Annotated in this window: 34 protein-coding genes, 1 tRNA gene and 1 pseudogene (1 of these 36 cut by a window edge); 21 read left to right on the top strand and 15 right to left on the bottom strand. The window is 55.5% G+C overall.

What is annotated here, in order from left to right; all coding sequences use genetic code 11:
• The coding region (locus RE6C_RS23775) for a hypothetical protein (protein WP_144054861.1) at positions 1–2,137 on the bottom strand (2,137 nt) is incomplete at its 3' end.
• Positions 2,138–2,461: 324 nt separating this feature from the next.
• On the opposite strand from RE6C_RS23775, the gene RE6C_RS23770 reads away from it, so the two are divergent.
• Positions 2,462–2,674: a hypothetical protein gene (locus RE6C_RS23770; RefSeq protein WP_008660715.1), complete on the top strand. Its 213-nt coding sequence runs from the start codon at positions 2,462–2,464 to the stop codon at positions 2,672–2,674.
• A complete protein-coding gene (locus RE6C_RS23765) occupies positions 2,671–3,087 on the top strand; it encodes a hypothetical protein (protein WP_039963164.1) in 417 nt (138 codons plus the stop codon). Before RE6C_RS23770 ends, RE6C_RS23765 begins: the two co-directional genes overlap by 4 nt.
• A gap of 92 nt (positions 3,088–3,179) precedes the next feature.
• Here RE6C_RS23765 and RE6C_RS32315 read toward each other — a convergent pair whose 3' ends face one another.
• Positions 3,180–3,320: a hypothetical protein gene (locus RE6C_RS32315; protein ID WP_008660713.1), complete on the bottom strand. Its 141-nt coding sequence runs from the start codon at positions 3,318–3,320 to the stop codon at positions 3,180–3,182.
• Between the two features lie 373 nt (positions 3,321–3,693).
• Here RE6C_RS32315 and RE6C_RS23760 point away from each other — a divergent pair, with 373 nt between their 5' ends.
• The 8 genes from RE6C_RS23760 (at position 3,694) to RE6C_RS33620 (ending at position 12,281) form a co-directional block, all read left to right on the top strand.
• Complete coding sequence (locus RE6C_RS23760; protein WP_008660711.1) at positions 3,694–4,815, top strand: hypothetical protein; 1,122 nt, start codon at positions 3,694–3,696, stop codon at positions 4,813–4,815.
• 102 nt (positions 4,816–4,917) lie between these two features.
• Positions 4,918–5,142 (top strand): hypothetical protein, encoded by a 225-nt coding sequence (locus RE6C_RS29615; protein WP_052035031.1) that lies wholly within the window; start codon positions 4,918–4,920, stop codon positions 5,140–5,142.
• A gap of 92 nt (positions 5,143–5,234) precedes the next feature.
• Positions 5,235–5,471, top strand: coding sequence for a hypothetical protein (locus tag RE6C_RS29610; protein WP_144054860.1), 237 nt, complete (start codon positions 5,235–5,237; stop codon positions 5,469–5,471).
• 187 nt (positions 5,472–5,658) lie between these two features.
• Positions 5,659–6,150, top strand: a complete 492-nt coding sequence (locus RE6C_RS23750) for a transposase (RefSeq protein ID WP_008660708.1) — start codon at positions 5,659–5,661, stop codon at positions 6,148–6,150.
• A gap of 1,134 nt (positions 6,151–7,284) precedes the next feature.
• Complete coding sequence (locus RE6C_RS23740; RefSeq protein WP_039963161.1) at positions 7,285–8,349, top strand: primase-helicase zinc-binding domain-containing protein; 1,065 nt, start codon at positions 7,285–7,287, stop codon at positions 8,347–8,349.
• A complete protein-coding gene (locus RE6C_RS23735; protein ID WP_008660704.1) occupies positions 8,346–10,022 on the top strand; it encodes a DUF3631 domain-containing protein in 1,677 nt (558 codons plus the stop codon). Before RE6C_RS23740 ends, RE6C_RS23735 begins: the two co-directional genes overlap by 4 nt.
• A gap of 265 nt (positions 10,023–10,287) precedes the next feature.
• The gene (locus tag RE6C_RS23730) at positions 10,288–10,521 is read left to right on the top strand and encodes a helix-turn-helix transcriptional regulator (RefSeq protein WP_236618472.1); all 234 of its coding nucleotides are present in this window, start codon (positions 10,288–10,290) and stop codon (positions 10,519–10,521) included.
• Positions 10,522–10,943: 422 nt separating this feature from the next.
• Complete coding sequence (locus RE6C_RS33620) at positions 10,944–12,281, top strand: tyrosine-type recombinase/integrase (protein ID WP_008660701.1); 1,338 nt, start codon at positions 10,944–10,946, stop codon at positions 12,279–12,281.
• Here the strand turns inward: RE6C_RS33620 and RE6C_RS23715 are convergent.
• Positions 12,241–12,314 (bottom strand) — tRNA-Met (locus tag RE6C_RS23715). The two genes, RE6C_RS33620 and RE6C_RS23715, sit on opposite strands and share 41 nt — an antisense overlap.
• Before the next feature lie 287 nt (positions 12,315–12,601).
• Between RE6C_RS23715 and RE6C_RS23710 the strand changes: the two genes are divergently transcribed.
• Together RE6C_RS23710 and RE6C_RS23705 are read left to right on the top strand one after the other, a co-directional pair.
• Positions 12,602–14,200, top strand: coding sequence for an ABC transporter permease (locus RE6C_RS23710; RefSeq protein WP_008660699.1), 1,599 nt, complete (start codon positions 12,602–12,604; stop codon positions 14,198–14,200).
• 84 nt (positions 14,201–14,284) lie between these two features.
• Positions 14,285–14,848, top strand: a pseudogene (locus RE6C_RS23705) (ABC transporter ATP-binding protein); the annotation flags it as partial.
• A gap of 626 nt (positions 14,849–15,474) precedes the next feature.
• On the opposite strand, the gene RE6C_RS23700 reads toward RE6C_RS23705, so the two are convergent.
• The 4 genes from RE6C_RS23700 to RE6C_RS23685 all read right to left on the bottom strand — a co-directional run bounded on the left by RE6C_RS23700 (position 15,475) and on the right by RE6C_RS23685 (position 23,060).
• Positions 15,475–17,859 carry a multiheme c-type cytochrome gene (locus RE6C_RS23700; protein ID WP_008660696.1) on the bottom strand — a complete coding sequence of 795 codons (2,385 nt, stop codon included), beginning with the start codon at positions 17,857–17,859 and terminating at the stop codon, positions 15,475–15,477.
• Positions 17,860–17,888: 29 nt separating this feature from the next.
• Positions 17,889–19,151 (bottom strand): DUF1573 domain-containing protein, encoded by a 1,263-nt coding sequence (locus tag RE6C_RS23695; protein ID WP_008660695.1) that lies wholly within the window; start codon positions 19,149–19,151, stop codon positions 17,889–17,891.
• A gap of 91 nt (positions 19,152–19,242) precedes the next feature.
• On the bottom strand, positions 19,243–21,858 hold the full coding sequence (locus tag RE6C_RS23690) for an O-antigen ligase family protein (protein WP_008660694.1): 2,616 nt from the start codon (positions 21,856–21,858) through the stop codon (positions 19,243–19,245).
• Positions 21,855–23,060, bottom strand: coding sequence for an MraY family glycosyltransferase (locus tag RE6C_RS23685; RefSeq protein WP_008660693.1), 1,206 nt, complete (start codon positions 23,058–23,060; stop codon positions 21,855–21,857). The genes RE6C_RS23690 and RE6C_RS23685 overlap by 4 nt, the downstream gene beginning before the upstream one ends.
• 271 nt (positions 23,061–23,331) lie before the next feature.
• On the opposite strand from RE6C_RS23685, the gene RE6C_RS23680 reads away from it, so the two are divergent.
• From RE6C_RS23680 to RE6C_RS23645, 7 genes are all read left to right on the top strand, one after another.
• Complete coding sequence (locus RE6C_RS23680; RefSeq protein ID WP_008660692.1) at positions 23,332–25,800, top strand: DUF1592 domain-containing protein; 2,469 nt, start codon at positions 23,332–23,334, stop codon at positions 25,798–25,800.
• A gap of 116 nt (positions 25,801–25,916) precedes the next feature.
• The gene (locus RE6C_RS23675; RefSeq protein WP_008660691.1) at positions 25,917–27,218 is read left to right on the top strand and encodes a DUF1552 domain-containing protein; all 1,302 of its coding nucleotides are present in this window, start codon (positions 25,917–25,919) and stop codon (positions 27,216–27,218) included.
• Between the two features lie 744 nt (positions 27,219–27,962).
• Positions 27,963–29,240, top strand: coding sequence for a DUF1559 domain-containing protein (locus RE6C_RS23670; RefSeq protein WP_236618470.1), 1,278 nt, complete (start codon positions 27,963–27,965; stop codon positions 29,238–29,240).
• A gap of 569 nt (positions 29,241–29,809) precedes the next feature.
• Positions 29,810–32,632 carry a CRTAC1 family protein gene (locus RE6C_RS23660; protein WP_236618469.1) on the top strand — a complete coding sequence of 941 codons (2,823 nt, stop codon included), beginning with the start codon at positions 29,810–29,812 and terminating at the stop codon, positions 32,630–32,632.
• Between the two features lie 602 nt (positions 32,633–33,234).
• A complete protein-coding gene (locus tag RE6C_RS23655; protein ID WP_008660686.1) occupies positions 33,235–34,302 on the top strand; it encodes a DUF1559 domain-containing protein in 1,068 nt (355 codons plus the stop codon).
• A gap of 48 nt (positions 34,303–34,350) precedes the next feature.
• The gene (locus tag RE6C_RS23650) at positions 34,351–34,782 is read left to right on the top strand and encodes a carboxypeptidase-like regulatory domain-containing protein (RefSeq protein WP_008660685.1); all 432 of its coding nucleotides are present in this window, start codon (positions 34,351–34,353) and stop codon (positions 34,780–34,782) included.
• Positions 34,779–35,342, top strand: coding sequence for a carboxypeptidase regulatory-like domain-containing protein (locus tag RE6C_RS23645; protein WP_008660684.1), 564 nt, complete (start codon positions 34,779–34,781; stop codon positions 35,340–35,342). The genes RE6C_RS23650 and RE6C_RS23645 overlap by 4 nt, the downstream gene beginning before the upstream one ends.
• Before the next feature lie 142 nt (positions 35,343–35,484).
• Here RE6C_RS23645 and RE6C_RS23640 read toward each other — a convergent pair whose 3' ends face one another.
• From RE6C_RS23640 to RE6C_RS23615, 6 genes are all read right to left on the bottom strand, one after another.
• Positions 35,485–36,726: a Glu/Leu/Phe/Val family dehydrogenase gene (locus RE6C_RS23640; RefSeq protein WP_008660682.1), complete on the bottom strand. Its 1,242-nt coding sequence runs from the start codon at positions 36,724–36,726 to the stop codon at positions 35,485–35,487.
• Positions 36,727–36,757: 31 nt separating this feature from the next.
• On the bottom strand, positions 36,758–37,717 hold the full coding sequence (cysK, locus tag RE6C_RS23635) for a cysteine synthase A (protein WP_008660681.1): 960 nt from the start codon (positions 37,715–37,717) through the stop codon (positions 36,758–36,760).
• Positions 37,699–38,712 (bottom strand): 2-oxoacid:ferredoxin oxidoreductase subunit beta, encoded by a 1,014-nt coding sequence (locus RE6C_RS23630; RefSeq protein ID WP_007324151.1) that lies wholly within the window; start codon positions 38,710–38,712, stop codon positions 37,699–37,701. Before RE6C_RS23630 ends, cysK begins: the two co-directional genes overlap by 19 nt.
• A gap of 73 nt (positions 38,713–38,785) precedes the next feature.
• Positions 38,786–40,669, bottom strand: coding sequence for a 2-oxoacid:acceptor oxidoreductase subunit alpha (locus tag RE6C_RS23625; protein WP_039963147.1), 1,884 nt, complete (start codon positions 40,667–40,669; stop codon positions 38,786–38,788).
• A gap of 216 nt (positions 40,670–40,885) precedes the next feature.
• A complete protein-coding gene (locus RE6C_RS23620; protein WP_039963208.1) occupies positions 40,886–42,394 on the bottom strand; it encodes a hypothetical protein in 1,509 nt (502 codons plus the stop codon).
• A gap of 88 nt (positions 42,395–42,482) precedes the next feature.
• Positions 42,483–43,082 carry a hypothetical protein gene (locus RE6C_RS23615; protein WP_039963206.1) on the bottom strand — a complete coding sequence of 200 codons (600 nt, stop codon included), beginning with the start codon at positions 43,080–43,082 and terminating at the stop codon, positions 42,483–42,485.
• Positions 43,083–43,254: 172 nt separating this feature from the next.
• Here RE6C_RS23615 and RE6C_RS23610 point away from each other — a divergent pair, with 172 nt between their 5' ends.
• Together RE6C_RS23610 and RE6C_RS23605 are read left to right on the top strand one after the other, a co-directional pair.
• Complete coding sequence (locus RE6C_RS23610) at positions 43,255–44,925, top strand: adenylate/guanylate cyclase domain-containing protein (protein WP_008660676.1); 1,671 nt, start codon at positions 43,255–43,257, stop codon at positions 44,923–44,925.
• A gap of 53 nt (positions 44,926–44,978) precedes the next feature.
• Positions 44,979–46,022: a lysylphosphatidylglycerol synthase transmembrane domain-containing protein gene (locus tag RE6C_RS23605; RefSeq protein WP_008660675.1), complete on the top strand. Its 1,044-nt coding sequence runs from the start codon at positions 44,979–44,981 to the stop codon at positions 46,020–46,022.
• On the opposite strand, the gene RE6C_RS23600 is transcribed toward RE6C_RS23605, so the two are convergent.
• Both RE6C_RS23600 and RE6C_RS23595 read right to left on the bottom strand, forming a co-directional pair.
• Positions 45,996–46,373, bottom strand: coding sequence for a diacylglycerol kinase (locus RE6C_RS23600; protein WP_008660674.1), 378 nt, complete (start codon positions 46,371–46,373; stop codon positions 45,996–45,998). The genes RE6C_RS23605 and RE6C_RS23600 overlap by 27 nt on opposite strands.
• Positions 46,373–49,353, bottom strand: partial view of an LPS-assembly protein LptD gene (locus RE6C_RS23595; protein ID WP_008660672.1) — the 3' portion only. Its footprint extends 325 nt past the window's final position; only the last 2,981 of its 3,306 coding nucleotides appear in the window; its start codon lies beyond the right edge, outside the window; its stop codon occupies positions 46,373–46,375. Before RE6C_RS23595 ends, RE6C_RS23600 begins: the two co-directional genes overlap by 1 nt.

Raw genomic sequence — 49,353 nt, 5'->3', positions numbered from 1 at the left:
GTGAATGAGGTTGGCGACTCAAAAACGCATCGCCCAGAACACCGACGCGGGCATCGAAATTCAGGTTGTTGCCTTCCCCGTCCGTTGCCACCGAAATGTATGGATCGCCTTCGGTCGGCTGGTCGACGCAGACGCCCTTGATGACGCAGTGGTGTTGAACTTCCAAGGGACCGTTGTCACTGACCGCGATCGGCAAACCCTCTTCGTCGTCCTGCCACCAAAGTTCTTGCAGTTCCGCCTCCAACAGCCAAGTGTCGTGCGACAGACTTTCGATCTCGACGCTGAGCGACAGGTCGCATGGTGACTTCAAGACCGAAGGCGGCAAGCGTTCGCAAAGCTTGTCCCAGACCGGATCATTGGCCGCGATGCGTGTCGGTATTCGATCCAGCCGCATCGTCGCAACGGCTTCGCCAGGATTCAGGGTCAACTTGGCTTGCAAATTCTCAATCCCGCGATCACCGATGATGTCCAAGTTCAAACGGCGATTGAACAGATCCTTGCGAGACAGCGTCGTCTCACCAGCATCGACGTGCGAGACGATCGCATGCCAGGGCGTTTCGGGATCCGGTTCGATGAACCCATCACCTTTCTCGTCCACGATGACGAACGAGAACGACTCGTCGTCTTTGCCGTCACGACGAACGATCAACTCGTAAGCCCCTTTCGACCCGAGCGACAGCAACGCCACAGACGAAACGGTTTCGCGAACCAGTTCGTTGGCTCCCTTCTTCAGAATCAACTCAATCGGCTGCTCACCCGTGACCGTAAGGCCAATCTCGTCATCGGTCGTGAAGATCGGCAGGTTTTTAGCGCCGATCGAAATTGGCGAAGGACGCAGCCAATCAAACGTCGGTCCCGCGTCGATCGCGGTTGCATTGGCGGGAGGCCACCCCAACCACTCACGAACGTCCGCGTTGTCAGCATCAAACTCGTAAACCTCGCCACCTTCGATTGTCCCGACCAACTGGCAATATAATTCGTCGTCCTCTTTCTCTTTCCGAAGCAACTCAATCGCACCACGGCGAGCGGCCACCCAAATGCGTCCACAATGTGGCGTACGCCCGGCGATGGCGTGAGAAGTATCGTCGGCAGCTTGCATCGGCGAGAAAGCCAACATCTCCGCCGCAGGAAACCGAACGCTATCAAGCCAGCGTTTTGCGTCCTGGTCCACCGACAGTTCATCAACGCCCGCAAAAAAAGGTGTCCGGTGATCGGCCCCGGCCAAGTAGCTGAAATTGACGTAGAAATGACCTCGCGTCGAACGCAAGCAATCCGCCGGAATGGGACTCGCACCGCCGCGGCCCCAAGGCCGAGCTTTCCATCGGCCACGGATCGGCCTCAACGACCGCTGGATCGTCTTGGGCAACTCCGGCATCTCGCCGCAAAGCTCCAAACCGCCGTCTTCGTCCTGCCTTAAGAAAAACTCACCAAAGCGGTACTCGACTTCATCGGCCGTCGCAGTCGATTCACCACTGTTTGGCTTTTTTATGCGTCCCGACTCCACCTGCCGAACGGCTCGACGAATTTCTGGTTCACTGCGAAGGTCGTCAATCAAGCGATCGCGGAACGACTTAGAAAACAGCCCCACCTCGTCCAGCGGTTTCCCACCCAACAAATCGCGAACAATCCCCGCGACCACTTCTTGCCGCCGCATCCAAGTCCGAAACCGACGTGAACCCACCGGCGTCGCGATCTTCGCCAAGTCCGAAACGATCGTCTCATCCTTCAGCGATTCGTTCGTCACATCACGACGAAACCGACGCAGGCAATCCGCGAACGGCCGGCGAATATCTTTGGCGGCCACCGCATGCGTAATTGGCCAAGCGATATGGCAAAATGCCTGCTCCCAATCGCTTTCACCGGGCGAAACGCCGCCGTACTTCGCACTGGCCTTCGTGAACCAATTTGACAACCGCGTCCGGTCGTCGACGCTAAACGAGTGACTGAGTTCCTCGGTCAATCGAGGCCAAAAGTCAGTCCCGTTGCCCGCGTACTCGTATCCCACCTCCACCGCACAAACAACCAACGGCAAATACGAGGTCTGCCAATCGAACGAATCCAGCGACCGCCGTTGTAAACCTTCCTGAACGGCTTCACGAAGCGACTCGCATTCCTCGCGGCTTAATCCGTGATCCAAAAAATACTGCGGCTTTACGGGACCGCCACCGTTACGATCTTGATGTGCCTCGTCTCGACCGACCGAACCATTCGCCGCGAAATGCTCCGCAAGTCGCTCATGATTCTCCCTCAAACGCTCCAACGTGCCCCTCTTCGCTGCAAAATCTTGTTGATTTGATTGAACGGTACTCCTAGACCGCATACGATTTCTTTGATGCTCAAAACCATACCTGCTCAACTTGCGCCTGTGTTGTTCCGGCGGTCGGATTATTGAAACGAAAGAGAATTTTTTGATCGAAGATGCGAGACTTGACTTGCCTGCTCGATTCAGTCAGTGAACTCAATGGATGAACTTGATCCGATGACGATGTATGAGCTCTGCTTTGCCGGTGCGGTCACTGGGGAAACGGAAGTCACATGCCCGCATTGCAAGACGCTGCTGACAATGAAGGTCGACGACCCGATGGGCACCTATTCGCTCAACTGCTGCGAGTGCGAGGGCGAATTTGACGTCGACTTGGCCGACGGGACTGTCCACTGGTTCCCACAAAGTTGATTCGATCGCGGGTCTTCCTATATCCCGTAACTGGAAACATCCATTTCAAACGCGCCTTCGAGGATGAACTTTCGCAGCAGGTCGGCGGCTCGGATGTTGACTTTTGCCGGGCTTCACTTTTTACCGGAAACGGATTCAAGGTAGGCCTTGGCTTTTTGCTTGTCGATCGTTTGCTTCAGATCATCGAAGCAGCCGTATTCATTCAAATTGGAGTCGGTCGTGTTTGTTTTCATCAGGGCGGTCAGCTTCTGCTTGTCGATGCCGCGAATTTTGACCAGGGCATCGACACCTTCAATTCCAGCCTTCGCTTGATAGTCGGTCGATTAATCGCGATACGTGCAGGCTGGGTCAATTTGGATATTGCCGCGTTGGGTGTCGTGCAGGAAGATTTCCGCGATGGATTGCTCGTCTAAGGACAACGATGCAGTTCCGCCACAGTAGACTGTTTCGCCGCTTCGTCTTCGTCCTCCAGGACTCTCAGATACTTTTCAAATCGTGAGTTCATCTAGTCGGTGTTGATCTTACCGGTGCCCTGCTCACTGACATGGCTGTCGACGTCGAAAGCGATCCCGCCACTGCCAAGACCACCGCCGTCACCCAGTTCCCGGTATCGCTGAGACAACACTTGGTACTGGTCGTGCGTCATCGCAAGGCCCACCGTCCAGCTGGCCGACCAGACCGTCGTAAGCGTTTCCTAGATCAGCAAAGTCGAAAACGACCATTTGCACTTTGGGGACTACCCAAAGTTCATTCACTAGCTGGCCAGCGAATTGGAAGCCGACGAAGATGAGTTGCTACTGCTCGCCAAGGAAGCGTGTGCGTAAATCCGGTTCGTGCGTGAAACGATTGACTGCGGTCGAGAACGATTGACGTGATGATCGAAATTCGAAAGCGGTTGATCTGCAGACAAATGGTACCTACCGAGCCATGTTGAGCCACCAGTGGACAAAGCATATTCTCTGTTCCGATTTCAACCCTTTCATTCAGCAACCAATTTCGCAGCTTCGTGACGCATCTCAATGGATAACGGCACCCGTAAAATCATCGTCGAAGCGCTGCAGAACCTAGAAGACAGAATTCCAGTGGCTATTTATGGCGTCAAGGGAATCTGTTTCGAATGCGGTCCCTTTGAGTGGGACACGCATACGGTCTTCGGGCAAGCAGCTGAAGCTCACTATCGAAGGAGCCTGGAAGATATCCAACCGGGAACCTCACCGTTTTTCCATGACCAATGGCAATGCTCGTTCAGCGGCATCGATTTCGTGGAAGTGAGGTTGTTAGCTATGACCAACAATACTCCGCCGATCGAGTTGTTGCTCAATGAAATCCGGAGCCTCATTGACGATTCTGTCGCAAACTTTGCTTCACTTCCATTCACACTCCATCGACAAATCGAGATACCACCGGACCATCCGAAGGGCGAGTCTCGAGTCCCCCAAAGACGGGTAAGACGCAGGTCTGGCACTGGAACGGTGGTTACCGAGTTTGATAGTACTCCCGAGTTTATACGAGACCCTGCATCTCATCTGGACGGAGTTGATTCGCCGATTTGGTACTTTGATCTGGTCATCCGTGATCTTAAGCAGTGCTTGTTGCATGCACATGAACTTGAGCAACAGCGAAAGGCAATCATGCCTGAAGCTTCAGAAGACGCCCTCGTCGACTCGCAAACACCACCGAAGCCTGATAAAGACAAGAAACGCTCCGGTAAAGGCGGGCAAAAGGGGGAGAAGTACGTACACAGCCTGATTATTTCTGCAGCCTTCACGGAGCATCACAACTACCCAGGTGGAGAAATTAACTACGAACCTGTGGTTCTTGCTAAGATGTCGAGAGATCTTAGCGAGGGCCTCAAGAGGTCAAAGAAACCGAGAGGAAGCGACGAGAAGGAGGAAGTATCGAAGAGCAGCACAATCACTAAAACCACAATCTTGCGGTTTCTGGAAAGGCAGGGTTTTTCGAGCCACTCGGAGTACAAAAAATTTTGTGAAGACAGGCATGAGACCAAGTTGACGCGGTTTCTGGACGAGATCTCGGGCGAAGGGATCGGACTGAAAGAACAATCCAACCGAGGTACCCAGCTTGATACAATCAAGGACGAACATGGCTCACCGTCTGAAGATGAGGAGCACGGCTCCTGAGAGTGGCATGCTCACTAGTGCCGCCGGAATGAGTTGGCCTAGCTTGGAATTGAAAAGAACCGGAAACTTCCGTTTTCGCCCATCCTCTTTGGAAGCGTCGTCGTGCCAGCGAAGGCAGCCAAGGTCATCGTGACCGAGAAACTGCAGGTTATTCTGCAGCAGTTCGCCAAAGCAAGGTCCTCCAGCGTTCGTTGGCTCAGCGGAGTCGAATTATCTTGCTGGCTTTCGATGGTCATGACAACGAGGCGATCGAGCAAGCGTTTGGATTGCAGCATGATGCCGTTGGCGTCTGGCGAAGAAGGTGGCGAGATCAATGGCCTCGACTGATCGAGATTGAATGTGCGGAGAAGCCCCATGTCTTGGAGCAAGAAATATTTCGACTGCTTTCTGACTCACCAAGGGCTGGTCGGAAGCGAGTGGTGACTGAAGAACAGCAGGCGGCGATCTTTCAAAAAGCCTGCGAAGATCCCGCCGGCAGCAATCGCCCGATCGCCAAGTGGACGCATCGCGAACTGGCAATGCAACTGATCGCCGACGGTGTCGTGGCAGCGATAAGCGACCGCTGGGATTGCAAGTTGCTGGGGAGTGCAAAGATCCGGCCGCACAAAAAACAAGTTTTGGCTGACAAGCAAAGACAAACTGGCCCCAAGCGTTGACAGGCGTGTAAGCACCATCTGTGCAGCCTATCGTTACGCGCCCGACCTTTACCTCCGCGAAGGAATTCACACGATCTGCGTCGACGAACAAACAGGATTCCAAGCACTCGAGCGAATCTCGCCGGATTGTCTTGCTGGGCCGGGAATGACGATGCTCCGCGAATATGAGTAGGTCCGTCGCGGCACTTTGCGTTTGTTTGGGAATCTTCATTTTGCAACAGGCAAGATCCTTTCTCCGATGTTGAATCAGACGCGAACTGAAGAAGACTACCTTGAGAATATTGACGCATTGGTGAGCATGGAGTCCGATGCTGGCTACCGTTTGATCGCCGACAACCGGACGACTTACTGCAGCGAATCCTGTGTTCGTTGCGTTGCGACGAGTTGTGGCATCGAAGAGGACCTTGGCAAGAGAGGCGTTCGCGGCATTTTGAAGTCGGTCGGCAGTCTCGTCGCATTCTTGACCGATCCTAGTCATCGCATTCAGTTTCTGTCCACGCCGAGACACTGTTCGTGGTTGAACCAGATTGAAATCTGGTTCGGGACGCTGCGGAGCAAGGTGACTCGATGGATGAACTTCACGAGCCTGGAATCGCTTCAAAAAGCGATCGAAGCACTCATCGAGACGATGGCCAATCCTTATGCATGGACCTGCACCGGACGGGTTCTCGCTGCGTGAGAACACAAATGTCAGGCCCGGTGAAATCAAGCGATCAAGCCACCTCAATTCGTTCCGGCGGCACTAGTTGTTCGATTACAACACGGTTGCCTGTGGAATTGCTTCGACATTGCATGCTTCTGCAAAACACTTGTGTTCCGACAAGCCTGTGTTCCGACAAGCCGTCTCCAACGACGCGTTTCATCCGTTTCCGTTTCATCGCGTTTCAGGAATTCAGATGTGATTTGCCAGTTGGCTTGAAACAGCTCGGCATTACTTTCATTGGCTCTCGATGACTTAAAGCCCCTGTTTCACTCTCGTAGTCCGGAGTGAAACGGTGAGAAATGAAACGAATTTGCATAGGTACAGGGCCGAACTTTTGTCTTGCTTCGGTCGATCGCAAATTCGTTGAGGTAACGAAAATATGAAGCCAATTGTTTGTCGCGTCCGCCATATACGCCAATCACGCGAAACTAGCTATTCAACAAAAAGCGAGGATCACACGAAGACAGGAGGACACGCCGAGTGGCCGGCTGCAACCGGCCCTCGGCAGACTCAGACGTCACGAACCGACGCCGGCAGAAGGCGATGGGAACAGGACGACCATATTCTACCCGATCCAATGGAGCAGTCGAATGGTCCGGGTGCCGCTCGCCAAGGTCGCCCAACGGTTAGCAACGTTGGGCTGGACGTGGATGGCCTACTCAACCTGGCCGAATGCTGTAGCGGCGGCTCACCAATCCAGCGTCAGACAATTGATGCGTTCAAAATTGGTGTTGGACACTTAGACCTCGAAGGACTTGAGGGGGGCATCGATCCTATGGCTCTGCTGTGGCGGATCGTCGAGACCTTGCAGGCTGACAGCGAGGTGGATGAACGATTAATGGGAAGGTGTTCACCGTCACGCATTGTACGAGCACTGCAGGATATTTTCTACCAAAGCGAACCGATCTAGCGGCCCAGTCAGGCGACGGTCAGCAAACCAAGTTATCGCGAGTGACACTGCGCACAGGCTAACGGAACTGAAAGGGTAGCACGCTTTGCGTCCTGACTTTCGTGTGGCAGATTCGTCGAATCTGCCATTTTCTTACTCACTAAAAACCACACGCACTTGTGTTCGTTGGCGAACGCAGTGCAATTTCTACTAGGACAAATATGAACTCTAAGAATGAAGACAGGTCGCCACGTTACGCCTCGGCCGCTGACCTAAAGTCGGCGGCACGTGGGGATTGGACCAACATTCTCGTGGACGTGGGCATTCCACGAAAATCGCTCGACGGCAAAGGACATTCCTGCCCGATGTGTGGCGGTGAGGATCGATTCGCTGCGTTCGATGATGTTGCCGATCGCGGGGCTGTGCATTGCCGTCACTGCTTCACGTCTGGGACGACACCGCGTCCCAGCGATGGCATCGCAACACTGCAATGGATCATGGAGTATGACTTTGTAACCGCAGTTCGCTGGCTCGAAGAGTGGCTGGAAACTTCGGGGCGATCCATCAAGCGAACTGGACCCCAGAAGATCACAAGATCTGTACCGATTGAAAAGAAGTCGGCATTGAAATTGCCACTAAATTCTAAGTCGCTTGATCTTGCCGCTCTAGTAAAAAGCGTTCACGAATCGACCAGTGATGAAATGTGGGAGCGTTTTTCAAACAAACTGGGCTTGCCGGTGTTGTGCCTGAAAAAAATGGGCGTGGGTTGGTCAGTCAAACGCAATGCGATGATTTGGCCAATGCAAAATTCCAAGGGCGACGTGGTCGGTGTGCGGATGCGTTCGTTGACGACGAACAAGAAGTGGTCGTTGAAAGGCGGTAAGTCCGGAATATTTGTACCGATCGATTTGCCTGAACATCTCGAGCGTCTGTTTATCGTTGAGGGTGCCACAGATGCTGCGGCTCTCGTGTCACTACGGCTCCCGGTATTTGGTCGTGCTTCAGCATCCGGTTCCCGCAAAACCGAGGTCAACAAGATTCGGGGAATGAAAGTGCAGGAATGTGTGGTTGTGGCGGACTCGGACCAAGCTGGAATCTCCAGTGCAGATCAATTGGTTAAGAGGCTGGTAAGACACTGCCAACGAGTTCGAAGACTCGTTCCACCGGATGGTTTTAAGGACGCAAGGGAATGGATTCAGTCAGGTGCTCTGGCATCCGACGTCTTGGCCGCCGCCGCAAAAGCTCCCAGCCTCAAATTGAAACTGCGATCGGAGGTGAAGTCATGAACGTAATTCAATTCAATGATGACGGAAACAAGCCCGATCCAACCGAGGTCAGAATCTCGGGGACCAAAGTGGGGAACCGCGGAGCGGCGGACGTTGTTTGCCATATCGGGGACACAACAATCCACCGCGATCGACTGACGTTGGCCAAGTCCGGTGACCGAAAACGATTTGCAACCGATATCGCAGCCAAGTTAGGAGAGGCTGGTTCGATTGATCGGGACTCGATCGAAGTGGAGCTCTTGGCAATTGCTGAGCAATTCGATGCGACCGACCACACAAACGATGGCGTCGCAGCATCGAGAATGGAGACGCTTGAACTGCCAGCCGCCTGTGTCGTGAGACCAGAGCTGATTATCCGTCGTGACATTTCCGCGATTGCCGTACCAACCTTAATACAGACTGGGGACCAGGTCACGGGCAATTGGATCCACTACGTTCAACTGAACGGTGAGCGACGCCTCACACCTCTTTCCGAGCGATTGGCGATTCCCGGCGAGGACGACGCGTGGCTATCCCCACTGCCGGCAGACCCGACGGCGGGGGATGTCCGAGACTTTAACCGGTGGAGTTCTGAGAGCCGCCAGCGATGGCTGGACGGTGAAGCTGCCCCCACTACCAAAGACGTTCTTCGTCGCATTTCGGAACGGATAGAGCGGTACATCGTCCTTCCTTCCGAAGGAGAGAAGGCACTTGCACTATCGCTCGCGGCGTGGGTCATGGTGACCTATGTCTACCCTGCACTGCCTGCCGTTCCGTACATCTCCTTGTCGGGGCCGGCCAACTCAGGCAAAACCAGAACGATGGATATATTGTCTCGACTTGTCTTCCGACCGTTGATGACGAGCAACGCGACGGCGGCGACGATTTTCCGAACGCGTCACGCCTTTGGCGGAACAATGCTGCTGGACGAAGCTGAGCGGATGGGGGACTCCCATTCACCGGATGTGCTTGAAACTCGTTCGGTACTATTGTCGGGCTATCGTCGCGGCGGCAAGGCATCACGGATGGAACCCCACGGTGACAGTTACCGCGCTGTTTCATTTGATTGCTACGGTCCTGTGGTTCTTGGTGCGATCCGATGCTTGCCTGGTGCACTGGCAAGCCGGTGCATCACCGTAAGACTGCTCCGAGCAAACAATGGTGAGCCACAGGCGAAACGGTCGATAGATGACTCTCCGATAGAAGAATCAGATCTACGGGATGCGTTGCATTGCTGGACTCTTGAAAGCGGCTATGCCGCGATCTCAACGCCCTCGCCGAAGCATTCACTTGCCAATCGGGATGCCGAACTTTGGGACCCTATGTTCCGAATCGTCGCTCACGCAGACGATTCGACGGCCTTAGAGATGCTGATTCAACATGCGGAAAGTATGGCGTCCATTTCAATGGATGATGCTACGCCAGAGATAGACTCGGTGCTCTTTGAAGCACTTCAGATGCTGTTGAATAGCTCCAATACGCCGACGGCCGGTGACGTACTCCGTCTAGCTCGAAGGCAGCACCCGGATGTCATTAGCGACAAATTTGAACCAAGAGGTGTAGGCGCAATCTTGAAACGCTACGACATCCGCACCGTGAAAACGAATGGTCAGCGTGTCTATCGTACGCCGGTCAAAAGACTGGTCGAAATTGGGAATCGATATGGATTTGACCTGCGGGTCGATGAGACCTAGCCCGGCGTTGACCGCTACGACATGTGCCCTACGTCCATTCCCACCGGCCGACGGGATTTGAGACAGGGGATTGTTCAGGGCACGTCAGGGTTCATAGGGCACGTTGCCAACTCCTACTGGCCTCGGCCAGGAGGAGTACAGGGCAGCGTGCCCATTTCACGCAGCGATATCCAACGGCCGCGTCCAAAGCAATCTACTTCGCTTTCCGTTCATCTTCGCCAACCGGCGATTCTCAATTCGCACCAACTCATTCGAGATCAAGACTTTGAAATCACAACTTACTCCAAGGGTATTGGCTCAACTGGCCAATTCGCGACCGCTGACCAAGAAAGAAGCGGCTCAGTACTATTCTGTGAGCGAACGGACGATCGATCGTTGGCTACTGGAAGGCGTCTTGCCTCCTCAGGCAAAGCTAACGATCGGCGGCACGATTCGTTTTGATCCACACGTACTGGAGACTTGCTTGAAACCCGCTGTCAGTGAATGTGACAACAAATGAACCGCATCGCCCAGCAGTGAGAACGCCTAGCAACCAGTGAGCGTTATCTCGGAGCACGTTTCTTGTCTAATGAGTCGCCGCGTGCATGCAACGCGGCGACTCCATCAGGCGGACGCATTCGAGCCCCACCCGCAATCGTGGGCCGCCCCAGCCTGAAAATCCAAACAAGGGAATCGATAGGGTCCGCTATGGGCACGGACGAACGCCGCACCAAAAACGACCATCACATCAACACGCCGGTTGATCGTCGGCGGGGTCGATCAAACGCAAAGAAGAAGTTTTGTGAACGTTGTTGTTCACTCACTGAAATACTGAACCAAAGAATTGACGATGCAACGATTGGGCTAATCCCTGCAAGACTGGACTCTAGCGTCCGGCCCATCGCTGTTCATTAATCCTTCGAAAATCTTGGAGAAAAACAGATGGCTAGCGTTTTGAAACGCCCTAACGGGCACCACTGGGTTCAATTCTGGGACCTGGGAAAGAAACGGCAGACGATACGGCTCGGCAAATCGTCCCGCAAGAAAGCCGATCGGATCAAAAGCGTCGTCGAGGATTTGCTTTCTGGCTTGAAGCTGTCGCAAGCGCCCGATGACAAGACACTTCAATGGCTCGATGAAGCCGACGACGACATCTATGTCAAGTTGGCTGCCGTTGGCTTGGTCGATGAGCGTAGCTCGACTCGGTTGGCTGCGTTCGTGGACAACTACATCGAGAGCCGATCGGACTTGAAGCCTCGCACGGTCATCAAGTTCAACGCGACTAGGGACTACATGGTGGCTCACTTCGGAGAAGGCTGCGACATGCGGAAAGTCACCGAAGCCGACGGACAAGCATTTCGCGTCTACTTGCTATCGCAACAAAACAGCAAGGGTCAGAACATGGCCGAAAATACAGTGCGGAAACATACACAGATTGCCAAGCAGTTTTTCAATCATGCAGTGAGTCGCAAGCTGTTGCGTGTCAATCCGCTGGCCGGCCTTCCGTCGACCGTCATGCCCAACAAAGAACGAATGCACTACATCACCCACGACGATGCTCGAGCAGTCATTGACGCTTGCCCTGACTCACAGTGGCGTTTGATCTTTGCCCTCGCCCGCTACGGTGCCCTGCGATGCCCCAGCGAGATCCTGGAATTGAAGTGGTCGGACATCGACTGGGACAAGCAAGAAATGCTTGTACGATCGGAAAAGACCGCACACCACGTTGGGCAAGGCAGCCGCCGCGTACCAATCTTTACGGATTTGATGCCGTTCATCGAGGACGCCCAAGAGCTTTCTGAGGGAACTGGGGAATATTTGATCCACCGATACCGCGACCAGGAAAGCAACCTGCGGACGCAGTTGCACCGGATCATCAAACGCGCTCGCCTGTCTCCCTGGCCGAAAGCGTTTCAAAATTTGCGGGCATCGAGGGCGACCGACCTAGTCACGCACCATCCGCTCCACGTTGTCAGCCAGTGGACCGGGCACAGCATTGAAACAATGAAGAAGTTCTATCTGCAGGTGACGGATGAACACCGCGAAGCCGCGTTGGCGATCAAGCCACAATTGCCACCAGAAACGTCTAAGACCCTTTACGCCCCTCCGGAAGGGGAGGCGAAGCCAAAGCCGAAGCCGTCAATGCGAGACACCGCGAGAAACGAGGCGTCAGAAACAGGCCAAAAGCCGTTTTTTACGGGGTTTGGCTTTGAAAGTCTCAAAATGCCCACCCCCTCTATAGCGGCAGAGGGACTCGAACCCCCGACACGCGGATTATGATTCCGCTGCTCTAACCAGCTGAGCTATGCCGCCGATCGAAATGTGAATTTCGAGAGGGCGAGAATGTAGGCGAATCCGCCAAGCTTGAAAAGACGGCTTCGGAGCTTCCCAGCCGGATTTGGCGGCAATTTCGATTTCCAGCGACGGCGCCGGGCGGCAGGTGCCCATGTCGGCATTTCGAACCTTGGACTTGAGCCAACTTCGACAGATTGACGTTGTCGCGGTTTCCCCCGGACCGCTACAAACACCCCTTGGGACGAAGGACCGTACCGATCGCGCGAACCGATCATCCTTTTGATCGCCCTTGGGAAGGAACTCGGATGTACCGACTGCTGCTCTGTTTTCGCTATTTGCGAACCCGCTACATCGCACTGGCCTCCATCATCAGCGTCACGCTGGGTGTGGCCACGCTGATCGTCGTCAACAGCGTCATGGCTGGGTTCTCCGCGGAAATGCACGAACGACTGCACGGACTGGCATCGGACATCGTGATCGAATGTCACGCCTCCGGCGGCATGCCCGATCCCGACGCCCATCTCGACGAGATCAACCGAATTGTTGGCGACCAAATTGCCGGGTCTTCGGTGAGCGTCCATGTCCCCAGCATGCTCGGCATCGATTTCAACGGGCAACTAATCACGCATCACGTCAATCTCGTCGGCATTGATGCGGAAACCTATGACAACGTCAGCCATTTCGGCCGCTACCTGCTGCATCCCGACAACAAAGAATCGGTCACCTTCGATTTGCGAGAAGACGGCTACGAGGAATCACGCGAAGGATTTCCTCACTCGGGTTGGAAGTATCGTCGCGATCACGCTCGCATGGAAAAAGCATGGGAAGCCGAACGCAAACGCATCGCTGAATTGAGCCGAGAAGCTGCGCGTCTGGCCAGCGGCAAACCTCAAAAAGACTCGCCCGAAATGGTTGAATCCGACGGACCGACCATTGGCTTTGGCGGACCTACGCTCGGGACCGTTGTGCCCGAAGGAATTCGAGAAGAAGGTGCCGGCGATTCGCCCGTTTACTTCGATGCAGAAACCGACCAATACCCTGGAATCATCCTGGGAATCGCGACCTGCAGCAACAAGTCTCGAGACGCCGAAGGCAACGTTCGCGATCACTATTATTGCCGCCCCGGCGACGATGTTCGTTTGATGTTCCCGAATGCCTCCGACAAACCCAAAGTTGTCAATCAAAAGTTCACCGTGGTCGATTTATACGAATCGGGCATGAGTGAATACGACAGCACCTTCGCTTTCGTACGCCTGGATCAACTGCAAGACTTTCGCGGCATGATCGATCCAATCTCTGGCACAACCAGCGTCACGACCATCCAGTTGAAACTCATCGAGGGAGCGGATTTGAACGCCGTTCGCGATGCACTGCGTCAACGCTTCCCACCGGACACCTACGCCTACAGCATTCAAACTTGGCGAGACATGCAAGGCCCATTGCTGGCCGCCGTTCGTCTGGAAACAACCATCCTGAACATTCTGTTGTTCCTGATCATCGCGGTCGCGGGCTTCGGTATTCTGGCCACGTTCTTCATGATCGTCGTGGAAAAGACTCGCGACATCGGAACGCTGAAAGCACTCGGTGCCAGTGGCAGCGGCGTGATGAGCATTTTCCTCAGCTACGGTTTGTTGCTAGGAATTGTCGGCAGTGGAGTCGGTTTGATTGGCGGAATCGCATTCGTCCACAACATCAATGACATCGCCTCGGTGATTGAAAAGATCACCGGCCAAGAAGTCTTTGACCCGACCGTTTATTACTTCACCGAGATCCCTACGATCCTCAATCCATTCACACTGGCGTGGGTGATGGCTGGTGCAATCGCGATCGCAACCACCGCCAGTGTTCTGCCCGCGATCCGTGCGGCTCGCATGCATCCTGTCGCGGCCCTTCGCTTCGAGTGATCAACGGCCGTTGATTCCAACTGCCGATCAATCATCCCCTTGAACGCTCTCCCCATTTCCCTCCTTCGACCAACGAATTGATCCATGCATTCCTCGCCTGAACTGCTGCTGGAAGCCCGTGGAATTCGCAAGAGTTACCACAAGGACAAAATCGAATTGCCGATTCTTCGTGGCATCGATGTTGGCTTTGTGACCGGTGAAATGTCGGCCCTCGTCGGACGCAGCGGAAGCGGCAAGAGCACGTTGATGCACTTGCTTGCAACGCTCGACCAACCCGACTCGGGTGAGGTGTGGTTCGACGGAGCTCGCATCGACAACCAAAGTCGTGCACGTCGGGATCACTATCGCAACTCACAGATCGGAATCATCTTTCAGTTCTATCACCTGCTGCCGGAACTGTCCGCGATCGAGAACGTGTTGGCACCCGCCATGATTCGCCGCAGCGTTCTGGGTTACCTTCGCGATCGCAAGTCATTGCGACTTCGCGCCGAAGCGATGCTGGACCGAGTCGGATTGCTCACTCGAAGCCATCACCAACCATCCGAGATGTCGGGCGGCGAAATGCAACGCGTGGCCATCGCAAGATCGCTGATGTCCGACCCTAAGTTGTTGCTTGCCGATGAACCGACCGGAAACCTGGATACAGAAACAGGAGCAACGATCCTGAGTCTGCTTCGCGAATTGAACCGAGAAGATGAGTTGACGATCGTGATGATCACCCATGACGATTCGATCGCCGAAACCGCGGATCGCTGCTACCGAATGTGCGACGGCTTGTTGGAAGACAACGCCTCGGACGCAGCGAAGAACAGCCGATCCAATTCAGCCAAGCTAGAAACCGTCGCCGCCTAACCAACCAATCGTATCACGATCGCCATCCGCGTAGGCCAGGTCTCACCTGGCGACCAGCCAATGCTTTGGAACAAAGCGAGGCGTGATCCGGGCACCATCACAACAGCAACCTTCCCCGGCGGAGAACAAACGCCAGGTGGAACCTGGCCTACGAGCTGGCAAATCCGGCTGCCACCAAAATCAGAACCCGAACGCGTCAGCGAGGGACCACACTAACACATCTTGGCAAATCCAGTTGCCAAGCGACGTAGGCCAGGTCTCACCTGGCAACCAGCCGATTCTTTGGAACAAAGCGAGGCGTGATCCAAGCACTATCACAACAGCAACCTTCCCCGGCGAAGAACTAGCGCTAGGTGGAACCTAGCCTACGAGGTTTGCAGCAGGGGCATGCTTGCAAACGCTCTGGTCTTCTTACTCGACGATCAGTCGAGACCGTAGTGCTCGATCTCAGCCCAGTAATCATCGAACGCGCCATCGGCGTGGAAGTCAGGACTGTTGTCCAAATCGTGGCATTTCATGCAGGCTTCGCGAGCCTCATCAAGCGGTAACTTCATCGCTTCCCGCAATCGAGCCTTCTCTTCGTCGCTGACGCCACTGTCGGCCTCTTCGGCTTTCGTGTGAGCCGCACCAGGACCATGGCAGTTTTCGCAACCGTTGCCGTGCAAGTGCGAACTGACTTCCAAGCCCAAGTACCCGGAAACGTACGGGTAATACCCTTGCGGGTTCCAGCCGGTCACGTGGCAGGAGATGCACTCGGGGTCGAAGTGACGCGAAACGTCGCCACGTTCACCAGGATTAACCAGGTGCTCAGTCGCCTCGAAGTGAGCGGATCCTTCCCAGATATCGTACGCGGTCGTGTGACATTTGCCGCAGGCTTCTGCACCAACAAACTTTTCGCCGGAAGGATGCTGGATAGGCTTGAGCCCCAAGTTGTCGAAGCCCAAATCCCGCAGTTGGAACTGGTAATCCTTCATCAACGCTCGCATTTCAGGAGCGTCTTCAAACTCATGAGTCAGCGGGACACGGGCGTAACGAATGGGGCCATCGGGATACAACCCAACCAATCCAGCGTACATGCCCTTGTCGCCAGTCAAAATCGCCTTCGTCTTGGAGCCTTCAATTGACTGCGGTTGATAGGTTGGCTCGCCGTATCCGCCCGCGATCACGATCAAGTCAAAACCGGGAACGGTTCGAACCAACTCATACGCCGTCTTCTCTTCGCCGTAGAACGTCAGAACGGTGTAGTCAGGATTCTCTTTCTGAATTTCAGCCAAGGCTTCTTTGGCCGATTCGACCGGAGCGACCAACTGGATGTCGTCGCTGAGTTTGGTTTCCAGCGAGTCGGGATCCAAAATTGTGGTGACGCCCAACGTCATACCGCCTTTGCGAACAACGCGATGCGATGGCATCAACGAACGATCAAACGGGATCACATTGGCCGAGACATAGATCGCTTCCTCAGGATCTCCAGGCGATGCTTCCTGAATCAAATCATTCACGCTCAATCGAACGTCGTCGGGGCCGAGCCCCACAGAGACGTAATCCATTTTGCGGAGAGCTTCGAGCGAACGGTGAAACTTGATCTCGGATTGGCGGCCATAACGACGGACCAAATTGCCGGCGTCGATGGGAGCCATCTCCCAACCTTTTTCTCGCAGCTGTTTCAGAAAAGTCATTCGGCGGGCAACGCCGCCCTTTTGATTTTCAAGACCCGTGCAACCACATGGCTCGATGTAACCATGTTGTTGGCCGGTTACAAAAAGGGTCAGCGACGGCTGAGGCCAAGTCTTGTAGTCTTCTGGTTCTTGACCGCCGCCAACGGATTCAGCATCAATCAAGGTATCGATGATTGGGGAATTGGGCCCCGTCAATTGAAAAGCAGCATCCGATTCAGCCGGCAAACTCAACCGCTCAGCGGCCGAACCTTCTGCATCGCTGACCGGGCGTTTGGCAATCATCTTCTCAGGCGAAATCAAATCGATCGGCGATCCGGATAGATCAGCCGCACCAGCATCGGTTCGACGTGCCGCGTCGGGACCAGCCGCTTTCGCAGCAGCCGAACGATGATTCTCGGGCATGCCCAAGGGAGTTGGGACGATCTCCGCTTCGATCTCTTTTCGTGCCAAGGGGGTTGGTACGATTTCGACCTTCCCCAAATCCGAGGCCGATTTCTCCGTCAGAGCGTCTTCGCTGGTATCGATTTGGCTGATGTCGATTTCACCATCGAACTTGCCCGGCTTTTCTTTCTTTGGCGTTTGAGGCTCTTCCGCAGGAAAGATCTCCTCGGTTTCGACCGTCCACGTCAATTTGCGATCAACGGCATGACTGGAATGCTCGGCCGATTTGGCTGCCTCGCCGAGTGAGTCCAGCGAAGCGGAAGTCGCGAAGGAGAGCGGTTGATTTCTCGCAAAACGCCAATCATCCGACGGCAGTTGGACGCGCCCCTGATAGTCCGCAGCTGCATCAACCGCGACTGGTTTGACCGCCACCAATTCGGGCGGCGACAACGATTCGATCTCATCGTTTTCAAACTTTTCCGCCACCGGTAGCTGGGGATTGCACCCCGACAAGGTGAGCGAAGACGCCCCCAGAATGGCCAGCATGCACGACCAACGAGAACGTTTTACAGAAGCCATTGTTCTCGCACCAAACTGGGTCGACAAACAGCGAAAATGGGTGCGTAGCGAATTCATCCGGGCCTGATCAACGGCGTTGAAAGAGCTTCTTTCCGACATTTCGCGTTCAACGCACAAGGGACCACGATCGTCATGGATTTTTTGATTCGATCGCAGCGACGACATCGTCATGGTCCCCTTGGTTACGCGACCCGTTTATCTTAACGCGCCGGCAGCGAAAATTTCAGGCGTAATTTCATGGAAGGCACGTTGGGGTTATCGGACATAATCGTCACCAATCCATAGTCTTCTCGGTTCATGCCCAATCGATCGATTTTTTCGTCACCAGGGGTCAGAGTGAATTCGAGGCTGTACAACGACATCGAACCATTCTGGATCGGATCGTTCAGTTGAGCTGACACGACACCTTCGGGAGAAACCTTGCCGACGGACAGCTTCGTCTTGTCGCGTTCAGGGCCCTTCAAGACGACAAAGGCTTTGGCCGTTTGAGGCTCATTCTCGGTAATCTTTCCGAAGTCGTAGATGTACCCCCCACCGGTGACGCCTTTGAGCTTGGTGCTTTCAAGCATGCTCAGCACACCAACGATTCGGCCGGTCACTGCCGCGACGATTGTCGTGGCCTTGTCGGATTCGCCATCCACGCTGACATCCGCATCGTTCGACACGCTCTCTTCGCCAACCTTGTTGAACGGCATCACCATATTTTGACTGACCGGACCTTGGTCCAACCCGGGAGCAATGGTGGCTTTGACCAAGAACGCCTGGGTCGCTTCCGCGTGTTCGGCGTCGTCCTCTTCGATTTCCATCGGAGTGACTTCGAATTCCGCCAGCTCGTTCATCTCATCACTGGTGAATCGTGGTTGTCCCAACTCAATTTCCTCGCCCATGTAGCTGTAAACCTTCAGCTCCAGATCGATGGGTTCGCCCGAGGCAACCTCTTTGAACGTCAACGTCTCAGGCACCAATTGAACTTGGCGAACGACTTTGCCGGTGATTTCGAACCGGATCGCAACCTGAGCGGGATCGTTGGTCCGAAGTTCAGCTGATTGGCCAAACGTGGTCTCGTTGGTTTTCACCGTCCAAGCCATTTTGACTTCGGTTTCTTCGCCGGGTGCCAGACTTTCGTTTTCCAGCGTTCCGACGGTGCATTTGCAGGTCGACGCCCCGATTTTCAGTGTCAGAGGTGCATCGCCGACATTTTTGACGCGGAAGATATGCTCGCCCTCTTCGTCGGGCTGCATGATTCCGAAATCGTGCTCGTTGCCATCGGGCAATTCAACTTTCGGAATGTCCTCGCTCCACTCCTTCTTCAGAGACGCCATCGCATTGGCGGCCGTGGTTTCGCCCTCAAAATCGATGGGTCCAAAGTGAGGCTCGTAACGGCCGTAGCTGGATTCATTGATGTTGTAAGCAATCGCGGCACCGATTCCGGCAACGATCAAACAGACGAGAAACGTTTTCATGGCAAAACGACGACGAGAAAAGAAAAATCAAGAATCACCGCTGGAGTACGCCCAGTACCTGCAAACGGTTCATCGCAAAGCATTTCCGCCATTACAGACGCAATGAGTCCATCGCTTCCTCAGCCGATTGCCGAACAGGTTGCCGGATGGCGGACGATCCGATCGGCCGAACAACCAAGACAAACTGCAACGACAATTTTCGCGTGACCACGCCGCCGGATTCCGCCAACACCACGGCTTTTTCGGCCAATTCTCGCACGGCTTCTGCTGATTCGCCCTCCGCCTCCGCAATCACGGCCCGCTGCGCCGCAATCCCCTGATGCCGGGGACTTAGCAGTTGGCAGCGGTCGTAGATCCTGCCGGCCTGGGCGAGAACCTCGGTTTCGCCGCCGATCTGGTATCGGTGAAGCATCAACTCTCCGATCGCCTGCAATTTGGACGGATCATTTCCAGCTCGTTGGATTGCGTCGGCCAAAGCATCCTTGAATCGCGGTTTCATATTGGTCGCCGAGCGATTCGCGACGACACGCTGCACCCAATCTTGTTCCATCGCATGCAATCGAAACATCGCGGGATCAAACGCATACGGATCCGCCAACATCGCTCGCTCGCACAATCTCTCTACCCCGACCAGATTCCCTCGACGAATCTGAAGATCCGCATCCGCCATCCATCGTTTGGATTCGGTGACTGGCCGATACGAAACCATCCACAAGCCGACCGCGGCTACCCCAGCCACGACCGCGATCACGGCGGTCTCCGTGACTTTGCCGGATGCAACATTCGTCACTTTTGCCGCTGAAGAATGAGACGGCGTTGTGGCAGGTGACAAAACAATGGCGGCCAACGTCCACAGCACCACCGCGATTCCCGAAACCGTCCAACCACCGGAAAAGCTGAGGTGCAACAATCCCGACGCCAACGCAAACCAAGCGATCCGGCGAACGTCCCAACGGGATGCTCGGGTCGTTTCGCCATAAGCCACATCGGACTCAGCTTCGACCGTCAGACTCGCATTGAACATCTTGAACCACCACAGCCAACCGACCGCACAAGCCAGCGGAATCGCGATCAAGTGAGCGTCGAAATCAGGCAGCTGTTGGTTCCTAATCCCTACGCCCCAAACGGCCAACCAACCCAGGAAGGCTCCCATTGGGACGCACCAACCAGCCACGCCCAACTGCGGTCGAGGTGCAGCAGCCTTCTCTGACGACTCACCAAGCGGCGAAGCATCGGGGGGACATTCCACTCGCCAGATCATCCATCCCCCAACGACCAACAAAGCAACGAGCAAGATTCCCGCGGGCAGTCCACCCGCCCCGAGAGTCTCCGCCACAAAGTGGTGAGGGTCCGCGATAATTTCATGCGACTCGGGCAATCGAAATTGATGATACGCCTGCTGATAGTTCCCCGGTCCCGATCCGGTCCAAGGCGAATACTCGACCAGCCGCCAAGTCGCGTCCCAATACTGAAAACGATATCGCACCGACTCCGGCAACGCCGCAATCCAGCCGGTGCCAAACCAACCTCGAGCCGCCAAAGGCAAGGCAGCAAACACCGCTGAGATCGCCAGCAATAAGGCGGTGACCACTCGTCGTCCGAACGCATTCGCCCAAACGAAATCGACCAAAACACATCCGCCAACGATCAACACGGACAACACGCCCGCGCGACTCTGTGTGTCCTTCAGCGCCAACGCCAAAACCGTGGCGGCCAAAGCCAAACCGACCAACACCGCCACATGTTGGTTTGACGATGCATCACGTTCATGTTTCGATGAATCATCCTCGCGATCGCCAGCAGGACTCTCGCGTCCAACAGCACTTTGCCAAAACCGCAACTTCGCAACAGCACCAGGAAAAGCCTTTCCGAAGACTCGAAGCAGCACAGCGATTACAACGACCAAGGCCATCGCCAGCAATCCCGCCAGAGTATTGGCCAACGCAAATGTTGCCGTTGGCCCACCATCGCGGAGACGGTTTTCAAAGATCATCCGAGCGTTGGAACCTTCCGGTGCGTTGATACCGACTTCGGCCAAGACACGCTCGGGGTCCGCGTTGTATTCACGCAAGGTTTGAGGCAAGGAAACATGCACTTGATGCAGGGCGTGCGTGGCCAGCAAGACTCCTCCGACAACCATCAAACCCAGCAAAGCAAACTGGTTCACGCGATCACGCAAACAGCGCCGCAAGACCACAAACCAAACCGCGCCGACGATCCAAACCCAAGCTTCGTTGCTGGCCGATCGCCAGTCACCACCAATCCTCCAAGCCTCATCGCCGAAACCGGAAGGCACATACAATTGCAAGATAGCCGAGCATCCGATCCACGCCGCCAGAAGCCAGACAATCCCATCGACGAGCAAACCAGACTTTCGATTTACGGAATCATGTGATCGATGTTCGCGATCGCCAGAAATGATCGACCGGCCGACTCTTAAACACTGCACCGCCGCCACGATCAGCAGTGCCGACAAACACCAACCCAGGGCTCCTCCCTGTTCGACTTCCGTCGAGTCAGAGGGATGGTAGAACGCCCACATCATCAACGCCGCAAACGCCGCCAAAACAACCGACGTCATCCCGCCGGATCCGGAAGCGGCGAAAGGAGATCCCTTGGAAACGGAATTGGAATCATCGGCCCAATCCACCGTTGATTCCCGGTTGAGTGATTGCTTGGGCGTGCCGGGTCTGCGTTTGCGATTCACTTATCCGGCCGCCGCCACTGCGTGGATTCCAAGATGCCCACCAGCGTCAATAAACACATCACGATTCCCAGCACCGCGATCGCTTGCCAAACGCCAACATGAGTCAGCAGCAAAGCCGAAAGACCACAGGTCGCGGTGATCAAATGGATGGTTGCCACCGCTCCGGTTCGCGAAAGGCCAAGATCGACCAACCGATGGGACAAGTGACTGTGGTCGCCTTGGAATGGACTGCGGCCCTGTCGAATGCGAATCCAAATCACCGTCGTCATGTCATACAGCGGAACCGCCATCGCACACAAAGGTGCCAGCACCGCGTGCGGACGACTGCCAACCCATCCCGATGCCGTTCCATCACCCGAATCACCAGCGGCAAAGGTTGCCATCAGCATGCCGACCGCGATCAAGAACCCAACCAGATAACTGCCACCGTCACCCATGAAGATTTTCGCTGGCGGGCGGTTGTGAAAAAGAAAACCGATCAATGCTCCGGCGACCACCAACAACAACGACGCAACCAACAACTGAGGCCGGTCGGTCCCCGGGTCAGGAATGGTGAGCATCACCAACGCCATGGAGAACGCGATGATGGCGGCCACTCCCGACGACAGCGTGTCCATGTTGTCGAGCATGTTGAACGAGTTGATCACGGCGACGATCCAGACAACCGACAACAACTTGGTCAGCAATCCGCCGTCGATGAACAACGACAACTCAATGTTCAATCCCCAGACGATCGCCGCTGCGATTCCAAACTGAACCCCCAAGCGAAATCCAACGGGCAATCCGAATCGGTCGTCCGCCAATCCCAAAGCGACCAAAATGGTTCCCGCCAAAATCAACCACCACACATCGCCGCAGCGGGACCAAACACCGGGAGCATGCAGCATCGCCGCGTCCCACCATCCCGCTGGCACAATCGACGGCGATGTCAGATTGCGAAGCGACGTGATCCAGGCCGGCACCGATTCGGGGTCGCTGAGCAACGCCGCGGCCAAAGTGGCGAGCGCGATCGTCATCAGGATTCCAAAGTAAATCCCCAAACCGCCACCCAGCGGCGTCGGCACGGTGTGGCTGCTGTGGCCACCCGGACGATCCAGCAATCCGAGTTGCGCGGCAAATTTCCGGATCGGGAACAGAATCAACCAACTGAACAATGCCGCCAATCCTGCGGCCAAAAGCACGAGTCCGATCGTTGCCGACATGAAATCTCGCGCAATTCAGAAAATGGTGAAACGATAGAAAAGCAAAACGGTGCTACGCCGAAAACGCCAAATGGTTCGATGCCGCCAGACACTCTCGGACGGACAATTTGAACGGCGAATTCCGCTCGTTTCCAGCCGACGACTCGCTATAATCGCGGTTAGCGTCCACCGCCGCTGACATGCACGCTCGTTTCGCTACCAAACGCGTCTGCAAATCACCGGTTCCCGCGACGTCCCGCCTCCCTCCCACCCAACATTGCGTGCCTTGTTCATGCTATCGATCTCGCCCCTTCGGCTGGCTGCTGGTTTTGCCTGGATTGCCTGCCTCGCATCATTCTCCACGTCCCTCGCCGACGCTGCCAATCCGACGTCCCAGGAAAAATGGGCGGTCGCGGACAGTGCTGTCGCGTTTCTGCAGGAACAATGCATCGATTGCCACGATGGCTCCAGCGGCGAAGGAGGATTCGACATTCACTCCGTATCGACCGATCTGTCGAACGCCCACAACTTGGAACAATGGGTTTCGATCCACGACCGAGTCCAAAAGGGCGAGATGCCTCCGCCCGAAGACATCGAGCTCGACGCAGAAACGGCTCGCGATTTCACCGAGCCACTCCGCCATCAATTGCGGACCTATCAGCTCGACCAACAACGACGCAACGGACGTGTTCGAGGCCGCCGGCTGAGCAACGAACAACTGTCTCGCACGCTCCAGGATCTACTGCGAGTCGAATTGCCGCTGGAAGACCTGATGCCTCCAGAGCAGCGGGTTGGAGGCTACGTTCACTTGGCCTCCGCACAATCCATGTCGCACTTTCAATTGAACACGCACCTAAAAGTCGTCGACGCGGCACTCGATGCGGCGTTTTCAAAAGTGCTGGAGCCGACATCGGATTGGGAAATCGACATGCCTCCCAAGAAGATTGCCAACAAACCCAAGGGCCGACGAAACCGTGACCCCGAAATGCGCAAGGGGCTGGCTGTCGTCTGGTCATCCGGAATGATCTTCTACGGTCGCATCTCATCCACACGAGTTCCCGAAGACGGTTGGTATGAGATCACTCTCACAGCGTCCGGTCTAAAGATGCCAAAGGAACACGGCGTTTGGTGCAGCGTCCGCAGTGGCGAATGCAATTCAGGGGCTCCGCTGCTGTCGTGGGTCGGGAGCTTTGAAGCCGAAGCCGAGCCCAAGACAATGACCTACCAAACGTGGCTTCCCAAAGGACACATGCTGGAAGTCCGTCCCGCCGATCGAACGCTGAAACAAGGACGCTTCCAGGGCGGCCAAGTCGGCTTTGGAGAAGGCGAAGACCAAGACATTCCCGGCGTGGCGATGCACTCGCTGAAGATGAAACGCATCTACCCCGGCGGCAACCGCAAAGAATCACGCGAACGTCTGCTTGGCAAACTTCCGCTTCGCTACAACCGCGAACTCAATCGTTCGGAAGTCGACGTCGACAAGTTCAATGAGAAACGAGATCGAAACGAACTGCGAGCGGCAATTGTTCGCTTTGCTGATCTCGCGTTCCGTCGTCCAACCGATGCATCGACCATCGAATCCATATTGCAACTCGCGGAAGAAGAACGACAAAGCGGCGCGACCTTCATCGATGCCTTGCGGGCCGGCTACCGAGCCGTGCTGTGTTCACCTCGTTTTTTGTATCTGACCGAATTCGCGGATGAATCCGGGCAACTGGATGATTGGGCGATCGCATCGCGACTGAGCTATTTCCTGACCGGTTCGATGCCCGATGAAGAACTGCGAAAAGCAGCCGACCAAGGTTTGCTCCGTGACGCGGAGGAACTGACACTCCAAACCGATCGTCTGCTGCAAACCCGACGCGGACAATATTTCCTGGTCGACTTTTCAAACCAATGGTTGGATCTTCTCGACATCGACTTCACGGAACCAGACCGACGGTTGTTTCGCGATTTCGATCCGACCGTGCAGGCGGCCATGCTGGATGAGACACACCATTTTCTGCAGCGTCTTCTGGACGAAGATCGCCCGGTTGGTGAACTGGTCGGCGCCGACTACACCTTCCTCAACACGCGGTTGGCTCGGTACTACGGGCTGACCGAATCGGAAGCTGACATTGCCGATTTGGATGACCAAACCAAACTGGTTCGAGTCGATCCAGAGTCGCCTCGCGGTGGGCTGCTGAGCCACGGTTCGATCCTCAAGGTCACCGCCGCGGGCAACGATACGTCCCCGGTTTTGCGTGGCATTTGGGTATCCGAACGGATTCTCGGAATCGAAATCCCTTCCCCGCCCGAAAACGTTCCCGCTGTGGAACCAGACATCCGTGGTGCGAAAACCATTCGTGAATTGCTGGCCAAACACCAAGCCGACGTGTCTTGCGCAGCATGCCATCAAAACATTGACCCGCCCGGCTTCGCGCTCGAAAACTTCGACGCCGGTGGCCGATGGCGTGAACGCTACATGCAGAAACGCGGCAACGCCTACAAACCCGGTCCCGCTGTCGATCCGAGTTTTGAAATGCCCGATGGGTCAACATTCGACTCTTTCGTCACTTTTCGAAACCTGATCGCGAAGAAAGACGAACGCTTGGCCGCCAACGTGGCGTCGCACTTGGTGACCTACGGCACCGGACAAACGATCCAGTTTGCCGATCGTGATCGAATCGAAGAGATTGTCTCCAGCACCAAGGACAACGAGTTCGGCTTTCGGTCGATTCTGGACGAAGTCATCCAAAGCGATTTGTTTCTTTCCAAGTAAGCCAGACTGACCCGCAAGCCAAGCCAACCCGATAAACCAAACCGAGCCTTCCAAGCGAAGCGTTCATTCACCGCTTCGAACCATCCCGCCAAACGCCCCGCCTTCGAGAATCAATCATGAAACGCAGCAACCTTCATTCGCGAAGTCCACTCAAACGCCGCACCCTTTTGCGAGGCTCCGGCGTCGCGATGGGACTGCCGTTCTTGTCTGCAATGCGGCCTTCATTCGCTGACAACGACAGCGGCGAAGAGTCGGGCCGCGCCAAACGATTTGTCGCCATGACGGTTGGCTTGGGATTGCTCCCCGAGAACTTAGTCCCCGAGGGCGAGGGCATGAACTACCAACCTTCTCGCTACCTGAAGGCACTGCAAGATCTTCGCGAAAAGGTGACGGTCGTCTCAGGTTCGTCGCACCCAGGGGTCAATGGTGGTCACCGTGCCGAAGCCAGCATTTTGACTGCGACGCCGATGGGCTCGTCCGGTGCCGTCAACAACACAATCTCCATCGATCAGTACCTCGCCAAACACAAAGGCCATAAGACTCGCTTCCCATCGTTGGTGTGCAGCACTGGAGGCTCGACCAGTCCGTGTTACACCGAAAGCGGAGCGATGATCCCGCCGATCACTTCCGCGTCGCAGTTGTTCGCGGAACTGTTCGTGAACAGCTCACCGGCAGAACGCGAAAAACAGGCCGACCGAGTCCGCCAAGGACGCAGCATCATGGACATCGTGGCCGAGGATGCAAAGTCGCTGCAACGTGATTTGGGAAGCGGCGACCGCGACCGTTTGGACGCGTACTTCACCAGCGTTCGCCAACTTGAACAACGCATGCAGCAATCACAAAAGTGGGCCGAGATGCCAAAGCCCTCCGTGGAAGCGAGTGCACCGGTCGATATTCGAAATCCCAATGACCTCATCGCTCGAATGAAAACGATGTGCGATGTCGTATCCTTGGCCTTGCAAACCGACTCGACGCGCTACGTCACGCTGCACTTGCCCGGCAGCGGCGGTGTTGTTCCGGTCGACGGCGTTGAAGAAGGCTACCACTCACTCAGCCACCACGGCCGCGACGAAACAAAGCTGGAACAGCTCGCACTCGTCGAAGAAGCCATGATTGGTCAGTGGGGCGAATTCCTTCGCGGACTTGGCCAGCACGGCAATTCGCATGGCAACCTGTTGGACGACACCACCGTGTTCCTCACCAGCAACCTCGGCAACTCGTCCAACCACGACAATCGAAACATGCCCGTGTTGATCGCTGGTGGCGGATTCAAGCATGGCGGCCACTTGGCCTTTGACCGCAAGAACAACTACCCACTGCCAAACTTCTATGTCTCACTGCTGCAGCAGCATGGCATGGAAGTCGACCAGTTCGCGACAAGCACCGGCACCATGACCGGCTTGGGCATCACAGGCTGATCGTCGCCAAATGGCTACGGTGTGAATTCGACCAAAAGACAATCCAATCGTATTCGCCGTTTAGGTATTTGCCAGAGCCCCCTCCTTCAAATCGGTCCGAACCCCCACTGAGCGAATCCGCCTAAGACTCTTTCGCAATGGTGATGTGAGTTGCACTTTGCTTGGAAGTTGCACTGCACAACCAATGGGCATTTAGGGCAGTACAACACAGGCTCAAAACACCACTAAGGGGGAATCGTCTCCCATGGCGACTTCGCGCTGGACTGTTGATGAAGCCTAACGATCGGCTGCGCGCATTTGCAAAATCCGCATGCTCGGGTGCAGAGAGCTACTTAGGCACATCGATAGAGCAAATCCTCAATGGCAGGTGATGCCACGAAGTGATTCCGACAGGAAACGCCCAACAATTGTGCAGCCTCGCTCGCTTTCGATGCAACCATAGGTTTTTCGCCCGTCCACTAGGGAGTCATTGAAAACCCCGTTGTTGGTCCAACAAAGTGAACTTTCAAAATAATCGGAAAATTAATGTCGCATGATCAGAGCCACAGCAATCCGCTTCGGTGAGATAGTTCGCCCCAAGAAAGAAAAAGAAACGAAAGCCCAGCGTGGGGCCAAGAAGACTCAATCGTCTTTGGCCTCCTTATTGCGATGCCGCAGCTCCATACGTTCTTTCGCCAGCTGCCAGACCAGGCAGCAGGTGAATGCAAGGAATATTACCGAACTCGCAGTATGGAATATCACTCAATGGTCCACTCGTCCGTCCTCTCAAATCGAAGTCGTCGTGGCTTCACACTAGTCGAACTCTTGGTGGTCATCGCCATCATCGGTGTGCTGGTTGGGCTTCTGCTCCCCGCTGTTCAAGCAGCTCGCGAAGCCGCGCGCCGCATGAGTTGTGGGAACAACATGAAGCAACTCGGTTTGGCGATGCACAACTACCACAGCGCCTACAACCAACTCCCCACTCAAGGTGCTGGAACCACCCAGGCGGGAGCCGGGATTTTCAATGGCTCGCGACAGTACAACAACGCTAGTCTTTCGGCATTTGTCGGCATGTTGCCGTTCATGGAGCAGCAGGGGCTCTGGGAGCAAATCAGCAACCCCATGAATGTTGATATTGACGGTGCCAGCCCACCTGCGGACACGGCACCTTTGCCATATCCTGCCATGGGGCCGACCCCGGCCTATAACTGGAGCGGTGATGCCTACATCCCCTATATGACAGAGATTGTTGCGTTTCGTTGCCCCAGCGATCCAGGTGTCAGCGGATCTCCTGGCCGTGCACGCACCAACTATGCAGTCAACCTTGGTGACTCCATCAACCACTTCCAGATTAATGGACCGTACGACAACAACTTTAACGTTTCCAGCGTATATGGAACGATCTCCCGAGGGACCGACCGAGGAGCATTTGGCCTTCGCTACACCCACAAGTTCCGGGACATTTTGGATGGTCTATCTAACACCATCGCCCTCGGCGAGATCGCGACATCGTTGGGCGATCGAGACAAACGGACGCAGCCTGCCTTGAACGCTGGCGGCAACACCGATTCTTCGGGAGTGCCAGGCAACCCAAGCTTGTGCCAGCAATGGGTCAGTCCCGAACGACCTCAGTTTTGGTCCAACGGTTCGGATGGTGGAACAGCGCCTTCGCTCGAAGGAGCTGACAGCGTGCATTTCCGTGGTTCTTCCTGGGCGACGTTCTACCCCGCTCACACTGGGTTCCAAACCATTCTGCCCCCCAACCGCGAAGCTTGCTGGGTCGGACATACTCTGTATCCCGGTTTGTTCCCACCTAGCAGTCGGCACCCTGGTGGCTGCCACGTTGTAATGGCCGACGGCGCGGTGAAGTTTATTACCGACAGCATTGAGGCTGGTGATTCAACTGCGGGCACAGTCAATTTTGTTTCCTTTAGCACCGCGAAGCTGACTGGGGTGCGTGCACCTGGCAACGCGAGCCCGTATGGACTTTGGGGTTCGCTTGGCACTCGTGCCAGTCGAGAAGTGATCGGGGAAGAATTCTAGTTGGAATCCAGTATCCATGTTTCACTTTCAATTACTTCCGAATCACCATTTAACTATGTCCCCTTTGAAAATCTTTCGATATCTGATTTGCTGTCTCCTTTTAAGTTCCTTTGGTTTCGCAGCCGGTTGTTCGAGCAACGAAAACCGAGTCGTCGAACCAACCCCAAAGGAAAAACGCGACGCCGATGAGGCCAAAGGGCCCATGAGTGCAGCCAAGGTCTAGCTCCATCGGGCACGATTAAACAACAAAACGCTCCTCGTTCGTCGGGGAGCGTTTTTTATTTGGCACCTGATAATTGCAACCCTCGCCGATCCGGTCGCTCGCAGGAAAGCACACGAGGCGACAACAATGAAACCAACAAAGTACGGAGCAAGTTTTCTTGATGAAAGTCCCGTCGATGCAGACTCACGGTTGCCCAACTCACGGCGTGAAAAACAAGTCAACGTGGCTGGGGTGGGTATGCATCATCGCTGGATTGACTCTGACAATCGGCTGCAGTCCTTCCGAGCCGGTTGCAACGCGTTCGAGCGACCCAAACTCTCAAAAGAACAACCAAGTAGAAGATCCGTTGAGCGATGCTAAGGCTGCTTTTGAAAGTGGCGACTACGACCTCGCATCTAACTTGCTGCGTTCGTTGATGATCGCTCGACCTGACGACGTGAACACGATTTGGTTGGCCGCACGCGTGGAAGCCAAGCGTCAAAATCTTTCGCGGGCACTCGATCTTGCCGAGACCGTTTCTAAAACCGAATGGTCATCACAAAATGAGGTCATCGACTTCTGTATGAAGACCGCATCGGATCTGGCTGACCACCGTCGGTACGAACAAGCTCTGCGGCGATCCATCGCAGCCAACCCAACGCAGCCCGAGGGTTACCACCGTTTGTGGCAACACTTCATCAGGCATGGACGGACGTTTGAGGCAGCCCAGGTGGCGGACTTGCTGACCGATCGAGGGCAAGCAAACACTGACCATCTGGAGTCGCTCATTTTCCGCGGCCAATCGTATCCGCGAAGGTTCACTGGGTCCGAGACTGAACAGACATCGCAACTTTCCGGCCAATTCGCACCCGGTGAAGGACGGGCCCGGTATTACTTTTCAATCGGTGAATTTCGCAACGCGAGGGAAGAGTTGGAAACATCACTCGCTGACAATTCATCCAATCCACCCGTCAATGTCGCGTCCGCGAAAGCCTTGCTTGGCCGCGTGTTAGCTGAACTCCAAGCCGATGACGATTTCTTGAAATGGCATTCGTCGAAGAAGCCATCTTGGGAAGTCTATGACGACTACTGGTTTGCCGTAGGAAGCCACCACTTCGATCACGGTCGGTACGAGTCCGCCATTCACGCACTCCTGCAAGCACTTCGGCGCAATACCGCTGACCTCGTCACATATCAACGGATTCAACAATCATTCAAAGCTCTTCAGCAAGACGAACGCAGCGAAGCTTTCGAGGCGAGAGCCGCCATCGTCAACGAATCACGCGAGACACTGAAGTCGCTGGGACGCGATCCTGGCAACAAAGAATTGGCAGAGAAGATCAGTGGCCAATTGCTCGAACTGGGGCGGCCACTTGAATCGCTTCGATGGGCCGAGCTGAGCGTTCCAACGACCGCGTCCAGGCAACTGACTCAGATAAATCAGCAACGACAAAGGCTTCGCGGAGTGTCTGGTCTGCGTCAAATGATGGCGGAAGACGCGATGTTCAACCTTGCGCCCTCGCAATTTGATCTGCAACCGCTCGCGACGACGGGCACGAGTGGAAACGAACAATTGAGCTGGTCTTCTACGGCCAATGCGAATGTCGAGATAAGTGTCCGAGATGTCGCGTCCGAGATGGGATTGGAATTCCAGTGGTACCAAGGCGAAGAAGTCGACCTATCCTCCATTGCTCTGTATGAATCGCTGGGAGGTGGTGTCGGCGTGATCGACTACGACGCTGACGGTAACCCAGACTTGTATTTTGCCCAGGGTTCCGGTGATCCGCCTGAACTACGCGGGACCCGGCCAAATCAACTCTTCCGCAACCTTGGCCAACGGTTTGAATCCGTCGAACGGCAAAGCAAGTGCGCCGAGCTTGGGTACTCGCAGGGCATCAGCGTTGGCGACGTTAACCAAGATGGATGGCCCGATCTGCTGGTCGCAAACATCGGTCGCAATCGGCTCTTCATCAATTGCGGCGATGGAACCTTTCGCGATGCAACCGATCAGATGCGCGGACAAGGCAAACGCTTCACGTCATCGATGGCGATCGCAGACATCAATCGCGATGCGTTGCCTGACCTGTTCGAAGTCAACTACATCCAACTCGAAGAAGCGTTCGACCCACCGCAATTCGATTCGCAGGGACGAGAGTTGCTGCAAGGTCCACTCAGTCAGCTTCCGCAATCGGATCACTGGTATCGTGGCAACGGACGCGGCGATTTCATCGGCTACGAAATTGACGAATCAATCGCGAAGACGGGCACCGGATTGGGCATCGTGATCACCGACATCGACGGCCGCGCCGGGAACGAAGTTTTCGTTGGCAACGACGCTCGTCCGAACCATTTGCTAACGTCGGAGGATGGTAGCTGGAAAGACATCGCCAGCATTCAAGGAGTCGCCAGCGGACGCTTCGGCCTCTCGACGGCCTGTATGGGGATCGCCACGGGTGATTTCAACCGAGACGGTCGATTCGACATGCACGTTAGCAATTTCATCAACGAATACGACAATCTGTTTCTGCAGACCGAAGGCGGAACGTTTCGCGATGTTGCGCCGAGTTATCAGTTGCCGCAGTTCTGCTCGAACAATGTCGGCTTCGGCTCCAAGAGTCTCGACATTGATCGGGACGGATGGCTGGATGTGATGACGACCAACGGTCACATCTTTGACCAAAGCCATCTGGACGAACCCTTCCGGCAGAAACCTCTGCTCATTCACAGCCGCAAGGATCGGTTCGAACGAGCGGTTGTCACCGAGGCATCCGACTACTTCGATGGAGATTACTTGGGCCGCGGACTTGCGAAGCTGGACTGGAACCGAGATGGACGAGTCGATTTGGTTGTCACCCACCTAGATCGCCCGGCCGCGTTGCTAGAACTCGATGCGAACACAAATGGCAAAGGGCTGCAGTTGGAATTGATCGGCGTGCAGAGCGAACGAGACGCGATCGGAGCCCGAGTTACGATCAAAGCGGCACACGGCAGCTTGGTGGATTGGGTCACCGCGGGCGACGGTTATCTGTCAACCGACGAAGCCGTGCTCGATTTTGGCTTAGCGGATTGCGATGCTGTAGACGAAATCAAAGTTCAGTGGCCCAGCGGCGTCACTCAAACCTTCCGAGACGTCGCGACCGGCCGCCGTTACTTGGTCGTTGAAAACGATTCGAAACTGCATCAGCGGTAGGATCAGCTACCGCGAAATCGTTGTTCGTGGCTCAAGATTTCCCGGGGTCGCACGGCCGAATCCTTTGCCTTATCGGACCGCCCGGCAAAGGATGCAAAGATCACCTAACGGCGTTTACCCCGACATCAATCCAGATTGACGGCCAAATCCGACAATCGTCAAGCCAACTGCGTCTGAATTCTTCGTCAGATTCCGCAGCTTCTGCACACTCTGCAATCTCGTGTGCAATGCTCAGCAACCAACAGCTGAATCGCCCAGAACTTAAGCACACATGCTCAACAATCGGACACGCAGATTACGAACCCCCTCCCCAAAGAGGGGCAAATCGTATACCCAACATTCGGAAGCCTTTCAGATTTTTCCAGAATTTTATTATTTCACTGCCAATTTCTCCCGGCCACACAAACCTGCTTCGGTGAAGTTCTCCCCCCTAAGCTCTCTCGAAACCCCAGCAGGACTAGGTGTTCGATTTCCCAATGGCAAGTTCTGGCCTATTGCTTGCGTTATGCCAATGTGCATCACCGGTGTCACTTTTAGCTGCAGCCACCTGCATCAAGTCACACCACCAATTCATTCGCACATGCACATGGAAATTAAAAGCAATGCGTCGTTCTGACTCCACTCGTTTATCCAGAAGTTCCGGCTTCACCCTCGTCGAACTGCTCGTCGTCATCGCCATCATTGGCGTGATGGTTGGCCTGCTGCTTCCCGCCGTTCAATCGGCCCGCGAAGCTGCACGCCGCATGCAGTGTTCCAACAACATGAAGCAGTTGGGACTGGCCATCCACAACTACCACAGCACATTCAACATGTTCCCAGCCAACATTGGCTCACAAACGACGACCGGTTCACCGTATCGAGGAGCTTCGTGGCTCGTGCAGATTCTTCCACAAATGGAACAGTCGCCTCTGTATGAGAAGCTCACCTTCGTTGACACCGACTTCAGCACCCAAGATCGGGTAAACCGAAACTGGGAAGTTCTCGACGACGCAATCGTTCCCGGCTTCAATTGCCCGTCGAACCCAATGCAGAACTATCGCGACAACAACGCAAATGGTGACACCACCGCGATCGGTGCACCTGCCACTTACAAGACTCAAATTGTCGACTACGTAGGCGTTGCCGGCTACTACTACACACCAGGTGTTCGCCAAGGCGAAGCTGGATGGCAGCCGGGGGCTCGCGGCGACGGCTCGCGTAACGTTTGGACCGGCTACGGCTGGATGCAAGACGCTGGCATCATCGGCATCAACAACTCCAAGTACCGCAACCCAAAGTTTGCCAGCATTCTCGACGGAACCAGCCAAACAATCGCGATCGGCGAACACTCCGCTGAAATGCCTCACGCTGACAAGACTCGCACCGATAGCCGCCCAAGTAGCCACGCAGGTGGAGCATGGAACGCTGGCCCCTCGCAACACGGTTGGTTGGGTTGGACCGCCAACATCACTGTTCCACGTTGGCCCATTAACAGCATCTACTCCGGCAACTACACCCAATTGTATGGCTACACGCTACACAACGGCTTCCGTTCCAACCACGTCGGTGGTGCGATGTTCACGATGGGTGATGGTGCGGTCAAGTTCATCACCGACAGCATCGACTTCGACGACGTCTTCATGGCGATGAACGGACGCAACGACCGTTTCGTCTACCAATATGAATTCTAAACCGCCCCGACTAAGCTCCAATCAAGATCTACCAAGGAATCTAATTTAATGAATGGGTTATCGAGACTTCTAACCGGAACGGCGACGCTCGCCGCACTCACTTTTATCACGGGATGTGGCCCTGAGCTTCCACCCATCGGCGAAGTCACGGGGATGGTTACCCAAGACGGAAAACCTGTTGAAGGTGTCGCACTTGAGTTTGTTCCCACTGAGGGTGGGCGACCATCCATGGCGGTGACGGACAGTGAAGGTCGCTACAGTGCGATGTTCACCGCCGACACTGACGGAGCTCTCGTCGGCAAACATTCCATTCGCTACGAGATCAACGGTCCTGCCGCTCCTATGCCGGCAAGCCCGGACGCTGAGTTCATTCCAACTTCCAAGAAGCCCGACATGGGTGGGAAGACAAAGATCGAACCAAGCGAAGTCGAAGTTGTCGACGGCAGCAACGAAATCAACTTTGAGTTTGTTGCTGGATGATTCTTCTGCGAATTGCGATTGGATCGTGCCTGCTAATGACGATTGGTTGTGAACCACAACCATCGTCAAAGCTGGGGCAAGTGACCGGCACAGTCTTTCATGATGGTGTGCCGGTCCCGAACATGGCAATCGAATTTCACCCTGTCTCCGGCGGGCGTCCATCGCTGGCCTTCACGAACGACAGTGGGCAATTCGAAGCGATCTACCTAGCAAATGTCCCCGGGGCGAAGATTGGTACTCACGACATTCGCTATGAACTGACGCCGGGCAAATTGGCGGCTGATATATCTCCGGCAGAAATGCTGGAGATTGAACGACCCAAGATTGCAAACGGAGCGGTCCTCGACCTGACTCGCGTGACCGTGAAGCAGGGCAGCAATCATTTCGAATTCAAGTTGATTCCGCCTCCCGAAGGACAAGTCCCTGAGGAAGCGGGATACGATGCGATGGCACCACCAGCGGATCCCAGTCTGGAGGTCGATGCAGATGAACCCGAGGTGATGCTCTTCGTTCAGCCAGTCGAAGAAGCCCCGCCGGCAAACGAAGTCACATCGGAGTGAGCACTGCGTTCACTCAGGGTGTGTTTCGACCCATCACCTCCAACGCGATGCCATTCTTCCGATTTCGCTGACGTCAATCTCATAGCCAGCCGACCGGAACGTTTCGCGAAGCACTCTTCGCGAACGTTCGGCAGGGACCTGATCAAGCCAAGCCGGCGAGTTCCGTCGCACGACGAACTCTCGAGATTCCGATCATGTAGGCAGCCGTTCGGAGCGACACTTCGTGCTGAGCCGCCATCTGCCAAACGCTTTCAAAGGCTTCGTTCATCGTGTGATCAAGTTCTTGACGCACACGGTCCAGCGGCCATCGGTAGTGCTGTCGGTTTTGAACCCACTCGAAGTAACTGACCGTTACACCGCCGGCATTCGCGAGAATGTCCGGCAGGATCGTGACACCACGATCGTGAAGTGCCGCGTCGGCATCTGGATCCACAGGTCCATTCGCTGCTTCAACAATCACTTTTGCGTTGATGTCCTGAGCGTTCTTTTGCGTGATCACACCGCCCAGGGCAGCCGGGATCAACACCTCAACATGATCGAGTTTCAGCAACGCATCGAGCGGCAGATGCTCGGCGCGTTCGAAACCTTCTAGCAATCCCTTCGGGTGCGCAAATTTGTGTCGCAGAAGCTCAGGGATATTCAATCCTTCGGCGTTGTAATAGGTACCTGAGATGTCCGAGACCGCCACAATCGGAAACTGAGCGTCGTGCAAAAACTTGGCGGCATGTGACCCCACATTCCCGAAACCCTGGATGGCAACTCGAGTCTTTGCAGCATCCATTCCCAAACGCTTGGATAGCTTGACTGTCAAAGTTCCGACCCCACGACCGGTCGCTTCCTCACGCCCTTTTGCTCCGTATTCTTCAACGGGCTTTCCCGTGATCACAGCGGGATGAAAACCGTGGTACTTTTCCCACTGGTTCCGGAACCAAGCCATCACTTGGTGATCCGTTCCCATGTCCGGTGCAGGAATGTCGGTATCGGGACCGACGATATCATGAATCTGATCGACGAACGCTCTGGTAAGGCGTTCAATTTCTGCCGACGACATTTGACTCGGATCAATTCCGATGCCACCTTTCGCGCCGCCATATGGCAGATCAACGACGGCGGTTTTCCAGGTCATCAAACTCGCCAAAGCGCGAGTCTCGTCCAAGTCGACTTCGGGATGGAACCGCAAACCGCCCTTCATGGGGCCACGACTGTGATCGTGCTGAACTCGAAATCCGATGTAATTCGCGAGACGACCGTCATCAAGACGGATGGTCACTTGGACCTGCACCTCACGCTGAGGCATCAACAAAGCTTCTCGAAGATCCGGATCAATTTCTAGACGATCCGCGGCTTGGTCAAAGAAAATCCGCGTGGATTCGAAAGCTTTCATGTTGCCTACCAGTTTTCAGACATAAACACCACTACAAACCTAGGTCACCAAACAGCGGCGTGCTGAGATAACGTTCACCTAAGCTGCACATCACGGTGACAATACGCTTGCCCTTCATCTCGGGTCGCGCAGCAATCTGAGCAGCCGCCCACATGTTCGCACCGCTACTGATCCCCGCGACGATGCCTTCTTGCTTGGCAAGCTGACGCCCCCATTCGAAAGCATCTTCGTCATCGACCTGGACAACGTCATCGATGATTGACGTGTCCAAGTTTCCGGGAATGAAACCTGCTCCAATTCCTTGAATTCGGTGCTTGCCGGGCGAGCCGCCACTGATCACGGGCGAATGTTTTGGTTCGACCGCGAATGCTTTGAAGTCTGGGTTTTGTTTCTTCAGGAAACGGGCCACACCGGTGATCGTTCCACCCGTTCCAACACCGGCAACGATCGCATCGATCTTGCCATCCGTGTCAGCCCAAATTTCAGGGCCGGTGGTCGCTTCGTGGATCGCAGGGTTCGATGGGTTTTCGAATTGCTGTGGCATAAACGAGTTGTCGGTTTGGTTGACCAACTCTTGAGCCGTTGTGATCGCTCCCTTCATCCCGTCACCAGCCGGCGTCAAAACCAAGTTGGCTCCCATCGCTCGCAGCAACGCGCGGCGTTCGACCGACATCGATTCGGGCATCGTGAGCGTCAGTTTGTAGCCTTTTGCAGCACAAACAAACGCGAGTGCGATTCCGGTGTTGCCACTGGTGGGTTCGATGATGTGCGTTTCGGGATTGATGCTTCCATCACGTTCCCCGGCTTCGATCATCGCCACGCCGATACGGTCCTTCACGCTGTTGAGCGGTTGAAAGAACTCGCACTTGGCGAAGACCGTCGCGTCACCCGAAGGCACCAAGCGATTGATCTGCACCATCGGGGTTTCACCGATTGCGCGGGCAATGTTGTCGAAAGTTTTTCCTCGAGACATCAGGCTGTAACCTCCCATGTATCGCCGCTACGGAACAGCTTAGACAGATCGCCTTCGCCGCGTGCCGCTTTGGCTTGCGTGACTTGCTCGTTGATTTGATCGTTGTACGTCGCCACTCCAGCAACACTGCGCAGAACACCGATTGGTTCTGGCATGTCGGGATATCGCATGCGTGCCAACATCATTTGGATCGATGGATTCGGATCATGTGCATCATGAATCAACAAATCATCGGCTGGGACGTCAGCGGTGTTGACGACTTCGAGATGGCTGCCGACCAAGCGAATACCCTTGTCGCGTTCGGCACCAAAGATCAACGGCTTGCCGTGCTCCAATTCGATCACGTTGTCCGCACGCTGTTTGCGTTCTTGTGCGTAAGCCATCGCCCCATCGTTGAACACGTTGCAGTTTTGATAAACCTCAACGAGTGATGTTCCTTTGTGCTCGGCAGCCGCCTTGAGCGTTTTGCCCAAGTGCTGGACGTGTGCATCGATGCTACGTGCCACAAACGTGGCTTCAGCGGCCAATGCCACGGACAGAGGACTCAGTGGGTGATCGATCGCACCCATTGGCGTGCTCTTGGTGACCTGACCTTCGGTGCTGGTTGGGCTGTACTGCCCCTTCGTCAGACCATAGATCCGGTTGTTGAACAGAACGATGTTGACGTCGAGGTTACGACGCAAGCAGTGGATGAAGTGGTTGCCACCGATCGACAACGCATCGCCATCACCGGTGATGACCCACACCATCAAATCGGGGCGGGTCGACTTCAGCCCGGTCGCAAATGTTGGTGCACGACCGTGGATGCTGTGCATGCCATAGGTGTTCATGTAATACGGGAATCGGCTACTGCAACCGATGCCGCTGACGAACACAGTCTTCTCGCGAGGCACACCAAGATCCGGCAGGATCTTTTTCATCTGAGCGAGAATCGAATAGTCACCGCAACCTGGGCACCAGCGAACGTCTTGATCGGAGGCGAAGTCAGCGGCCTTAAGGACAGGAAGATTCATAGGATTGAATGATTGTGTGGGGATGATTTTGGCAAAGTTGAACGACGACGAAAGCGAGCAGATTGGCGAACGCCTAACCCGCTTTGCTCTGTGAATGCGTCGAAGTGTGTTTGCTGATGGCTTCCACCAATTCGGAAACAGCAAACGGTTTGCCTTGGATTTTGTTGATCCCAATGCAGTCCACGAGATACTCGGCACGAAGCAGCATTCGCAGTTGCCCCGAGTTCAATTCCGGCACGACGACCGTTTTGAACGACTTCAGCAACGTGCCGATGTTGCGAGGCAACGGATTGACGTAGCGAATGTGGGCATGGGACACCGAGTGACCGGCTTGGCGACAACGATTGACCGCCGTGTGGCAGGCACCATACGTTCCGCCCCAAGAAACCACCAAGACATCGCCCGACGTTTCGCCGTTGACATCTTGTTCTGGAATCCGTTCGGCAATCTTCGCGACCTTGGCAGCGCGAGTGTCGCACATGTGTTGGTGGTTGGCAGGATCGTAGGACACGTTGCCCGTGCCATCTTCCTTTTCCAACCCGCCGACGCGGTGCATCAATTCGGGCGTTCCAGGAATCGCCCAAGGACGTGCCAGATTCTCGTTGCGAGCGTACGGCAAGAATGGACCATCGCCGGTTTGTTCTTCCGGATGGCTGCAACTGATTGTTGGCAATTCATCCATGTCCGGAATCTTCCATGGCTCACTGCCGTTGGCGATGTAACCATCGGACAACAACATCACGGGAACCATGCATTCCGTCGCGATCCGCCATGCTTCCACGGCCATCGCGAAACAATCGCCGGGCGAACGTGGTGCCAGGACCGGCATCGGAGCTTCCCCGTTGCGGCCGAACATGACTTGCAACAAATCGCTTTGCTCGGTCTTGGTAGGCAATCCGGTGCTGGGTCCGCCGCGTTGAACGTTGATCACGATCATCGGCAATTCCAACATCACGCCCAATCCCATCGCTTCGCCCTTCAGGGCGATACCAGGACCACTGCTGGCGGTGACCGCCATCGTGCCGCCAAACGCTGCTCCGATGGTTGCACCAATCGCGGCGATTTCGTCTTCGGCTTGAAACGTGCGAACGCCAAAGTTCTTGAACTTGGTCAGCTCATGCAAAATATCCGAGGCGGGCGTGATGGGATACGTTCCGTAGAACATCTCTTTGTTGCTGATCTTTGATGCTGCAATCAAACCCCACGCCAGGGCTTGGTTGCCCATGATGTTGCGATAGGTGCCCGGTTCCAATTCCGCGGCTTCGACTTGATAGCTTTCGCTGAATTCTTCGGTCGTTTCACCGTACGCCCAACCGGCACGAAGAGCCGCCACGTTGGCCGCGGCAACATCTGGCTTCTTGCCAAATTTGGCTTCGATGAATCGCAGCGTTGGATCGAGCGAACGCCCGAACAACCAGTACACCAATCCCATCGCGAAGAAGTTCTTGCAGCGATCGGCGATCTTGGTCGACAAACCGTGTTCGGCGACGGCCGCACGAGTCAGCTTGGTCATCGCGACCTTCACGACCCGATAAGATTGGTCGATCACGTCGGCTTCGAGCGGATTGCTCTCGACCTTGGCGAGTTTGTATTCCTTCTCGTTGAAACCGTCTTCGTTGGCGATCAGGATTCCGCCTTTGCGAAGATCACCAATGTTGGTGACCATGGCCGCGGGGTTCATCACCACCAAAGCGTCCAGGGTGTCGCCGGGCGTGAAGATCGCCTCGCTCGCGAATTGAACCTGGAACCCAGAAACCCCAGCCCGGGTGCCCCGTGGGGCCCGAATCTCAGCGGGGAAATCGGGGAAGGTAGCCACGTCGTTGCCTGCCAACGCCGAGGTGTTGGTCAACTGCGTGCCCAAAAGCTGCATTCCGTCACCCGAGTCACCGCACAAGCGAACAGTGATCCCCGGTACGGATTCGATTTTTTTGTTGGTGGTCGGCGTAGAAGTGGTCATGGATGCGAAATCGCCCTTTCGGGACGTTCAAGCGGGTCGACTCAGCCTGCCTTAAGGGCAGTTGAAAGCTCAGTCGAATCGAAAAGAGGGTGAGAATTTGCCGGTAAGCAACCGCACGGGCGAGAGAGCCAGCAAAAAGTGGTGGACTTTACGGATTGTATCGATCAATCCGGTTAGGAAACTGACCCGAATTCTAACTTTTTTCCCATTCCAGCGTCATACCCGTTCCATCTCACGAACGTAAACCGCCAAGGAAGTTTCGAACGTGGATGCGTCGATCTTGTACTTGGGGGCCGCATCAGTGAACTGATTGCAGTGTTCGGCCAGCACGCGGTACAAAAAACGGAACAAATGCCGGGGCACTCGTAACGACTCAAACGCGGTCAGCATCCGCTCATACGACAACGAATCGTCGAACAATTCCTTCGGATCGGGATGCTTTCCCTCCGCCGCGCACGCAATCATGCGTGAACGCGTCAGGTCATACAACGATTCGCCCGTCCACGAGAAAGCCGGAATGACGTTTTGCTTGTCCAACCGGGCTCGCTCGTGAAATTCACGCGTTTCGCGTTCGGTGTCGCGGTAAAGCTCTTCGGGCAACATCAGCTTGAACCCCAACCCGGGGTGCTTCAGCAATTTGTTGTCCAGCAGTGGCCACACAAAACGACGCATCAGCGCGGGCTTTCCACCCGTCATGTGAGGCTCATCGACTCGGTCCATCAAAACGATCACGCCGTCGAAACCCAACCGCCCCAGCAGCGATTGAAACTTCCGAAGCAACTCATAGCGGTCGTCGGTTCGGTCGTAACGCGGCAACGGCTGGCTGGCGAGTTCCTTTGCCGGGAACTGCATCAGGACCTTGCGAACCGATGACGTCTCTCGTTTTCCAACCCGCATGTGGCGATGAATTCCCATCGCGGCGAATTGGTTGCGGCACCAACGAATCAGATACGGCAGTTTGCCAAAGAAGCACAGCACCGGAATGAACCAGAGCCAATTCCATGTCCGCACACCTTCGTCATCAACGGAGGCCCAAAACAACCAACCGAACACTCCCACAACCAGCACGCACCAAACGATCGCGAACCAGAAATCCAGCGACGAAGTCCAGTTTGCGTACCCCAATCGCTTGCGCAGTTGCTCAAACCGCCCCGAAAATGTCGACGAGGTCGATTGATCGTAGGAAGCCGCCAGCAGCAACAAATCGCGAGCGTCGTTGCGATCGAGCTTGGAGAGTTTGGCTGTGTCGATTCGATTGCCGTTGTCAGCTTTTGGACGATGCGTATCGCTTTCCAACAATACCTGGTCGACCAGTTCGGTCACTCCCAAACACAAGATCGCATCCATGTGATCCCATAAACGCCACGCATCGAGAGCCTTCTCAGGCTTGCGAGACGCCCGGCGTCCCAATCGTTCGCAGAAGTGATCCAGGAACGGATTGAAGTCGTCATATCGAATGATGTAAACGCGGCCGTCCGGGTTCTGGGCATTGAAATGCACCAGATGCCGATCGACCTGCAATCGCATCGCGGTTTTGCCGCTGCCCTTTGGCCCAAAGATGATCGCCGTCGCCGGCTCGGTTGGGTCCCCATACACCTTGTCCCAAGCAGGGTGGTACGCATTTTGGATGCAGTGCTGCTTGAACACCGGGTCGGTCTGCGCATCCTCCTCCGCGAACGGGTTGCGAGCGATGCCGTGATGTTCCAAAAAACTTTGCGTGTTCAAAGGATCAATGTCCGAAAGGAACGACCAAAAGAGCCGGGGGGTCAAAAGTGTCGCTGCGATCAAGAACGACACGTCAAGTCAAACGTTTTCACTCGTCGATCGAAGCAATCATCTTCTTGAAAAGATCGCGGTTCGATTCGATCAAAGCGATGGGGCCATACATCTTCACGAAGTACTTGCGGCCCTCTGGGTGCACCAAGATCGCCCCCATCATCTTGTAATTTTCGCGTTGGACCTTTCGCCCGCCGGAGAACGGTCCGCCGCCCATGGTTTCGGTGAAGGTGCCCGAGACTTCGATTACGTGCGTTTCCCAATCACCTTCCTTCTTCACTTCGGTCTCAGCGACTTTCTTGTTCGAGCCGCTGAATTGATTCTTCCATCGATCCAGGTTGGCTTTGACGTCTCCACCCGCTGCCATCATCGTGATGCGAGCTGACGGTGCATCGTCGCCTTCACCGTCTTTGACCGCGAATTCGTGCTCGACGATCCGGCTGCGAGGGGTCGTTTTCTTAAACGATTCGGGCACTTCCAATGTTCCCGCACCAAAGACATCCACCGTGACAGGTTTCGCCGTGGCGGCGTCTTGAGCTTGAACGTTGGTTTGGCACGCGACAGCGACGAACAGGAACGCTGGCAGGGCCAAAGTGACGACACAACGATTGAGAACACACCGATTCAAAACGGACATGGAGCACCTCGTGGAAGGACGAATGATAGGAAATCGATTGGATTCGATCTCAGGATCTCCACCATAGCAATTCATGCACCCAATTATGAGGGGCTGGCAAAGAAACGCTACACTGCCGACGTCCACCAGCAACCTGCCCAGATTGCCCGTCCATTTCGCGTTGAAACGCCCGATGTCGCCACCACCCGCCGAATCGCCTCGCCGCTGGACCTGGGCTCAATGTCACGCGATGTTTCTCGTCGGGGTCTCGCCGATCGTCGCGAATGTGATCGGCAGCGTCTTCAACATTCTCTACAACCAAACGCAGATTCAGCCGCTGCTGTCGCCGGCTCAAATGGACCGATTTCATGCCTGCTGGCAGGTTTTCAACCTGTTCGTGTATCCGGTGGCGATCGCCTGTTACGTCGTTCCACTCTGGCAACTGCGTCGAGTCCACCGGGCTCTTTTGGATCATCAACCAGTCGCCCCAGAAACCCTCGCCGCTGCCCGTCGACGAGTGATCCATTTGCCGTGGTGGTTTTTGTTGGTCGCCGCGATCGGGTGGCTGTCCTGCATCCCCATCTTCCCACTCGCAATCGCATCCGCGGGTGAACCCTTGTCTGGGTTGGTCGTTTGGCACTTGATCACCTCGTTTGTGATCGCGTCCCTGATCGCGGTCACGCAGAGTTTTTTCGCCGTCGAACTCACCGCTCAAGCCACACTATTTCCCGTCTTCTTCCAAGACAGCAATCCAGCCAACGTTCCCGGCGCGGTTCCGCTCAGCATCCGAGCCCGCGGAATCCTGTGGGCTTTCTCCGCGGTTGTCTGTCCCGTGATCTCGCTGGTGATGCTGTTGATCGTGCCCGACGCAGCCAACTTGTCACCGATGTTTGGCGTCACCGTCGGAGTTGTTGCGATCGCGTTTGGGCTGATCACCAGTTGGATGCTCGGCCGATGGGTCACCGCTCCTGTGATGCAGTTGCAACGCGCGGCATCCAGCGTCGCTCGAGGGAACCTGGACGTCCGCGTCAAGCTTCTTCGCAGCGACGACTTTGGGCACTTGATCGAACGATTCAACCGGATGGTCGACGGATTGCAGCATCGCCAGAAACTGCAGGAGACTTTTGGTCGTCATGTCGGCCGCGAAGCCGCCAAACAGATCATGAACCAAAGCGATGGCCTCAACGGCAGCGAACAAGTCATCTCGGTGATGTTCGTCGACGTCCGCAATTTCACCCGCCAATCATCCAAGCTCTCACCGACGCAAGTCGTTCAAGCACTGAACGTGTTTTTCCAAGAAGCGGTGGAAGTCATCGAATCTCACGGCGGCATGGTGAACAAGTTCTTGGGCGATGGCTTCATGGCGATCTTTGGTGTCGGCGGCAGTGCCATCGATCACGGCGCCAAAGCAGTCGCGGCGGGCCAAGAACTGGCGGCGTCGATGGCGAACAAGAAAACCATGATGCAAGATGCCGGTTGGGAAGATTTCGCAATTGGAATTGGCATCAACACCGGGCCGGCCGTGGTGGGCTGCATCGGTTCCCCCAAACGCCAGGAATACACCGCGATTGGCGACACGGTGAACATCGCCTCGCGAGTCGAATCGCTGACGAAGCCGCTGGGCCACTCCCTGCTGATCACGCAGTGCACGCGAGCGATGTTGCCGGAGTCCTTTCCCGCGACCGCGTTGCCCGAGCAGATGGTCAAAGGCAAAACAACCGCTTTGGCGGTCTATGCGGTCGCCGATCACCCCGAAACTCCAAATGGAACTGGCGATTCTGATCAAGTCGACGACAGGCATGCGTCGACTTCAAAAACGGCGATCTCCGACCAAGATTTGCAGAACACACCGGGGCATTCCTGAAACGAGAACGCATCGCCTATCCGAAGCGTTCACCTCGAATTATTCTTGCCGGCATGCCCGAACACTTTCAACGCTACGCGATCATCCTGGTCAAATTCGCGGTTCCAGTCGCCATCATTTGGTTTCTGCTCAGCCGCATCGAACCTGCTCAGTGGGATGACCTGACGGCCCGATCCATCAACATGCCTTTGTTGGTTGGTGCGCTCGCGGTTGCGATTTGCGCGCTGCTGGTTTCGTTTGTCCGTTGGTGGGTTTTGGTTCGCTGCCAAGGCATCCCACTCAGCCTATTGGAAGCGATGCGTTTGAGTTCGATTTGCTTTCTGCTGAGTTTTGTCTCGGCCGGCAGCGTGGGCGGAGACCTATTCAAGGCGGTGTTCCTCGCCAGACGTTCACCGGGAAAACGCATTGCCGCCGTCGCCTCCGTGGTCGTTGACCGAGGGGCGGGTTTATACGGCCTGCTGTTGCTCGTCTCCGGTGGTCTGCTGCTTCATCAGTCACAAGACCCGTTCGAATTCAATGGCATCACAATCGATGACATCAAGGTCATCACCATCGTGTTGCTTTCGGTCGGCTCGGCCATCCTGGCGATGCTGGTCTTCGGTGGCAAGTTCGTCGACACGCTGCTGCAACGTGGCGAGAAACTTCCCATGGTCGGTTCGCTGATCAAGCACGTCGGCCCGCCGCTACGGATGTTCCATCATCACCCCTGGGCGTTTGCATCGTCGCTTGTGATGAGTGTTGTCGTACAAGGACTGCTGGTGATCAGCATGTATCTGATTGCGGTCTCGATGTACGACCTGCCGCCAACCTTGGCCGAACACTTTGTCATCGTCCCAATCGGCATGCTGATGTCGGCATTGCCGCTGACTCCCGCCGGTGTCGGTGTCTTGGAAGTGACCATCGAAACGCTGTACCACATCGTTCCCGCGACAACGACGGACGCATCAGGAACCTTGGTCGCCTTGGCGTTTGAACTGGTCAAAGTCGTGATGGCGATCATCGGGACGATCTTTTACTGGACCGCCGGCCGCGAAGTCCAAGAGAGCCTCGAAGAAGCCAGCACGAGCGATTCAGACACCGAACAAGCGGCCGTATAGCGGCGGCAGCAACACGATCAATCCGACCGCCGCAGCAGCCAGGCTCATCACCAAAACAGCCCCCGCTGCGATATCGAGTGCCTGTCCGATTCGTGGGTGATGCTGCGGGTGCACAACCGAGACCAGCAACTCAATCGACGTGTTGAGCAACTCCGCCGTCATCACGCCGCCGATCGCGAGAATCAAAACGGCCCATTGAACCGGCTCCAAATGTAGCCAAGCGGCAATGGCGATCACCGCCGCGGTGACTGGCAGATGAACCCAGAAGCTGCTTTGTCCACCAAACGCGAACCAAACCCCGAGCGTGGCACAACGAAATTTCGCGGCCCAAGATCCCGGTTTCGGAGCCATCACTCCAACCCTTCGACGCCAGGCGGCGGAATCAACTGACCGCCCAAGCGACCAAGCCGGGTGGATGGCAGGAAGCGAGGTTCGACCATGAATCCGATGCTTGTGTTGTCGCGTCCAGCATCGACGTTGGCCGCCAACTGGACCAAGAACGATTCGCCGACACGTGTCAAACCAAGCGTCTGACCAACGTTGCCGGTCTCGCCAAAGTCATACACGTTTCCAGCTGAAACGATCCATTTGTGATTCAATCGGTAGTCCAAACTAGTTCGCAGAACCGTGCTGCTGATTGGACCTTCCATCGACAGCACACCAACATACAAATCTCCCAAACCGGGACGGCTGGTGCGGAACCCGGCACTAATCGAACGCAGGCCATTGTCGAAGAAGTCAATGTAGCCATCGCTCAGCAACGTGAAGCGATCACCGATGTTGTACTGAGCGTCAAACATCGTCGGGCCAAGCGTCTCACCAAAGTTGTCGCGATCTTCCTTCGGATACAAAATCGTTTCCATGTCAAACCGGAACAGATCGACAATCCGTTCACGTCCCGGCAGCCCTCGTTTGGTTTGGAAACGATGCTTCATTCCCAAACGCAACTGCTGCAGGTCATCGACGACTGTGTCGCTCGGACTGGTCACGTTGCGCTGAATGCCCTGACGAAACGCATAATTTCTTGGATCGAACTCCGGCGGCAGTGTGCCTCCAAACAAGGTCCCGGTGAACACGCGTCGAAACTCTTCTTGGGCGTTGTCATCGAGCGGATCGTAGTAGGGCAGCTCATCCATGTCCGTGTCGCTGTCGGCATAGAAGTACTCCGCCGACCAATCGATCTTGTGAGCCAATCCGCGAATATTCAGCAGGGAACTTTGGATCGTTGGATCGACTCGCGACATGGGCAGGTTCAAACGCAGACCGCCACCGCCCCACAACCGTGTCACGTCGTCGCCGTTGGTCCCTTCGCCGTAGTGTGCCGCTTCACCAATCGCGAACGGAATCACCTTGACCGGACCAGCATCGATCGGTGCCGATATTTCCTGCCGTGTTCGTGTCACCACACCTTCGCGGTCCAGCTCACCCGGCAACGTGAACGTGCCCGCGGCGATCACCGGATCCTCTGGAGCATCGGCCACTTGCAAATGCTTGTACCCGATCTCGTTGTGCATCGACCAAGTCAGCGTGTCCGCGAAAATGGATCCGCCGAGAGCGTAGTGCTCGATCGTTGGCAGCTCTTCGGTTTCCATGAAGAAATCGTTGACTTGGAAGTTCGCCGCGATGTCCAACATCTGCGAACCGGCATACTTACGGAATCGCAATCCAGTCCGATGATCGGCGTTTTGATCCCACTCCGACTCGAAATACTGTTCTAGGAAATTGCGATCACTCAAATAGCCCACCTCGGCGATGAATTCCCAATCGCCGGCCAAGTGATGTCGATGCTGCAATGTCGCTCGACCGCGATAGGTTTCTTCAGGCTGCAGGTCACGACGGCCTTGTCCGAGGACATCCAATCCGTCGTCTTTGATGATGTAGCTGTCGTAGTTTCCCGATGCCGGCCCGCCAAATCCGAACAAGCTGGGCAGCGCGTACGTTGTTCGAGTCCCCACCGCGGGACCGCGTTCGCTCAAGTAATCGGTCAGCAGAATGGTTTCGACGCCATCGGGAGGGTTCGTGAACCCGAGCAATTGGAACAGATCCCATTCCAACAAAACCTGCGTGCCAAAGATGTCGTCGTTCCGAACATCCGCACCGGTCAAATAAAACGTCGGCTTTCGAAGCGGTGTTGTGAACCTCGGCCAAGCCAGCACGGGCACGCCGCCCAGATAGACGAAGTTGCCGCCGCTGGTGATGATCGGTTCGCTATCCGCGATCGGTTGTCCCGTGATCGGATCGGCACGCACGATGGATCGCTGGGTCAGTTCCAAACGATTGCTTTGCAACCAGTAACGAGGCACACCCATACGACTGCTGGTGACTGCGGCGTCGATGGCGGTGAAGTTGCCGCGATTGATCTGTTGCATCACCTCCGCTTTCAATCGCACCGTCCCCGCGTATTCAGGAATCGTTGTGATCGTCTCAGCATCCAACACCATGCCGACTTCTTGGGTGACGTTGTAGTACATCGATTCGGCGTAGATGACCCTGTCACCTTGCTGGAACACGATGTCGCCTTCGAGATAAATCTCTCCGTCGTTGGATTTGAAATCCTGGATCCCTTGAAAGACGTCACTCAGTCGAGGCATCCAAGCGACGATCCGATTGGCTGACAACGACACCGTGCCGAGTGGCATGATTTCGCCGCTCGGCAAACGAGCCGAAACGTCTTGGACGGTCACGGTGATCCCACCACGGCCGATCGCCACCGATTCGTTTGTACCGGGACGATTGATGTATTGCAGATCCGCGGGCGTATTCGACCCGCGAGATGTAATGCTGATCGCTCGCGTGCCACCTGCGACGATGAAGGGCGATCCCCCAAGCCCCGTGACGCTTGGCGTCGTGGTCACAGACGGAGGAGTCTGCGCTATCGGAGGTTGAAAACTTTGCACCGGAGGTGGCTGGTTGGAAACCATGGGAGGATCGAGCACCAAACCGCCCGACGGCAAATTGGGCTCTCCCATCACCGGCTCAAGATACTGAACGGGTTGGATGTACTGAGAATCCGGCGGGGGCGATCCCGAGCCGAGTTGACCGGACTGCGTGGGTTGGCTGGGAGTGTCCGGGCGGATGCCCATTTTCGCCCACCATGCCGGTGAAATCTCAGCGCGTCCGCGATACTGTTCGGCTCTGACGATCGGCACCGACTCCAATTTGACGGTCCGCACGATCGGCTGAGTGGTTGTCTGGCCCGGCCCCAGCGTCACGCGATCCATCAACAGGCTAGCCGTCAATTCTTTTTGCTTGCCGGACAAGGCGACGAAGATCGAGGCGGCTTGGTATCGCTTGCCTTCGTATTTCAATACCACGTTGCCACGCATCAACG

Source organism: Rhodopirellula europaea 6C, from assembly GCF_000338295.1.
Lineage (GTDB): Bacteria > Planctomycetota > Planctomycetia > Pirellulales > Pirellulaceae > Rhodopirellula > Rhodopirellula europaea.
The sequence above is the reverse complement of the archived record's forward strand: the minus strand, read 5'-3'. Positions and strand labels throughout refer to the sequence as shown.

Bases quoted from the DNA above. Each gene is read 5' to 3' on its own strand.
- RE6C_RS23770 (WP_008660715.1), top strand. From the start codon at position 2,462: ATGGATGAACTTGATCCGATGACGATGTATGAGCTCTGCTTTGCCGGT.
- RE6C_RS32315 (WP_008660713.1), bottom strand. From the start codon at position 3,320: ATGACGCACGACCAGTACCAAGTGTTGTCTCAGCGATACCGGGAACTG.
- RE6C_RS23760 (WP_008660711.1), top strand. From the start codon at position 3,694: ATGGATAACGGCACCCGTAAAATCATCGTCGAAGCGCTGCAGAACCTA.
- RE6C_RS23740 (WP_039963161.1), top strand. From the start codon at position 7,285: ATGAACTCTAAGAATGAAGACAGGTCGCCACGTTACGCCTCGGCCGCT.
- RE6C_RS23735 (WP_008660704.1), top strand. From the start codon at position 8,346: ATGAACGTAATTCAATTCAATGATGACGGAAACAAGCCCGATCCAACC.
- RE6C_RS33620 (WP_008660701.1), top strand. From the start codon at position 10,944: ATGGCTAGCGTTTTGAAACGCCCTAACGGGCACCACTGGGTTCAATTC.
- RE6C_RS23710 (WP_008660699.1), top strand. From the start codon at position 12,602: ATGTACCGACTGCTGCTCTGTTTTCGCTATTTGCGAACCCGCTACATC.
- RE6C_RS23700 (WP_008660696.1), bottom strand. From the start codon at position 17,859: ATGACGATGTCGTCGCTGCGATCGAATCAAAAAATCCATGACGATCGT.
- RE6C_RS23695 (WP_008660695.1), bottom strand. From the start codon at position 19,151: ATGAAAACGTTTCTCGTCTGTTTGATCGTTGCCGGAATCGGTGCCGCG.
- RE6C_RS23685 (WP_008660693.1), bottom strand. From the start codon at position 23,060: ATGTCGGCAACGATCGGACTCGTGCTTTTGGCCGCAGGATTGGCGGCA.
- RE6C_RS23680 (WP_008660692.1), top strand. From the start codon at position 23,332: ATGCTATCGATCTCGCCCCTTCGGCTGGCTGCTGGTTTTGCCTGGATT.
- RE6C_RS23675 (WP_008660691.1), top strand. From the start codon at position 25,917: ATGAAACGCAGCAACCTTCATTCGCGAAGTCCACTCAAACGCCGCACC.
- RE6C_RS23670 (WP_236618470.1), top strand. From the start codon at position 27,963: ATGGTCCACTCGTCCGTCCTCTCAAATCGAAGTCGTCGTGGCTTCACA.
- RE6C_RS23655 (WP_008660686.1), top strand. From the start codon at position 33,235: ATGCGTCGTTCTGACTCCACTCGTTTATCCAGAAGTTCCGGCTTCACC.
- RE6C_RS23650 (WP_008660685.1), top strand. From the start codon at position 34,351: ATGAATGGGTTATCGAGACTTCTAACCGGAACGGCGACGCTCGCCGCA.
- RE6C_RS23645 (WP_008660684.1), top strand. From the start codon at position 34,779: ATGATTCTTCTGCGAATTGCGATTGGATCGTGCCTGCTAATGACGATT.
- RE6C_RS23640 (WP_008660682.1), bottom strand. From the start codon at position 36,726: ATGAAAGCTTTCGAATCCACGCGGATTTTCTTTGACCAAGCCGCGGAT.
- cysK (WP_008660681.1), bottom strand. From the start codon at position 37,717: ATGGGAGGTTACAGCCTGATGTCTCGAGGAAAAACTTTCGACAACATT.
- RE6C_RS23630 (WP_007324151.1), bottom strand. From the start codon at position 38,712: ATGAATCTTCCTGTCCTTAAGGCCGCTGACTTCGCCTCCGATCAAGAC.
- RE6C_RS23625 (WP_039963147.1), bottom strand. From the start codon at position 40,669: ATGACCACTTCTACGCCGACCACCAACAAAAAAATCGAATCCGTACCG.
- RE6C_RS23615 (WP_039963206.1), bottom strand. From the start codon at position 43,082: ATGTCCGTTTTGAATCGGTGTGTTCTCAATCGTTGTGTCGTCACTTTG.
- RE6C_RS23610 (WP_008660676.1), top strand. From the start codon at position 43,255: ATGTCGCCACCACCCGCCGAATCGCCTCGCCGCTGGACCTGGGCTCAA.
- RE6C_RS23605 (WP_008660675.1), top strand. From the start codon at position 44,979: ATGCCCGAACACTTTCAACGCTACGCGATCATCCTGGTCAAATTCGCG.
- RE6C_RS23600 (WP_008660674.1), bottom strand. From the start codon at position 46,373: ATGGCTCCGAAACCGGGATCTTGGGCCGCGAAATTTCGTTGTGCCACG.